The following is a 57,671-nucleotide window of genomic DNA, read 5'->3' as shown; positions in this document are numbered from 1 at the left end:
CGCATCGCCGGCTCGGCGACCGACGATGCCGAGGCGGACGCGCTCATCGAGTTCTACGCCCGGGCCATCGTCGACGGCACCGACCCGGAGCATCCGTCGCGCTGGCCGCTCGGCGTGACCTGCCGGCCCCCGCTCACCGGAGTCACGAACTCGATCGTCGAAGCGGCCAACCTGTCCTTCGGGCTGTACACCGCCGGCGACCGGTTCTGGTCACGGCTCGACACCCGCCAGCAGGCGCAGGTGCTGGCCTGGCTGCGCCACCACGCCCGTCGCGAGGTGTGGCAGAACAACTGGCAGCTGTTCCCGGCGATGGCTGAGGCGTTCATCCGGCACCGCGGCGGCGATGCGTCCGGTCTTCACGGCGAGCGCAACGTCGCCCGCGTCGAGGGCTGGTACCTCGGGGACGGCTGGTACACCGACGGACCGTCGCACGCCGTGGACTACTACAACGCCTGGGCGATCCATCCCTATCTGTGGGCGTGGTACCGCATGACCGAGCGCACCGAGACGCCGGACGCGCAGCGTCACCTGCAGCGGCTCTCGGCCTTCGTCGAGACGTTCCCGGCGTTCGTCGCCGACGACGGATCGCTGATGCACTTCGGGCGCTCGCTCACCTACCGCACCGCCGCCCTCACTCCGCTGTGGTGTGCCGAGATCTCCGGCGTCAATCCGCTCGGCCCGGCACGGACCCGGCAGCTCGCGACGGCGGTGCTCGATCGGTTCGTGCGCGGCGGCGTCGGCGACGACGGTCAACTGCATCTCGGCTGGTACGACGAGTACCTGCCGGCGATGCAGGACTACAGCGGCTTCGGATCGCCCTATCTCGCCGGAATCGGCTTCCTCGGACTGTCGCTCGGGAAGGATCACCCGCTGTGGACCGCTTCCGCCTGCGCAGAGGCGAGCCCGCCGTTCACCCGCGCGATCGAGCCGGCGGGTATCACGCTCAGCTCCGCGGGAGCCGGTGCGCCGGTGGTGCTCGTCAACCACGGCAGCGACCACACCGACCTGCCCGTGCAGCACCACGGCATCCGCGACACCGACGACCCGCACTACGCCTCGTTCGCGTACTCCACGCACACCGCCCCCGAGGTCGGCGACGCCTGGCTCGAGGCGGTCGACGGTCATCTCTCGCTGTTCGACGGCGAAGGGCGCGCGAGCCGTCGGGTCATGCTGCGTGGCACGGCGGCCGAGGGGCCGATGAGCGCCTCCGTGCACTACCCGCAGATCGACCGCGTGCTCATCCCCGGCGCCTGGATCGTCACGGCATCCGTCGTGCACCGCGGCATCGAGGTGCGGGCGCACCTCGTGACCGCGCCCGTCGAGCACGACCGCATCCAGGAGGGCGGGTTCGCGCTCGCCGGGCCGTCGGCGCTCTCCGCCGCCGTCGACGGGCTGCAGGCGTCCGTGTCGAACGGTGAGCACCGCGTGGTGCTGACGGGCGTGCACGGCTGGGATGCCGGCGGTGTCGTCACCCACCGCGGAACCAACGCGATGGGGGAGCACTCCGCGATCCCGACCCTCACGGCCTCGCGGAACGCCGAGCAGACCGTGCATGTCGCCGTGCACCAGCTGCTGCGCGCCGAGGACGATCCGGCCACGGCCCTCGAGGGGCTGCGCGTGCACATCGACGGCACGACACTGCGTGTCGAATGGCCGGACGATCAGCTCGACGTCGAACTCGATCTGCGCAGGGTCGTCGAATGGGACGGTCAGCCCGGCAGACCGGGCGGCGTGCGCGTCTGAGGCGGAGGCTACATCCAGGCGTCGATGCGCTCGGCCTTCGCCGTGCTCTCACCCGCCTCGCCGAGGGCGAGCTCGATGACGAACGCCCTCGTCGCGCGGACATCGGCCGGGATGACCACGTCGCAGTACACCGCGGCATCGAGGTCGTACCCGATGTCGGTGATCCGCATCTCCAGCGCACGGCCGGAGTCGAGCAGCCGGGCCGCGACGGGAAGGCGGCCGCCGTCGGCGGGGAACCGCAGTCGTGCGATGCCGGTGACCGGCCGGTTCACCACCGTGAGGAACAGTCGGTCGTCGTCGCCGGTGAGCCACCCCAGGCCGGTCGGGTCGAGGTCGACGTGCCCGGCGTCGTACACGGCGTCCGCGTTCGCGGCGACCCATGCGCCCAGCTGCTCGGCGATGCGGCCTTCGTGCGCCGTCATGCGCCCGGAGCCATCGGGGCCGAAGTTGACGACGAGGTTGCCGCCCATCGAGCGGCACCGCATGAGCAGATCGATGAGGTCGTCCGCGGTCTTCTGGTACTGCCCCGACGTGTCGCGCAGCCAGCCCCACGCGTTCGGGCCTATGGTCATGACGCCGTCCCAGTCATTGCCGCCGAGCATCTCGTGGTTCGCGGGCAGCTTGCGCTCCCATCCCTGCTCGTAATCGCCCAGCAGCGCGCCGTTGGAGTCGAAGTGCCGCGCGCCGTGTTCGTCGTTGCGGAATCGCGAGCCGATGATCAGTCCCGGCCGCTTCTCGCGGAGTTCCTGCTCCAGTCGGTGCGTGAACTCGTGCGAGGCGACCCACGAGGCGTCCCAGGTGCCGTCGAACCACAGTCCGCGCGTGGCCGGGTACCGCTCCAGCAGCTCGAGCAGCTGGGCTCGGGTGTACTCGAGGAAGTCCTGCCACCCGGCGCGGCCGGCCTCGTCGGTCGGCACCGCGGAGGTGTAACCGGGGTGGTGCCAGTCGAGCACCGAGAAGTACAGGAAGACGTCGATGCCCTCGGCCGTGTACGCGTCGACGACCTCTCCGACCAGGTCGCGCCTGAACGGCGAGTTCGCGACGGTGTAGTCCGAGTGCGCCGACGGCCAGAGCGCGAAGCCGTCGTGGTGCTTGGTCGTGAAGATGATGTAACGGGCGCCCATCTGCCTGGCCTGCCGCGCCCAGGCGCGCGCGTCGAGTTCGGTCGGGTCGAAGCTCTCGTTCAGCCGGTCGTAGGTGTCGGTCCAATTCGGCGGCGCCGTCGGTCCACGCCACGCCCTGATCCACTCCGGGGCGGGCGCCGCCCCGGTCGCGCTGACGCCGTCGTACTCGCCGCCGAGCAGCGAGTAGAGGCCGAAGTGGATGAACTGGCCGAGGCCGTACCGCCGGAACCGGCGCATCGGCTCGTCGTCGCGGCGGCCGACGAGCGGGCCGTACTCCACCGGCACCGACGGGCGGGCGTCGCGAGGCTGCCGGCTGGTCCAGAGGGACGTCGTCATTGAGGCTCCCATTCGTAGTAAGCGCTTTCCATCAGCCTAGCCGGGTGCACGCCGGATGGCACCTCTCTGACGACGCGGGATAGTCTGGCACCACGATGAGCCTCACTCGCCGCAGCTTTCTGGTCGGTGCCGGAACCGGTGCCGTCGCGGTGCTCCTCGCTGCGTGCACGGGGCAGACCGAGCCGAAGCCTCGTCCCACCACGCCGCGACCGAAGCCGTCCGCTCCCGAAGGGATACCGCGGCCGCTGGACTGGAGGCGCAGCACCTGGTCGGCCGACCCCTACTCGGCAGGCTCGGTCAGTTATCTGCCGGCCGGCGCCACGCCGCAGCACCGCGAGGCACTCGCCGAGCCGCTGGAGGGGCGGGTGTTCTTCGCCGGCGAGGCCACCGACACGTCGCGGCCCGGCACCGTGCTCGGCGCAGTGGACTCCGGACGCCGCGCCGCCATGGCGGTCATCGCCGAGGCGGCCGACGGCGAGCGCATCGCCGTCATCGGTGCGGGTGCCGCGGGCGCGGTCGCGGCGCGCACGCTGGCCGACGCCGGACACCAGGTCACGATCTTCGAGGCCCGCGACCGCATCGGCGGACGCATCCTCAGCGTCGTGGACGAGGACTGGCCCACGCCGCCGCAGCTCGGCGCCTGGCTGGTGCCGGACGCCGACGTCACAGCGCTGCAGGAGCGACTGATCGACTTCGGCGACGGCACCATCGCCCTCGATGCGGCGACCGGCCGGTCGCAGGACGGTGAGGCGCCGAGCATCGACACCGTCCCGGTGCAGCAGGCGATCGAGCGGGCGAAGGACTACCCGTCCGACCTTCCGCTCGTCGAGGCGCTGCAGCAGAACGGCGCCGACCCGCAGGACCCCGCGCTCGCGGCAGCACTCGCGTGGATCGAGGCGACCACGGGAGCGGATGCCGCACGCGCGTCGAGCTGGTATCCGCCGCCTGTCGTCGCCGACGCGCTGACGGGGCGCACCGGCGACCTCACCGCGTTCGTCGACCAGCACCTCGACGATCTCGACGTCACCCTCGCCTCGCCCGTGGTGCGCGTCGCCTACGACGACCGTGGCGTGAGTCTGCGCCTGGGCACCGGCGAGGCTCTGTCGTACGACCGGGTGATCGTGACGGTGCCGCTCGGTGTGCTGCAGCGGCAGGGAATCGAGTTCGCCCCTGCGCTTCCCTTCGCGCAGCGCGGCGCGATCGCCGCCCTCGGCGCCGGCGCGCTCGAGACGATCTGGCTGCGCTTCGACGAGCCGTTCTGGGATGCGGATGCGACGATCTGGCACATCGTCGGAGGCGACGGACTGATCCGCACCTGGCTGAATCTGGCGCCCGCCACCGGCGAGCCGGTGCTCGTCGGCCTGGTGGGCGGCGCGGCGGCCGCGGAGTTCGCCGACCTCGGAGACGGCGACGCCGAGACCGCTGCGCTGGCCTCGCTCGCCTACTTCGCGCCGGTGGAGCCCGAAGAGGGCTGAGCCGGCTCCGGGCCCGGTGGCAGCGGCCCGGCCACGGTCTGATGCACCCGGCTCAGCATCACCAGACCGCTGGCGACCAGTGCGAAGATCGTCAGCGCGATGGCGCAGGTGAGCGCCATCTCCACCACGCCGGACACCTGCCGCAGGTCGAGGAAGTAGTACGGGTACCAGCCGATCAGACCGCCGCGCCAGATCGTGAACACGCCCCACACCACCGGGTAGAGCAGCACGAACGGCACGACCCGCCACGACGCCGCACGGCGCCCGGGCCCGATGATCCAGGCGATGATCGTCCAGGCGGGCAGCACGAAGTGCAACACCACGTCCGACCAGGGCACCGTGATGGGGATCCCGCGCACGCCCGCCTGCCAGACGATCAGCGCGAAGGCGAGTCCGGCGGTGATCGTCCAGCTCAGCACGAGCGCTCGCGCGGTGGTGAGCCAGGCCGGGTCCTCGGTGGTGCGCAGCGCGATCACGCCGGCGATGATCGCGAGTGCCGCGAACGCGGTGTTCGACTGGATCGTGAGATAGGCGAAGAAGTTCTGGCTGGCGAGGGTCTGCGAGCCGAGGCCCCACAGCATCCGGTGCGTGAGCGCGACGATGCAGACGGCCGCAGTCAGCAGCCGCGACCATCCGAACGTCGTCCTGGTGAGCACTCGGCTGTCGTCTCCTGACCTGTCCCTCGTCCGCCTCCATCCGGGTGCCGCTGCGGGCAGCGCGGCCGGTGCGTCGAGTCTACGGACCGCGGCTGCAGGCCCGACGCAGCTAGGGTGAGGGGGTGCCTTCGCCGAGCCCCGCGCGTACCCTGGTCCGGCGCGCGCTGCTCGTCTCGGCTGGTGGCGCCATCGGCTCGGCGGCGCGGCTGGCGCTGGCGCTGATCGTTCCCGAGCCCGCGGGCATCCCGCTTCCGGTGCTGATCGCCAACGTCTGCGGGGCGCTGCTGCTCGGCATCCTGGCCGCGCGCCTGCCGGCGTCGTCCGAGGTGAGGATCTTCCTCGGCACGGGTGCGCTGGGTGGTTTCACCACCTACAGCGCCCTCGCGGTCGGCACTGCGGAGCTGTGGGGGCAGACCCCGGCACTCGCCGCAGGCTATGCCGCGGGCAGCGTCCTGCTGGGCCTCGCCGCCGTCGTCGCCGGCCTCCGGCTGGGGCGCGGGAGGCGAACATGAGCCCGCTCCTCCTGCTGGCGGCGGCGGCCTGCGGCGGGCTCGGCGCCGGGGTGCGCTACCTCGTGGACGTCGCCGTCGCGCGCGCCGCCGGCACGCGCTTCCCGTGGGGCGTGATGGTCGTCAACCTCACGGGCTCCTTCGTGCTCGGCATCGTCGTCGGTGCGCTGCCGGACGCGGCCTTCGTCGTCGGTGCCGGATTCCTCGGCGGGTACACCACCTTCAGCACCGCCATGCTCGACACGGTGGCGCTGTGGCGCGACGGCGAGCGCCCGGCGTCGGTCGCGCATGCCGTGGGGATGCTGCTGGGCGGCATCCTGCTCGCAGCGGCGGGGCTCGCCCTCACCGCCGCGGTGCGCTAGCGACGCCTCCCAGGCCTTTCCAAGGCCGTCGAATGTACAAATGTACAGAAGGGGGTCGGGATGCCGGATGCAGTAGCACGCCGCAGGCGCGATCCCGAGGCGCGCCGACGCGAGATCGTGATCGCCGCGACCGAGCTGATCCTGGAGGTCGGCGTCGATGCCCTCACCCACCGCATGATCGCCGCGCGGGCCGGTGTGCCCCTCGGCGCGACGACGCAGTACTTCGCGACGCTCGACGACCTGCGCGCCGAAGCACTGCGCCACCTCGCGGTCGAGGTCGACACCCGCATCGACGGCATCCGCGCCGTGCTCGCCGAGCGCGGCGCCACCCCTGCCGTGCTCACCGAACTCATCGTGCAGGGTCTGGCCGACGCGCGCGCCATGGAAGCGGACCGTGCGGTCGTCACGGCCGCCATCGACGACCCGCGGCTGCGGGAGCTGGCGCATCGGTGGTCTACTCAACTCGCGGGATTCCTCGCCGAAGACCACGGTGCAGAGCGCGCCACGGCCGCCGCCGTCTTCATCGATGGCGTCCTCTGGCATTCGCGCATCCACGATGAACCGCTCTCCGCCCACCTGATCGAATCCGCCCTCGTCGGCATCCTCGACGCGCCCATCACCTGACCGAGAGACCGCACATGTCGAAACTCGCCATCCTCAGCCTCCGCAACCGCGCGCTGATCGCGCTCATCACGATCGTGTCGGCCGTCTTCGGCGGTCTGGCCCTGACCAACCTCAAACAGGAGCTCATCCCCTCGCTCGAGCTGCCCGCGCTGATCGTGATGACGAGCTACCCCGGCGCGTCGCCCGAGGTCGTCGAGAACGACGTGTCCACGCCGATCGAGAACGCGATCCAGGGCGTGCCCGGGCTCGACTCGACGAGCGCGACGAGCACCACGAACGCCTCGATCGTGCAGGCGATGTTCTCGTACGGCACGAACCTCGCGACGGCCGAGCAGAAGATGCAGCAGGCGATCAACCGCATCTCCGCGCAGCTGCCCGAGGACGTCTCGCCCGATGTGCTCAGCGTCTCGATCGACGACTTCCCGGTGATCCAGATCGCCGTGACCGGCTTCGACGACTCCGAATCAGGGCAGGCCGACCTCGAGAACACCGTGATCCCGGACCTCGAGGACGTCGACGGCGTGAACGCGGCCGAGGTGGTCGGCGGCGTGGGCCAGCGCGTGACGATCACCCCGGACGCGGCCGAGCTCGCCGCCGCCGGCCAGTCGCAGCAGGCGATCAGCGACGCCCTGCAGCAGAACGGCATGCTGCTGCCCGGCGGCGACATCACCGAGGACGGTCAGACCCTCACCGTGCAGACCGGCGTGAAGATCGCCTCGGCCGAGGAGATCGCCGCACTGCCGCTGGCGGGAACCGATGCCACGATCGGCGATGTCGCGACCGTCGCCCAGGAGGCAGATCCGGTCACCTCGATCTCGCGTGTCGACGGCGAGGACGCCCTGTCGATCGCCGTCACGAAGCTGCCCGCCGCGAACACCGTCGAGGTCTCGAAGGGCGTGCTCGCCGCGCTCGATGAGCTCAGTGAGACCTTCCCGGATGCCGAGTTCACGGTCATCTTCGACCAGGCGCCGTACATCGAGCAGTCCATCGAGACACTGGCCACCGAGGGCCTTCTCGGACTCGCGTTCGCGGTCATCGTCATCCTGGTGTTCCTGCTGTCGATCCGATCGACGCTGGTGACGGCGATCTCGATCCCCACCAGCGTGCTGATCACGTTCATCGGGTTGCAGGCCTTCGGTTATTCGCTGAACGTGCTCACCCTGGGTGCGCTCACCATCGCGATCGGCCGGGTCGTGGACGACTCGATCGTGGTGATCGAGAACATCAAGCGGCATTACGTCGAAGGCGCCGACAAGGGGGATGCGATCCGCCTCGCGGTGCGCGAGGTCGCCGCGGCGATCACCGCGTCGACGATCACCACGGTCGCGGTGTTTCTGCCCATCGTGTTCGTCGGCGACATGGTCGGAGAGCTCTTCCGGCCGTTCGCCATGACGGTGACCATCGCGATGGTGGCATCGCTGCTCGTCGCCCTGACGATCGTCCCGGTGCTGGCCTACTGGTTCCTCAGGCCCGGCAAGCCGCTGCTCGCCGCTGATGGCAGCAGGATCGATCCGGAGCATCCCGCCGCCCCGCCCACACCGCTGCAGCGGATGTACCGTCCCGTCCTGGGCTGGACCCTGAAGCACTCCGCGATCACCGTCGTGCTCGCCGTGATCGTGCTCGCCGGAACGCTCGCCGCTGCCCCACTGATGAAGATCAACTTCCTCAGCGACACCGGCCAGAACACCATGACCGTCACGCAGGACATCGGTGCGACCGCGAGCCTCGAGGCGGAATCCGAGGCGGCGAAGAAGGTCGAAGAGGCGCTCGACGGCGTCGAGGGCATCGAGCACGTGCAGGCCTCGATCGGATCGAGCGGCTCGTCGCTGCGTGATGCCTTCTCCGGCGGAGCCGGCATCACCTACTCCATCCAGACCGAGGAGGGGGTGGATCAGGAGAAGCTGCGCGCCGACGTGCAGGAGCGGATCGACGACCTCGAGGATGCCGGCGAGGTGACCGTCAGCTCCGCATCCGGCGGGTTCGGCTCGACCGACATCGAGATCACCGTCTCGGCACCGTCGGCCGACGCGCTGACCACCGCCACCGACGCGCTCGTCGAGGACCTCGACGGCCGGGACGGCATCGGCCAGGTCACGCACAACCTCGCGGCATCCCTGCCGTACATCGCCGTGGAGGTCGACCGCGCGGCCGCCGCGGAGCGCGGGCTGTCCGAGGTGGCCGTCGGTTCGATCGTGTCCAACACGATGCGGCCGCAGCAGGCCGGGTCCGTCGAGATCGACGGCACGGCCCTCACCGTCTACATCGCGGACCCCGAGCCGCCCACGTCGGTGGAGGCGCTGCGGGATCTCGCCATCCCGACCGCGCTCGGTCCGGTGCGACTCGACGAGATCGCCACGGTCGAGCAGCGCGAGGGGCCCACCTCGATCTCGACGGAGCAGGGCAGCCGCACCGCGACGATCACGGTGCCGCCGGCATCCGATGACCTCGCCGTGGCGACGGCGTCGGTCACCGCGGCGCTCGAGGCGGTGGATCTGCCGGACGGTGCGCGTGCGACGATCGGCGGCGTCGCACAGCAGCAGGCCGACTCGTTCTCACAGCTCGGGCTGGCGATGCTGGCGGCGATCCTCATCGTGTACGTCGTGATGGTCGCGACCTTCAAGTCGCTGCGTCAGCCGCTGCTGCTGCTCGTGTCTGTGCCGTTCGCAGCCACCGGTGCGATCCTTCTGCAGATCGTGACGGGAGTGCCGCTGGGCGTGGCGTCGCTGATCGGCGTGCTGATGCTGATCGGCATCGTGGTGACCAACGCCATCGTGCTGATCGACCTGGTGAACCAGTACCGCGAGAAGGGGCTGTCCACACCCGAGGCGGTGATGGCCGGCGGCGAGAAGCGTCTGCGGCCGATCCTCATGACGGCGCTGGCGACGATCTTCGCTCTCACGCCGATGGCGCTCGGCATCACGGGGCACGGCGGCTTCATCTCGCAGCCGCTCGCCATCGTCGTCATCGGCGGCCTGGTGTCGTCGACCGTGCTGACCCTGATCGTGCTGCCGACGCTCTACAACCTCGTCGAAGGGGCGAAGGAGCGTCGCGCGGCCAAGCGCGCCGCCCGCGGCGAGGGCGGAGCGGACGGCGACGGCGGTCCGGAGCATCCGCACGGGGACGACCCCGGTCCCGGAGCGGGCGGCGCTCAGCGCGACGAGAAGACTGCGACGACGGCGGCCGTCGGCGGGGCTCCGGCGATGTCCTGGGGACCGGCGAGCGCCCACCCCGTGGCCGGCGGTGCTGACGACCGCACACCATCCGGTGTCATCGAGCGCGCACCCGCCGGAGCGTACGCTCCGGTCGAGGTGTACAGCGGGATGGACCCCATGCTCGCCGCCGCGGCCGCCGCCTCCTCTGCCGCCGCTGCGGCCTCGGCTGCGGCCGCGGCGGCATCCGTCGTGGCATCCGTGGCCGCCGAGAACGCCGAGCACCATCCCACCCGCCGGGAGCTGCGCTCGCGCGGACTGCCGACGGCCAACAAGGTCGACTGACCCGGGACCTCGGCGTTTCAGGCGAAGGAGATGCCCCAGTCGAGCTGCCACGACTCGTCGCGCGCGAGCCGACGCAGACCACGTCCGGAGTTGAACGCCTCGGCGGGCGCCGTCATCGGCTCGATCGCCACGACCAGCGGGCGGCCGGGGTAACGGTCGGTGGTGAAGGCCTGCACAAAGGCGAATCCGGCACCCTGATGCACGGTCACCGCACGGCCGTCGGGGGCGGTCAGGGTGGTGCGCACCCGCCCGTCGGGATCGCGGTGCAGGTTCGCGTAGGCGGTGTCGAGCTGCACGTCCCCGAGCCGGCGGCCCTCGCGCAGATCGGTTCCCCCGGACACCGGGGACTCGCCGATCGGCAGCATCCGCTCATCGGTCTCGAAGTACGTCTCCGCGGGGATGCGCAGTACGAGCTCGCGGGGATCGACATCGCCGATCGTCACGAACGGGTGGGTGCCCAGTGCCACCGGCGCCCTTCCGTCGGAGCGGTGGGTGAGCGTGTGGGTGACGTCGACGCCGGCGTCCGTCAGGGCGTATCGCACCGTCGTCTCGACGAGGTACGGGTACCCGGTCTGCGGCACGATCGTCGCCGCCAGCGTCACAGCGTCCTCGGTCTGCTCGGCCACGTCGTAGGCGGTGAATCGCAGCAGCCCGTGGCTCGCATTGTGGAACTTCGGCTCGGTGACGGCGAGGGTGCGGGCGGTCTCGCCGTCCTGCCAGACGCCGTCGCGGATGCGGTTGGGCCACGGGGCGAGCACGATGCCCGAGGCCATCGGTGTCGGCGCATCCTCGGGGTAGGGCGGGACGATGTCGATACCGCGCACGGTCAGGTGCCTGAGCGAGGCGCCGACCTGCGCGATCTGGGCGGTGACATCGCCGCGGCGGAGACGGAACTGGATGCCGGTGGGGGAGACCATTCGGCCATCGTACGACCCCGTTTCGTCTCGGTCTCGTGCGGTGGCGCGAGGCGGGCTCTCAGGTCGGCCGGGTAGACTGAGGGCGTCGGCTTCGGGCAGCCCGCACGTGCGGGATCTTTCTGAGCATGAACCACGCTCTTTTGTGAGCCCAGGGGCCGATGGTTCATAAACCATCACATGAATGGCCCCGGCCGACGGATGCCCGGGTATGTCCGCCGTGCGCTGATCTCTGTACGCACGGGAGCGGACGCTGTTCTCGTGTCAGAGCAGTCAGGAAACACCATGCCCAAGAACGGCAAGCCCAAGGGCGGACGACCCGCCCGTAACTTCGAGCCCCGCCTCGGCGCCAAGAAGACCTCGTTCCATGATCGGCACGCCGGCGCCCGTTCCGGTCGCGACGACGACCGCCGGTCGGATGCGGGGGAGCACCGCGGCGACGACCGTCGCACCGTCGACCGCCGACCGGGCAGCATCAGCCCCAAGCACCGCGGATACCGTGCCGCCGAGACCGGCGGCGAGGCGTCCAAGCGCCGCTGGACCGCCCAGGAGAAGGCGGGCCGCGACGAGGCACGTTCGATCCGCAACCGCGCCGAGTCCGGTCGGCGCGAGGCGCCGCACCACCGTGACGAGCGTCGTGACGACCGCCGGTTCGGCGAGCGCGGCGACCGTCGCGTCGCGGACCGCGGTGAGCGTCGCTTCGACGACCGTCCGCGTCGTGACGAGCGTGCCGGCGGCCGGGGCGGGTTCGATCGCGCCGAGCGCGGCGGTGATCGTTTCGATCGCGCTGATCGGCCGCGGTTCGACCGCGCCGAGCGTCCGCGCTTCGACCGGAACGATCGTGCTGAGCGCCCTCGTTTCGACCGGAACGACCGCACCGACCGCCCGCGTTTCGACCGGAACGACCGCACCGAGCGTCCTCGTTTCGATCGTGACGCGCGTCCGGCTCGCGATGACCGTGGTTCCCGTGGTGGGTTCGAGCGTCGTGACGATCGCGGAACCCGCGGTGGGTTCGACCGTCGCGAGGAGCGTCCGCGGTTCGACCGCGGTGAGCGTCCTCGTTTCGATCGTGACGCGCGTCCGGCCCGTGACGACCGTGCTGCTCGTGGCGGGTTCGACCGCCGTGACGACCGTCCGCGGTTCGACCGAGACGACCGTCCCCGTCGCGACGAGCGCAGCGAGCGTCGTGACGACCGCTTCGAACGCAGTGACCGTCGCGAGGAGCGTCCGAGGTTCGACCGCGCCGACCGTCCCGCGCGTCCTCGCCGCGAGGACCGCCCCAGCCGCAGCGACTGGAACCGCACGCCGTCGGCGCCGAAGGAGCAGCTCGACGATGTCGTGCACGAGCGTCTCGAGGCGCAGGCCGTGCAGGCCGGAGAGGTCGCCGATGTGACCTTCGGCGACCTCGGTCTCGGTTCGAACATCGTCGAGATCCTGAAGAACCTGGGCGCCGAGACGCCCTTCCCGATTCAGGCGGCGACGATCCCGTCGATCCTCGCGGGGCGCGACGTGCTCGGCCGCGGCCGCACCGGCTCGGGCAAGACGATCGCCTTCGGCGCGCCGCTGGTCGAGAGCATCCTGACCTCGCAGAAGGGCAAACGCCGCGAGATCGGCCGCAAGCCGCGCGCGATCATCCTCGCGCCGACCCGTGAGCTGGCGCTGCAGATCGACCGCACGGTGCAGCCGATCGCCCGCAGTGTGGGTCTGTTCACCACGCAGATCTACGGCGGTGTGCCGCAGGCGCGTCAGGTGGGTGCGCTCAAGAAGGGCGTCGACATCGTGATCGGCACGCCCGGTCGCATCGAAGACCTCATCGAGCAGCGCAAGCTCGACCTCTCCGAGGTGCGCATCGCCGTGCTTGACGAGGCCGACCACATGACCGAGCTCGGCTTCGTCGAGCCGGTGCAGCGCATCCTGCGTGCCACCGGCACCGCACTCGACGACCGCGACGCCAGCCAGAAGCTGCTCTTCTCGGCGACGCTCGACCGCGAGGTCGCCTCGCTCGTCGACGAGTTCCTGGTTGAGCCGGCGGTGTACGAGGTGGCGGGCGAGGACCAGCAGTCCAGCACGATCGACCACCGCGTGCTCGTGATCGAGCACCGCGACAAGGCCGAGGTGCTCACCTCGCTCGTCGATCGCGAGGGTCAGACCCTGGTCTTCGCGCGCACCCGCGCATACGCCGAGATGCTCGCCGAGCAGTTCGAGGATGCCGGCATCGCCGCCGTCTCGCTGCACGGCGATCTGAATCAGGCCAAGCGCACGCGCAACCTGCAGAAGCTCACCGCGGGCAAGGTGCAGGTGCTCGTCGCGACCGATGTCGCCGCGCGCGGCATCCATGTCGACGACATCGACCTCGTCGTGCAGGCGGATGCTCCCGACGAGTACAAGACGTACCTGCATCGCGCGGGTCGCACCGGTCGCGCCGGACGCTCGGGCCGTGTGGTCACGCTGATCACCCGTCACCGTCGCCGTCGGATGGAGGACCTGCTCGGCCGCGCCGAGATCGAGGCGCCGTTCGACAGTGCCCGGCCGGGCGACGACGTGATCGAAGAGATCACCGGCCGGATGCCGAGCGCCGCAGAGCTCACCTCCTGACCGTCGCGACGAGTTCCGGTGCGCTCGACGAGTGCACCGGAACTCGCCGAGTGCACCGGGAAACGACGTCGACAACCGGTGCGCTCGTCGGCATCCGGTGTATTCGGCGTTCGCCGCGAGGTCCCGCACAGGATGTCAGGGCCGATAGGCTCGCCGGTATGCAATGGGGGGATTGGGCGACTGCGGGTGGAACGGTCTGGTTCTGCATCGCCCTGACGATCAGCGGTCTGGCCGGAATTCAGGGCCGTTCGAAGCTCGGCTGGTTCGTCGCCGGCATGTTCCTCGGGCCGCTCGCGCTGCTCATCCTGGTCGTCATGACTGCTCCCGTGAAAGAGCGCGACTCGGTCTGAGGCTGTCCGGCGGCTCAACGCGGCCCTTCGCGAGGTCCCGCACAGGATGTCAGGGCCGTGCGACCTCAGAAGAGCATCGGCGCCGCTTCCGGCTTCGGTGCCGTCGGAACGGCGGTGCGCGCGCGCATGATGCCGCGCATCCGGTCGTGCTCCTCTTCGGACTGCGCGTGGAGCCCGTGCGCGCGGATGAGCGGTCGCATCCGCTTCGCCAGCCACTGACGGTAGGGCTTGGGCGCCTCGACCGACACCCCGGGATACAGCCCCCGGTACGACGGCACGAGGTCCGGATGCTCTCGCTGCAGCCACTGGAAGAACCACGGCTTCACGCCGGGCCGCAGATGCAGTGACCCGTAGACGGCGTGATCTGCGCCGGCGTCCTTGATGCGCCGGAGCGCCTCGTCGATGGCCGCGATCGAGTCGTTCAGATGCGGCAGCACGGGCATGAGGAAGACGCCGACGCGGAACCCGGCATCCGTCAGCGCTCGCACCGTGTCGAGCCGCGCCTGCGTCGTGGGCGTGCCCGGCTCGATGGAATGCTGCAGGGCGTCGTCGTACATCGCGATCGACATCTGCACGTCGATGGGCACCTGCTTCGCGGCTTCGACCAGCAGGGGGATGTCGCGTCGGATCAGTGTGCCTTTGGTGAGGATCGACATGGGCGTGCCCGAGTCGGCCAGTGCGCGGATGATGCCCGGCATCAGCCGGTAACGGCCCTCGGCGCGCTGGTACGGGTCGGTGTTGGTGCCGAGCGCCACGGTCTCGTGCTGCCAAGAACCCTTTCGCAGCTCGCGCTGCAGCACTTCCACCACGTTCGTCTTCACCACGATCTGCGAATCGAAGTCCGCGCCTCCGTCGAGATCGAGGTACTCGTGCGTGCCCCGAGCGAAGCAGTATGAGCACGCATGACTGCATCCACGGTACGGATTGATCGTCCAGCTGAACGGCATCCGCGATGCGCCGGGGACGCGGTTCAGCGCCGACTTCGACAGCACCTCGTGAAAGACCATGCCCGCGAACTCCGGGGTGGTCACCGACTGGACGATGCCCGTGCGCTTCTCGAGCCCGGGGAGCGCGTCAGCATCGGCATCGTCGATCGTCTGTCCCTGCCAGCGCATCTCATTAGTCGAACAAAAGAACGACACAATGTCAAGAAGCGTGGCGCGAGCTTCGAAGAACATCTGTGCTGCGCAGATCTCTTGACAGTCCGGCGCGATCGTGGGAACGTTTACAACAGCTTTGGAAACGTTTACAACGCTCGAAGGGGAGCCCATGGGCCGAGCCACGATCACACAGGTCGCCACGCGTGCTGGGGTGTCCATCGCGTCGGCCTCGCGTGCGCTCAACGGGCAGATCGCGAGCGCGGAGACCGTCGCGAAGGTGCGGCAGGCGGCCGCTGAGCTCGGCTACGTCGCCGACGCCACCGCGCAGTCCCTCAAGCGTGGGCGCACCTTCCAGCTCGCCTATGCCGTCGCCGACATCGGCAACCCGGTCTACGTCGAGATGATGACCGCCATCCAGCAGGTCATCGCCGCATCCGGGTACCGGTTGATCCTCTCCTCGACCGGTGACGCATCCTCATCGGTGGATGTCGTGCGCGACCTCAGCCGCGGGTACGTGGACGGGCTCATCATCTCTCCGCTGCGCGTGACCGATCATCTGCTCACCGCACTCGCCGCCGTCCCGGTTCCCGTCGTCGTGCTCGGCCGGGTACCGGAGGACGCCGGATTCGACACCGTGCGAGCGGACTCGCTGACGGCGATGCGACAGGTCGTCGATCACCTGGTCGAGTGCTCCCATCAGCACCTCGCCTTCATCAACGGCCCCGTGGACACGACTCCCGGTGCGTTCCGGCGCGACGGGTTCGCCGGTGCGCTGGCCGCCCACCCCGCCATCCGCGCGGAGAGCGTCGCCGCCGCTGACTTCACCATCAACGCCGGCTACGAGGCGGCGATCCCCCTCCTCAACCGCGACGACCGGCCGCAGGCCATCATCGCCGCGAACGATCTGATCGGCGTCGGCGTGCTGCGTGCCGCCGAGGACCTCGGACTCTCGGTTCCCCGCGACCTGGCCGTCACCGGCATCGACAACACCGAGCTCGCCTCCGTCGTTCGTCCGGGACTGACGAGCGTCGACATGGGCGCCGCCGAGCGCGGCCGCGTCGCCGCCGAGCTGCTCCTCGCGCGCATCGCCGAGCCCGACCGTGCCGCGCACACCGTCGCCGTCGCCCCGCAACTGGTCGTCCGCGGATCCACGCGCAGCGAAGCGGCGGGACATCCGACCGTCCGGGCGGCGGTTGTCGACAACGAGAGGGTCGCCGGATGACCACCGCAACCGACAGGCCGTCGAAGACCCGCACGCAGCCGAAGGTGCGCCAGATCGGCGCCCGCACGCGCGCGCAGCGCAAGGAGGCGATCGCCCTCGTCATCCCCGCGCTGCTGCCCATCATCCTCTTCTCGGTGATCCCGCTGGTGAGCGGCGTGGCCATCGGGTTCACCGACGCCACACTGCAGCGGAACGCCGAGATCAGCTTCAACGGTCTCGAGAACTACATCGACCTCGCCGACAACCGACGGTTCTGGGGCTCGTTCGGCATCGGACTGATCTGGTCCGCCTCCGTCGCCCTGCTGACACTCGTCTGTGCGATGTGCCTGGCCCTGCTGCTGAACAGCAACCTGCGTCTGAAAGGCCTCACGCGCGTGCTCGCGCTCATCCCCTGGGCGATGCCGCCGGTGGTCATCGCCATCGTGTGGCGCATGATCTACAACCCCAACTCCGGCCCGCTCAACGGCGTGCTCGGATGGTTCGGCATCCCGGGGGTGAACTGGCTCGGCGACTTCTCCACGGCGCTGCCCGCCGTGATCGTGGTCGGCGTGTGGTCGGGCATCCCGCAGACGACGGTGCTGCTGCTCGCCGGCATGCAGTCGATCTCCGCCGAACAGCACGAAGCGGCGGCGGTCGACGGTGCCGGGGTCTTCCGGCGCTTCTGGCACGTGACGCTGCCGGCGCTGCGCCCGGTGATCTTCGCCGTCACCTCGCTCGACTTCATCTGGCAGTTCAACTCGTTCGGGCTGATCTACGTCCTCACCGAGGGCGGCCCCGGCGGACAGACGATGATCCCGCCGCTGTTCACCTATCTCGAGGCGTTCCGCAACCGCGAGATCGGCGCGGCTTCCGCCATGGGCAACGTGCTGGTCGTCGCGATCCTCGTCATCCTCTCGCTCTACCTCATCAATCAGTTCCGGCAGAATAAGGCGGTGCGCGCATGAACGCCCGACGCCCCTGGTACGCCACGGTCCTGATGTACGCCGCGCTGGCGTTCTTCCTCGCCTTCCTCGGCTTCCCGCTGGTATGGCTGCTGTCGGCGTCGTTCAAGTCCTCGCAGGAACTGAACTCTCTCGCCGTCAACCTCATCCCCGCGCAGTGGGACTTCTCCAACTACACCTCGGCGCTGGAGAGGCAGAACCTCATCCCCGCGGCGGGCAACTCCCTGCTGGTCGCGGTGGCGACCATGATCATCACCGTGCTGCTGTCGATGCCGATGGCGTACGCGCTGGCCCGGCTCCGCGGCAGGCTCCGCGCGGCGGGCACGATCTGGATCCTCACCAGCCAGGTCTTCCCCAGCATCCTCATCATCATCCCGCTGTTCCTGCTGCTGCGCACCATCAGCCTCAACGACACCCTGCTGGGACTGATCCTCGTGTACGTCACGTTCACGATGCCGTTCACGCTGTGGATGCTGCAGGGCTACGTCGCAGCGATCCCGCTGGAGCTGGAGGAGGCGGCCGAGATGGACGGGGCGAACCGGCTCACCATCCTGCGCCGCGTCGTGCTGCCGCTGCTCGCCCCCGGCCTGGTCGCCACGGCCATGTTCACGTTCGTCTCGGCGTGGAACGAGTTCTTCCTCGCGCTCGTGCTGCTGCAGAGCCCTGAGCTGTACACGCTGCCCATCGCGCTGCGCTCCTTCCTGGGCGCCGAGGGACAGACGCAACTCGGTCCGCTCGCCGCCGGCGCGGTGCTCGCGACGATCCCGTCGCTCATCATCTTCGGCATCCTCCAGAAGAAGCTCACCGGCGGCATGCTCGCCGGTGCCGTCAAGGGCTGAACCTTCCGCCCCGCACCCACCACCAGAACCACTGCATCACTGAGAAAGGCGATCATCATGAAGAGAATCCGAGGCATCGGCGCCATCGCATTCGCCGGCGTCGCAGCACTCACCCTCACCTCGTGCACACAGGGAAGCGCGACCCGCGACCCCGGAGGCGGGGAAGGCGGGGCCGTCACGCTCCAGTTCCAGTCGCTGTCCGATCAGCCGACCACACAGGCGGCGGTCGAGGAGATCGTCGACAACTGGAACAGCGAGAACCCCGACGTCCAGGTCGAGATCATCCAGGCCGGCTGGGACGGCACCTACGACAAGCTGATCACGCAGTTCACCGGCGGAACCGCGCCCGACATCATCCACTTCGAGGCCAGCTCGATCGTCTCGTTCGCGGCGGACGGCTACCTCGCCGATCTCAGCGACCTCATCGACCCCGACCTCAAGTCGGACATCTCCGAGGGCATCTGGGACTCGGTGACCGTGAACGACGAGATCATCGCCTACCCCTCCACGCTGCAGTCGTACATGGCCTTCGCCAACGCCGACCTGCTCGAGGAGGCAGGCGTCGAGGTCCCCACCGGCGACACGATGACCTGGGACGAGCTCGCCGAGATCGCCAGGGCGACGACCACCGCCGACCACAAGGGCCTCGGCTGGGGCCTTGCCTCGCCGACGGCGACGATCATGAGCCTGTCGCTCGGCTTCGACGGCGGCTACTTCTCGGGCGAGGGCGAAGAGGCCACGATCGAGGTCGGCGACGCCGAACTCGCCGTGCCCGAGCGCATCCACGAGATGGCCTACACCGATGAGTCGCTCGATCTGACCTCGCTGACCCAGTCGGGTTCGGACGTGCTGGCGTCGTTCTACGGCGGCAAGATCGCGATGACCGTTCAGGGATCCTTCCAGGCGACGAACATCGCGAACGACGCGCCCGAGGGCTTCAACTGGGTCGCGCTTCCGCCGCTGGAGGGCAGCGCCGGTGCGATCCAGGCCGCCAACCCGCAGACCTACTCGGTGAACATCGACTCCGAGTACGTCGAGGAGTCCGCCGAGTTCCTGAACTACTTCCTCAACGCCGACAACCTCGCCGAGATCGCCTACGCCGACGCACTGATTCCCTCGTCGGGTGAGGCCCGTGCCGCCGTCGAGGAGCTCGCGGCCGACAATCCCGCATGGACCCAGGTGCTCGCCTCCGGTGAGGGCCTCGAGGGGCCGCCCTTCCTCAAGGTCGACAAGTACACCGAGTGGAAGGACACCATCGCGACGCCGGCCTACCAGCAGTACCTGGCCGACAAGATCACCGAGGAGCAGCTGGCCACCCAGCTCTCCGACGGCTGGGCCGACATCGCCGGCTGAGCCGTGGCGGAGGCGGGCCACGACGCCCGCCTCCGCTGCACCGGAAGACATACGAGACGAGGAGTGGAATGGACGCGCTGCAGGGCCGAGTGGCCGGAGTGCTTGCGGGAGCCGCCGTGGGCGATGCGCTCGGCGGAGCGACCGAGGGGTGGACCCCCGAGCAGATCGAGGAGCGCCACGGCGGAAGGGTCGAGGGGATCGTCGGTCCCTTCCTCGCCGACTGGCGCACGGCTCGCCCGATCGCCCCGTACCACAAGGGCGACGGACACGTCACCGACGACACCCTCATGACCCACGCGCTCATCGAGGTCTACGTCAAGCGGCGCCGCCACCTCGACGCGTTCGACATCGCCGGCGACCTGGTGCCGCTGATGATCGGCGAGCGGCGATGGATTCCCGAGCTCGAAGACGAGGCGCTCATCCTGCAGCGCGTCTTCCTCGCCGAGAAGTGGATCGTCGCCAAGCTGCACTACGGCCACGCCGATCCGCGCGAGGCCGGCGTCGGCAACGTCGTCAACTGCGGCGCGACCATGTACATGGCGCCCGTCGGGCTCGTGCACATCGGCGACCCCGGCGGCGCCTATGCGGAGGCCATCGACCTTGCCGGTGCGCACCAGTCCTCGTACGGGCGTGAGGCGGCCGGCGTGTTCGCCGCCGCCGTCGCCGCCGCGGCAGCACCGGGTGCCACCGTCGCGGATGTGCGCGCCGCCGTCACTGACGTCGCGCACGACGGCACGGCCGCCGCGATCGATGCGGTGTTCTCGGCGGTCGACGCCTTCCGCGCCGCCGGAGGGTCGGACGACCCGCGTGAGCTCGGACGCATCATCCGCGCCGCCGTCTCGCCGTACGACACGGTCGGCGATCAGTACCGGGCTCCCGCGATGGATGCCCGCCTTCCCTCGCGCACGAAGTCGATCGAGGAGCTTCCCGTCGCCCTCGGCTTCGTGCTCGCCCACGACGGCGACGCGCGCGCCGCGATCCTCGACGCCGTCAACTACGGCCGGGACTCCGACTCGATCGCGACGATGGCCGGCGCCATCTGCGGCGGGCTCGGCGGACTCGACGTCATCCCCGCCGAGTGGGTGCACGACGTCACCACCGCAAGCCGTCTCGACCTCGACGGCGTCATCGCCGCGATGACCGAGGTCGTCCGTGACATCGCGGGGGCGGATGCCGAGCGAGCGACCCGCCGGGCCGCGGCCCTGCAGGAACTGCTCGGCCGGGAGGCTGCCGCGTGAGACTGACCTGGGCTCAGCCTGAGGACCTCGTGCCGGCCGAGTTCGCGGCGCTTCGCGAGCAGGGCGTCGACGAGGCGGAGCTCGCCCCCGTCGAACGGCGCTGGGCCGACGCGGGCGGCTCGACCGAGCTCGCCCCATCGGGCGCCAGCGCCGACGCGGCGAGCCCGGAACTGCGGGCGTTGGCGCGCACGGTGCTCGCAGAGCTGCAGCTCCTGCAGCAGCCGAACACCGACGAGCCCGATGACTGGAGCGAGATCGAGGCGCTCCTGCCCGATGCCCCCGTCATGCCGTCGCAGACCGGCCTCGACCGGGTGCACGGCGCGTGGGCCGGCCGGGCCGCCGGATGCCTGCTCGGGAAACCGGTCGAGAAGATTCCGCGCGAGGGCATCGAGCAGATCGCCCGCGCCACGGGCAACTGGCCCATCCGCGCCTACTTCACCGCGCAGGGTCTCCCCGACGACATCGCGCGGCAGTGGCCCTGGAACCGCCGCTCCGCGCCGACCTCGCTGGTCGAGAACATCGACGGCATGCCCGAGGACGATGATCTGAACTTCCCGATCCTGGCCCTCGACCTGCTCGAACAGCACGGCGCAGAGCTCACCAGCGACGACGTCGCGCAGGCCTGGCTGGCCTCGCTGCCCGCCGGTCGTGTGTTCACCGCGGAACGGGCCGCGTACCGCAACATTCTCGACGCCCGGCCGGTGCCCGAGACGGCGACGTATCTCAACCCGTTCCGCGAGTGGATCGGCGCACTCATCCGCGCCGATGTGCACGGCTGGGCCCACCCGGGAGACGTCAGGGCCGCGGCGCGGTCGGCCTGGATCGACGCGCGCCTCAGTCATACGCGCAACGGCATCTACGGCGAGATGTGGGTCGCCGCGCTGTGCGCGGCATCCATCGTGGCGTCGACGCCGGAGGAGGCGCTGGATGCCGCCGACACGGCGGTTCCGCCGGCATCCCGTCTCGCTGCGGCGCTGCGGCTGGGGCGCGACACCGGTCGCGCGCTCGGCGCGGGCAGGCTCTCGACCGTCGAGGCGCTGGACGCCCTGCACACGGCGTTCGCGGGGATGCACTGGGTGCACACGCTCAACAACGCCGCGCTCATCGCCTGCGCGGTGCAGGCGCACGGCACCGACTTCGGGTCGGCGATCGCGCTCGCGGTCGCCGGCGGGTGGGACACCGACTCCGTCGGAGCGACGGTCGGCTCGGTCGTGGGCGGGCTCATCGGCGCGGACGCGATCCCCTCGGCGTGGACCGCGCCGCTGCGCGACAGCATCGCCACGTCGATGCCCGGGGGTGCGGAACGCTCCATCCGGGTGCTCGCCGAGCGGACCCTTCGCCTGTCGGAGCCGAGGTCGTGAGCGTCGTCATCGTCGGCAGCGTCAACCAGGACGTCGTCGCCCGCGTCGATCGGATCCCCGGACCGGGCGAGACCGTGCTGGGAAGCTCGCTCTCCCGTTCCGGTGGGGGCAAGGGCGCGAACCAGGCAGTGGCCGCACGTCGTGCCGGAGGGGCGGACGTCGCGTTCGTCGGCGCCGTGGGAACGGATGCCGACGGCGCGATCCTGCGCGCGTCCCTGGAGCGCGACGGCATCGACGTGTCCGGTCTCGCCGAGGTGACGGGTCCGAGTGGCACGGCGCTCATCGCCGTCGACGAGCTCGCCGAGAACACCGTCGTCGTGGTGCCGGGTGCCAACGCCGCCCTTGCGCGGTTGACCGACGTGCAGCGGATCGTCGTGGAGAGGTCGCGGGTGCTGCTGACCCAGCTCGAGGTGCCGGTCTCACTCGTGCGGGATGCCGCGGCAGCGCGCCCGGACGGGGCATGGCACGTGCACAACGCGGCGCCGTCCGCACCGTTCGTGGTCGCCGCCGAAGACCTGCTGCCCGGCATCGATGTGCTCATCGTCAACGAGCACGAGGCGCTGGAGATCGCGGAAGTCGCCGACCGCGACGCCGCGGTGGCGGCCCTGGCTGCGCGGGTGCCCGCCCTCGTCGTCACGCTGGGCAGGCACGGGTCGCTCGTCGTCGTCGGCGAGGAGAAGGTGCCCGTTCCCGCCTACACCGCCCACGCCGTCGACACGACCGGCGCCGGCGACACGTTCTGCGGCGTCTTCGCCGCACGCCTCGCCGCATCCGGACGTCACCCCGAGGATGCGGATGCCACTCTCCTCGCCGATGCCGCCCGCTGGGGAGCCGCCGCATCCGCGATCTCCGTGACGCGTCCTGGTGCACAGGATGCCGTCCCCCATGCCACCGAGGTGGCACGACTGCGTCAAGAGAGCGAGTGACGACGTGAGCAGCGGATTCGATCCTCTCCATCCGCGAGAGCTGGACCTTCCGATGGCCGTGCCGCTGCGCGCGGACGGTGCTCTCGTCGATGTCACCTCCGGTGAGGCGGCGCTGACGATGGACGACGGCAAGATCTTCGCCGCCCCGTCCGACCCGGCGCAGCTCGACGACTGGCGGGCGCAGCTGGTGTCGTGGCGCGAAGGGGCACGTGCCAGGCACGGCGTCCCCCGTCGTTACGACGATCCGGCATCCGCGTGGGCTGCCCGGTGCTTCACGGTCGCGCAGGTGTGGCTCTGGGACGAGCTGTTCTTCGACTTCGATGCGCAGCGGTTCACGCCCGAGCGCTTCCTCGCCGATGCGCGAGAGCGCTTCGGCGGGCTCGACGGCATCGTGCTGTGGCACGCCTACCCGGTCATCGGCATCGACGACCGCAACCAGTGGGACTTCTACGACGTGCCCGGCCTCAAGCAGGCGGCCGCCGCGTTGCGCGAGATGGGCGTCGCGGTCTTCGTCGACTACAACCCCTGGGACACGGGCACACGACGTGCCGGGGATGACGCGACCGAGCTGGCCGCCACCGTGCGCCGGCTCGGAGCAGACGGGATCTTCCTCGACACGCTCAAGAAGGCCGACCCCGAGATGGTGGCGGCTCTGGACGCCGCACGTCCCGGCATCGGTCTGGAGGGCGAGTCGAAGCTGGCGACCGAGCGCATCGCCGACCACACGCTCTCGTGGGCGCAGTGGTTCGCCGATTCCGAGGTGCCAGGGGTGCTGCGCGCGCACTGGTTCGAGCGTCGACACATGCAGCACCACATCCGGCGCTGGCACCGGGACCACTCCGAAGAGCTGCGCTCCGCCTGGCTGAACGGCGTGGGCATGATGGTGTGGGAGGTGGTCTTCGGCGTGTGGGTCGGCTGGAACGACCGCGATTCCGCGACGTTGCGCCGGATGCTGCCCGTGCAGCGCGGCCTGCACGCATGGCTCGTCGAGGGGGAGTGGACACCGCTGGCGGTACATGAGGCGTCGGTGTTCGGCTCGACCTTCACGCACGACGGATCCACCCTGCTGCTGCTGGCCAACACCTCCGACGCCGACGTCACCTACCGGCCGGAGGGCGTCGGCTGGCAGCCGCTGCATGCCGGCGACACCGCGGACCTGATCACCGTGCCGGCTCGCGGCATCGCGGCGGCCATGCAGGTCACCGGCACGGAACCCGCCGAGCTGGATGCGGTGCGCACCGCGCTCGCCGCGGAGACACCGGCTCGGGACGCATCCTTCCCGCACCGCCGTACGCGCCGGCTCGCTCCGCAGATCCCCTCGCGCGCGCAGCTGGCGCCCGCCGACATCCGTGCCGGCGCCACCGTGCGCACCGTGATCGTGCCGTCGGGCGAGCACGTGCTCACGGTGCGTCACCGTGCACGCGAGACCGGCATGTACGACGGAGCACCCTACGTCGACGAGTGGAAGCCGCTGCCGCCACGCCTGCACGACCAGCGCACCCTGGAACGCGTCGTTCGTCTCGCGAACCCCGTGCGGGTCGGGGTCGCCGAGGTCAGCGCCGCCGAGTACGCGCTCTTCCTCGACGCGATCGGCGAGCAGGCGGCATCCCGCGACCCGGAGAGGCCGGCCAGCGGCGTCACCTTGGCACGCGCGCGCGAGTACGCGGCGTGGGTGGGCGGGCGGCTGCCGAGCGAGGACGAGTGGCAGCTCGCCGCCGTTCAGCCCGGCTTCCGGCGGCGGGTCCCCGAGGTGTGGAACTGGACCGAGTCGGAGCACTCCGACGGTCGCACGCGCTTCGTCATGCTCAAGGGCGGCAGCGCGCACGAGAGCACCGGATCGGACTGGTACGTCGACGGCGGGGTGCGCGGGCCGGAGTTCGCGCTGAAGTTCCTGCTGCCGGGGCTGGGGCAGGACGCCTCGCCCTCGATCGGCTTCCGCGTCTGCTGGGAGGAGACGACATGACGACACCTCTGGCAGGACTGCGCGTGGTGGACGCGTCCACGCTGTTCGCCGGCCCCATGGCGGCCATGCACTTGGGCGACATGGGTGCCGAGGTCATCAAGGTCGAGCATCCCACTCGGCCCGATTCGGCCCGAGGTCACGGGCCGAGCAAGGACGGTCAGAACCTGTGGTGGAAGACCCTCGGGCGCAACAAGCGCACGGTCGCCATCGATCTGCACACCGACGGGGGCCGTGAGGCGTTCCTGCGGCTGGCGCGCACCGCCGACGTGGTGGTCGAGAACTTCCGGCCCGGCACGCTCGAACGCTGGGGTTTGAGCTACGAGACGCTGTCGGCGCAGAACCCTGGCCTCGTGCTCGCGCGGGTGACCGGCTTCGGGCAGATCGGCCCGTATCGTTCGCGCCCCGGATTCGGCACCCTCGCGGAGGCGATGAGCGGATTCGCCGCATCCACGGGCGAACCCGACGGTCCGCCGACGCTGCCGCCGTTCGGGCTGGCCGACGGTATCGCCTCGCTCGCCACCGCCTACGCGATCATGGTCGCGCTGCACTCGCGTGCCGCATCGGGCGCCGGTCAGGTCGTCGACGTGGCGATCATCGAACCCATCCTGGCCATGCTCGGTCCGCAGATCACCCGCTGGGATCAGCTGCAGACGGCTCAGCCGCGCACGGGGAACAGGTCGGCGAACAACGCACCGCGCAACGCGTACCGCACGGCGGACGGATCGTGGGTCGCGGTCTCGGCGAGCGCGCTGTCGATCGCGCAGCGTGTCGTGACGCTCGTGGGGCATCCGGAGCTGGCCGACGAGCCGTGGTTCGCCTCCGGGGCGTCGCGGGCTGAGCACGCCGACGAGATCGATGCGGCCGTCGGTGCATGGATCGCGCAGCACTCCCGTGACGAGGTGGTCGCCGCCTTCGAGGAGGCGCAGGCCGCCGTCGCACCGGTGTACGAGCCGGCCGACATCGTCGCCGACCCGCAGTTCAACGCACTCGGCACCATTCATCGGATCCACGATGAGGACCTGGGCGACATCGCGATGCAGGGGCCGCTGTTCCGTCTCTCGCGGGATGAGCCGACCATCGCCTTCACCGGTCGGGCGCACGGCGCCGACACCGATGAGGTGCTCGCCGAACTCGGCTTCGACGATGACGACATCGCACGGCTGCGGGCGGAAGGATCGGTGGCATGAGCGATCGATTCCCCATGGTGGCCCTGTACGCACCGGCCGATCGTCCCGAGCGGTTCGGCAAGGCGCTGGATGCGGGCGCTGACGCCGTCATCGTCGACCTGGAGGACGCGGTGACGGCCTCCCGCAAGGAGGAGGCTCGGTCGATGCTGGGCGCCTTCGCGGACGAGTGGCTTGCGCGCGGGCCGAAGCGCCCCTCGGTGCAGGTGCGGGTCAACGGGTCCGGATCGCGTTGGCACGACGACGACCTGGCGGCCGTCGCCGCGCTGCCCGCGGAGTTCGGCATCCGGCTGCCGAAGACGCAGTCGGCCCACGACGTGCGCACCGTCTCGGACGCGGTTCCCGGTCGTCAGGTGCATGCGCTGCTCGAGACGGCGCTCGCGGTGGAACGGGCGTTCGACATCGCCTGCTCGGGAGTGTCGTCCATCGCGGCGGGCGAGGCCGACCTGCGGTCGGAGCTGGGCGTCCCGGCGGGCGCCGAGGGCGAGCCGGGGCTCGCGTACTCGCGGGCGCGGCTGGTGAACGCGGCCGCGGCGGCCGGGCTGCCGTCGCCGCTGATGGCGGTGTGGGCGGACGTCGTCGATCTCGACGGGCTGGAGCGGAGCTGCCGGCACGGCAAGGCGCTGGGGTATGCGGGGCGCACGGCGGTGCACCCGCGCCAGATCGAGACCATCCGGCGGGTGTTCACCCCCGGTGCCGCCGACGTCGAGCGCGCGCAGCGGATCCTCGAACGCGTCGCGTCCGCGTCCGCGGACGGCACCGGAGCCTTCGTGCTGGAGGACGGGACGTTCATCGATGTGGCCATGGTGCGGTCGGCGGAGCGCATCATCTCCGCCGCACGCCCCGCGTAGTCCGTCGTTCGCGGACGATCCCATCCGCTTCCTCTCGATAGGGGAGAATGGACCGATGAGCGGCACGCATTCCCGGCATGCGTCGCGTGCGCCGCGCGCCGTCACGGTCGCCCTGCCGATCGGCGTACTGTTCACCGCGGTCGCCTCGCTGGCGACGCTCGGCGGCCCGCTGGCGACACCGGCCGCCGAGACCGAGCTGCCCGCCCCGGCGGCGGCCCTCGCCCTCCCGCACGTCGAGGTCGCCGAGTCGCGCGCCGCGAATCCCTGTGGCGACGACGCCGTGCGCACCGCGCTGAAGGACGGCGACGACGACGCCGTCGTGGCGGCGTTCGGTGGCGGTGAGGCGTTCCGCGCCGCGGTCTCGGTCGGCAACGCGCCGTGCATCTCGCTCGCCGACCCGGATCGCACCTGGGTGGTCGTCAACAAGCGGCGACCGCTGCGGCCCACGGAGTTCGTGCCGGACGCGCTCACGCCGGTCTCGCTGCGGTCGACGACGCCGTCCGACCGGCTGCGCCCCGAGGCGGCGCAGGCACTGGCGGACATGGCGGATGCCGCGCGTGACGCGGGCGCCGGAACGCTGGGGATCAACAACGGCTACCGGTCGTACGGTGTGCAGCAGCTCACCTACTCGTCACACGTGCGCGCGCAGGGTCAGGACGGGGCGGACGCCGGATCGGCACGTCCCGGTTACAGCGAGCATCAGACCGGGCTCGCGATCGACGTCATCGCGTGCGGCTCAGGATGCTCCGGACTCGACGCCTTCGGAGCCACGACCCAGGGCGGATGGGTGGCGGAGCACGCCTGGGAGCACGGGTTCATCGTGCGGTACGAGCACGGCGAGCGGACCACGACCGGGTACATGCCGGAGCCGTGGCACCTGCGCTACCTCGGCCCGGAACTCGCGGCGGCCTATCATCACGGCGGATTCCGCACGCTCGAGGAGTTCTTCGGCCTGCCGGCGGCCTCCGACTACGCCCCCTGACCGGCTCCCTCCGACGCCGCATCCGCCGCCTTGCGGCATCCCACAAACACGGTACGCAGTGTCACTCCGCTTGAAACGCATTCCCACAACGCGCTCCCGCGGGTCGCATTCCGAGACATAGACTCGCGGGTGCGAAGACGCACGAGACACATCGGAGGATGCCATGGAACGCGACATCTACGAAGAAGACCACGAAGCCTTCCGCGACCTGGTCAAGGACTTCGTCAAGCGCCACGTCACGAACGAGACCATCGAGAAGTGGGATGCCGATGGCGAGGTCGACCGGGCCACGATGCGGGCGGCGGGCGAAGCCGGCATCATCGGGCTCTCGGTTCCCGAGGAGTTCGGCGGCGCCGGGATGCTGCAGGACTACCGCTTCCGCGCGATCGTGAACGAAGAGGTCATCGGGGCGGGCGCTGGTTCGCTCGCCGGCGCGCTCGGCATCCAGGACGACCTCGCCGTGCCCTACCTCGTGCACATGGGCACCCAGGAGCAGAAGGAGAAGTGGCTGCCCCGGATGGCGAGCGGCGAGATCCTCGGTGCGCTGGCGATGACCGATCCCGGGGCGGGCAGTGACCTGCGCGGCATCAAGACCCACGCGAAGAAGGTCGACGGCGGGTACATCCTGAACGGCGCGAAGACCTTCATCTCGTCGGGCAAGACGGCCGACATCGTGGTGACCTTCGTCAAGACGAGCGAAGGCACCCGCCCCGACGCCTTCAGCCTGCTGATCGTCGAGAACGGCATGGAGGGCTTCGAGCACGGCAAGAAGCTCAGCAAGATGGGCTTCCACGGCTGGGACACCGCTGAGCTGTCGTTCACCGACGTCTTCGTCCCCGAAGAGAACCTGATCAGCGGCAAGGAGGGCATGGGATTCATCCAGCTGATGATGAACCTGCCCCTGGAGCGGCTGTCGATCGCCGTCTCGGCCGCCGCCGTCACGCAGGCGGCGCTGAAGTGGACGGTCGACTACACCAAGGATCGCGAAGCGTTCGGCGAGCGGATCATCGACTTCCAGAACACCCGCTTCCGCATCGCCGATATGGCGACCACGGTCGATGCGGTATGGGCGTACGTCGACCGCGGCCTGAAGGCCTACGCGAACGAGAAGCTCACGGCCGAGGAGGCTGCGCAGCTGAAGTTCTGGACGACCGAGCGCGAGTGGGAGGTGCTCGACATGGGTGTGCAGCTGCACGGCGGCTACGGGTACATCACCGAGTACCCGATCGCCCGCGCCTTCCTCGACGCCCGCGTGCACCGCATCTACGGCGGCACGAACGAGATCATGCGCGAGATCGTCGGCCGTCAGTTCGCCGGAAAGCGCTGATCACGCCGCAAGAGGCCGCCCGGATGCCGCATCCGGGCGGCCTCTCGCGTCTGCGGCCCGCCGCCGCGTCAGCCGGCAGGTCGGGTCGCCGCCTCGCGGGCCGCCTTGGGAGCCGGCTGCGCCGCCCCGATCTTCCAGTAGCCGCAGAAGCTGACCAGCCCCTTGTCGACCCCGCGCTCACCCACCAGGAGCTTGCGGCCGCCGGACGCGAGGGCCTGTTCCCCGGCGACGTAGGCGTGGAAGGGAGCATCCGGCAGGGCCAGGGAGCGCAGCGCCTCGAGGGCGGGCACGCCGGGCGCGTCGGCATCCCTTCGCACGATCCAGCGCACCTCGATGCCGTCCGGGTGCGGAAACTCCAGCGCGTCCTCGGCGGAGGGCACCTCGATGATCGCGGCACCGGATGCGGAGCTCGGCAGCGATGCGCAGATCGATGCGATCGCCGGCAGGGCGGTCTCATCCCCGACGAGCACGACCCGTTCCTCGCCGCGCGCTGGGTTGAACGTCAGCCCCTCGTCGATGACCAGCACATGCTCTCCCGGGCGACACGTCTCCGCCCACCGGGAAGCGGGGCCCGCCGTGCCGTCCGCGGCGGATCCGTGCAGCACGAAGTCGACGTCGATCTCGGCTCCGCGCTCGCCCGTCGCCGGTCGGTGGGCGCGCACCGTGTAGTTGCGCATCACCGGCCGCTCGCCGTCGGGGATGCGGAGGAACTTCAGGTAGCCGAACATCCTGTTCGCCTTCGCCGGCACCCGGTCGAGCCCCGCCTCGCCGCTGATCGGCAGGAACAGCCGGAACCACTGGTCGTACCCCATCGGCGTGAACTGCGCGACTTCGCCGCCCCCGAGGGTGACCCGCATCCAATGCGGAGACAGGCGCTCGGTGCGCTGCACCGTGAGGTGCGTCAGCGGGGCGGATGCCGGCTTCACGAGCTTGCTGAAGGACATGCTGTTCCTCTCAGGGGAGTTGCCAGGGGAAGGTGACCGCGAAGATCACCGCGGATGCCGCGATCACCGCGGCGATGAAGACGGTGTCGCGGGTGCGGAACGGCACGGTGTGACGCTCGGTGCGCGTGGGGTGGGCGCCGAACGCGCGGGCGTCCATCGACAGCGCCACCCGTTCGGCATGCCGGATGCCTGACGCCAGCAGCGGCATGATGTACCCCCAGCCCCGGACCAGGCGGGCGAGCGGGCCGCTCCCGCCCCACAGCCCGCCCGAGCCGTGGGCGCGCACGCGGTGGGCGGCACGGATCACCGACAGCTCGTAGCCGAACCGCGGCACGAAACGATAGGCGGCGAGTGCCGTGTACCCGATCCGGTAGGGCACGCGCAGCTGCTGCACGCCGGCGCGGACGAGATCGGGACCGCTCGTCGTGAGCCCGCCGATCAGCGCGAGCCCGAGGATCGCCGCCAGGCGCAGGGCGGTCGCCAGTCCGATGATCAGCGCTCCCTGGTGCAGCGTCCAATCGGCGACGCGCAGCAGCGGCGGCGAGCCCGCCACCTGCGATGGGTCGATCCAGACCCCGAAGCCCACGGCGAGCACGAGCACGCCGATCGGCACGCCGAGCAGCAGCAGAGCGGCGAGCCGGCGGGTGATCCGTGCGCCGGTGAGCAGCACCGCGTACGACAGGGCGAGGAAGACCGCCGGGGTGGCGAGGTCGCGCGTCGCGACCAGCAGCGCCATCGCGGGAAGGACCGCCGCGATCTTGGCCAGCGGGTTGAGGTGGTGCAGCCAGTGCCGGCCGGACGCCGGCGCCTCGGCGTACGGGTCCACCGGGGTCGGCGCGGTCGTCGGCTCTGCCGGTGCCGCATCCGCATCCGCTGCGTCCGGGAAGATGCGGGTCGCATCCTCCGTCACCCGCACGTCACCGGACGTGGCCGGCGGGTGCGTCGGAGAAGGCGCGGGTCGAGTCGCCGCATACCCGCCACTTCCCGGACGCGGCGCCGGACCCGGCGGCACCGGATGCGGCTCGTGGGTGTGCTCCGCCGCCGGACGCAGGCCCGCCTCGGCCAGCATCCGCTCGTCCGCGAGCAGCGCGGCCGTGGGTCCCGCGGCGTGCACGGCGCCGTCGCGCAGGACGACGGTCTGCGTGCTGTACTGCGCGACCAGGCGCAGATCGTGAGTGACGACGATGATCGTGGTGCCGCCCCGCTGCAGTTCCCGCAGCAGGTCGAGCAGCTCCGCCGCCCGCGCCCTGTCCTGGCCGAAGGTCGGCTCATCGAGAAGGATCACCTGGGGGCGGGCGATCAGGGCCGTGCCGACCGACAGGCGGCGCTTCTCGCCGCCCGACAACCGGAAGGGGTGGACCTCCGCCTTATGGGCCAGCCCGAAGCGCTCGAGCATCCCCGCGACCCGCTCGTCGATCTCGGGCTGCGGCACGTGCTGCAGGCGAAGACCGTGCGCCAGCTCATCGCGGACCGTCGGGGTGATGAACTGATGCTCGGGATTCTGGAACACGAAACCGATGTGCCGCGCCAGCAGGCGCGGTGGGACCCGGCCGACGTCGAGATCGCCGAGCATGACCGCACCTCGCGACGGTGGTACCACCCCGCCCAGAGCCTGAAGAAGTGTGGTCTTGCCGGCGCCGTTCGCGCCCACGACGGCGGTGAACGACCCCGCGACCACATCGAGGTGCGGAACGGTGAGAACCTGCGCGCCCTTCTTCTGCACCGTGAGATCTCGCACCCGGATGGCGGGAGGCTCCGTCTCGCCGCCCGCGTCTCCCGCGGGTGCCATGGTGGCGGGCTCATCGTCACCGTCGGCGAGGGCGAGCAGCTCGGAGGGCAGCCACACGCCCAGCTCGTGCAGCTCACGCGCGTGCGCGCGGATCGTCTGCTGCGCCGGTCCGTCGAGCAGCATCCGTCCGGCCTGATCCAGCACGATGACGCGGGTGGCGAACCGCAGGGCGGCGTCCAGGTTGTGCTCGACGAGCACGATGGCGCGGTCGGCATCCGCGGTCAGCTCGGCGAGGGCGCGGTAGACGTCGTCGACGCCCTGCGGGTCGAGGTTGGCGGTCGGCTCGTCGAGGACGATCACCCGCGAGCGCATCGCGATGGCGCACGCGATGGCGAGACGCTGCCGGCCTCCGCCGGAGAGAAGGTCGGGATTCCACGAGCGTCGCCGCCACAGCCCGACCTTCCTCAGCGCGTGCTCGGCGCGTGCCCGCACCTCGGACGCCGGCAGCAACAGGTTCTCTAGGGCGAAGGCCACCTCGTCGAGCACGGTCCCGGTGACCAGCTGCGAATCCGGATCCTGGAACACCATGGCGACCTCGGTGCTCAGCCGGGAGACCAAGGTGTCCCGAGTGTCGCGGCCGGCGACCTCGACCGCGCCGTCGATCGTGGCGTTCACCGACTGCGGGATGAGGCCGTTCAGGGCGAGCGTCAGCGTCGATTTGCCGGAGCCGCTCGGCCCCAGCACCAGCACCACCTCACCGGCCCGCACCTCGAACGAGACCCCGCGAGGGGCGGGGTGCGCGGCGCCGGCGTGCGTGACACTGAGGTCGTGCACGCGGAGAAGGGGCGCGGATGGGCGCACGGGCGGAACCTCGGTCAGCGGGCGTTCGGTCTACTTAGCCTATCCTTACCTGACGACGAGCGAGCCCCTGCTGTTCCGGACGGGCCCGCGACGGTGCGGATCAAGAGGCGGGCGCGAGGCCCGCGCGGCGCAGCGAGTTGCCGACCGCGACGCCGACCGCCGTCCAGGCGACCGGGCCCAGCACCGAGACGACGAGGTACGCCACCTGCACCCACAGCGCGAAGCGAGCCAGATCGACCACGACCCCGACCACGGCGGCGACGATCACGCCGATGATCACGGCCGAGACGAAGAACCGCCAGCGACCCCAGGACCGGTACCGGGTGAGCGCCGCGACGCCCTCCTGGATCGCCCCGAACAGCAGGGCTGTGCCGATGAACCGCATCGCCCACACCGGGTTGAAGGCGCTCGAGATCAGCGCGGCCACGACGTGGGTGATCAGCGCCACGAGCGGCCGGCGCAGCACCTCCTGCGCGATGATGCCCGGCAGCACATGCACGCCGAGCACCAGTCCGTACACGTAAGGGACCACCGCGAGCACTCCCAGGGTGACGGCGCCGGCGATCCCGCCGAGGATGCCGGTGGCGACGCCGATCGCGGCGCAGATCAGCAGAGTCCGCGTGTCCAATGCCGTCCGGGTCGTCACCGCTCAAGGCTATCGGCCTGCCGCCGGAAGCGGGTCCGCCGACCGCCGTCGACATCCGGCCGGTCTCGCCGATCCGGTGGCGGGATACCACCGAGCGGGGTTAGGTTGAACGACGGTGCGGCAACGCCGCCGCACCGGGAACAGGAGTACCTCATGAGACGACCACCCCTCAGAGTGACAGCGGCCGTATCCCTGGCCGCGTTGTTCATCGGATCGACAGCAACAGCAGGATTCGCCGCCGAGGGGGTGACGACTCCCACTCCGGTCGAGGGCACGCCGGGGCACTACATCGTGGTGCTGAAGGGCGATCCGCTCGCCACCTACGACGGCGACGTCGACGGCCTCAGAGCGACCAAGCCGCAGAAGGGCAAGCAGCTCGACGCGAACTCCGCGACCTCGCAGAAGTACCGCGCGCACCTGAAGAACGAGCAGCGCAAGCTGGCGAAGAAGGCCGGCGTCACGCCCGATACGGAGTACCAGGTCACGCTGAACGGCTTCAGCGCCGAACTGAGCGCAGCCCAGGTCGACACGCTGCGCGCGTCGAAGGACGTTCTGGGCGTGTTCCCCGACACCATCCGTCACCCGCAGGCGCAGACGTCGACGGAATTCCTGGGACTGGGCGATGACGCCACGGGTGCCGGAGGCGTGTGGGAGCAGACCGGCGGCGTCGACACCGCGGGTGAGGGCATCGTCGTCGGCGTGGTCGACACGGGCATCGCGCCCGAGCACCCGTCCTTCGACGGTGAGAAGCTGAAGAAGCAGAAGCACAAGAAGTCGCAGGGCGAGCCCTACACCGACGGCACCTACGTGTACTACGACAAGGCCGACGGCGGCACCTTCCGGAGTCCGATCGTCTCGGGTCAGGGCTGGGACAAGCACGACTACTCCACCAAGCTCGTCGGCGGGCAGTACTTCTCCACGGGTGCTGCGGCCGCAGGATTCGACTTCCAGGACGACTATCTGTCGCCGCGCGACGGCGCCGGTCACGGCTCGCACACCGCGAGCACCGCGGCGGGCAACTTCGGCGTCGACGCGTCGATCTCCGACGTCGACTTCGGAACGGTGTCGGGCGTCGCGCCGGCCGCCAAGGTCGCCGCGTACAAGGCCTGCTACGAGGGCCCGGACCCGGCCGTCACCGATGATGACATCTGCGCCCTGAGCGACCTGGTGGCCGCCATCGACGCGGCCGTCGCCGACGGCGTCGACGTGATCAACTACTCGATCGGCGGCGGGGCCGCGACCAGCGTGCTCGAGCCCGACGACATCGCGTTCTTCAACGCGGCCGCCGCCGGGATCTTCGTCTCGGTCAGCGCCGGCAACGCCGGTCCCGACCCGGTGACGGCCGACCACGCGTCGCCCTGGTACACCACGGTGGCCGCATCCACGATCCCGACATGGGAGGGCACCGTGCGCTTCCCCGGCTTCGAGGAGGCGGGTGCCTCGGTGAGCGTGCCGTTCGGTGAGGAGGTCACCGGGCCGTCGATCTACGCCGGTGACGCGGCAGCCGGTGAGAACGCCGCGCTGTGCCTGCCAGGATCGCTCGATGCGGCGAAGGTGACCGGCCACATCGTGGTCTGCGATCGCGGTGAGAACGCCAGGGCCGAGAAGTCGCAGGTGGTGAAGGAGGCCGGCGGCATCGGGATGATCCTCGTGAACGTCCCCGGCGCCGCCGACTCGCTCGACAACGACTTCCACTCGGTGCCGACCGTGCACCTGGCAGCCGCGCACCGTGCGGCCGTGCTCTCCTACGTGCAGGGCGGCACGGACCGTCCGGTGACGCTGATCGGCGAGAACGTCACGGGCGAGACGACACCGGTGCCGCAGATCGCCGGGTTCTCGAGCCGCGGACCGATGAACGCCAACGGCTCCGACGTCATCAAGCCGGACGTGGCCGCCCCCGGGGTGGCGATCCTGGCCGCGACGAACAACGGACCCAAGGACGCGCCCACCTTCGGCATCCTCTCCGGCACGTCGATGGCGGCCCCGCACGTGGCGGGACTCGCGGCGCTCTACCTCGGTGAGCACCCGACCGCGTCGCCGGCGGAGATCAAGTCGGCGATGATGACCACCGCGTACGACACCGTGAACGCCGACGGGTCGAAGAACACCGACCCGTTCGCCCAGGGTGCCGGCCAGGTCGACCCGACCCGGTACTTCGAGCCTGGGCTGCTGTATCTGGCGGGCCCCGCCGAGTGGGCGGCGTACATCGAGGGCACCGGGCTGGCGCAGTTCGACGGCATCGAGCCGATCGACGGCAGCGACCTGAACGGCGCGTCGATCGGAATCGGATCGCTGGCCAGCGCGCAGACCGTCACCCGCACCGTCACCGCGACGGCAGCGGGCAGCTACACCGCCGAGGTGAACCTGCCCGGCGTGGACGTGACGGTCGAGCCTTCCACGCTCCGCTTCTCGAAGGCGGGTGAGTCGAAGAGCTTCACGGTCACGTTCGACAACGCCACCGCCCCGGTCGAGGAGTGGACGACCGGCCTGCTGACCTGGAAGGGTGCCAGCGGTGACGTGCGCTCGCCGCTGGCGGTCTTCCCCGTCACCGCGGACGCGCCGGCCGAGGTCACGGCGACGGGTGCCGACGGGTCCGAGACGATCGAGATCGTTCCGGGCGTCGACGGTGAGCTGCCGCTGAACCTGCACGGTCTCACGCCGATGACGATGCTGGTCGACGAGGCCAACCCCGTCGATGGTCACTCCGGTGACGAGAACTCGGGCGACGAGAACAAGGACGTCACGTGGATCGTGGACGTGCCAGAGGGCACGACGCTGTCGCGCTTCGACCTCGACTCGTCCGACGATGAGGGCAGCGATCTCGATCTGACCGTCTACCGCGTGGTGTCGCCCACCGACCTGCGCTACTACGAGAGCTGGCAGTCGGCGACGGCATCGGCCGATGAGCGGGTGACGATCGCCGCGCCCACCGCGGGCACCTACGTCGTCGTGGCGAACATGTACTCGGCGCCGAACCCGATGACGTGGGACATGACCTACGCCAACGTGGTCACCGGTGCCGATCAGGGTTCGCTGACCGCGACCCCGAACCCGCTGCAGACCACCCGCGGTGAGGCCGTCTCGTACGACTTGTCGTGGTCGGGTCTCGATGCCGGCTCGACCTATCTCGGCGTCGTGCAGTACGGCGACTCCGATGTGCGGACGATCGTCTCGGTCGACGCGCCGTAGTCGATGCACGGAACGGGGCCGGATGCTGATCAGCATCCGGCCCCTTCTCGTGCCCGCGCTCAACCCTGGTTCGGGCGGCGGATCTCGACGCCGTCCAGGGGGTGCTCGTCGAGGTATGCGGAGATGAAGGTGCAGTACGTGGCGATGGCGTCGCCGGATGCCGCGGCATTCGCCAGGGCCTCGGAGGCGAGACGAGTCGCGAGCCCCTTGCCCTGGAACGCATGGTCGATCTCGGTGTGCAGGAATCGGATCTCGCCGGGCCGCCGCTCGAACTCGCTGTAACCGGCGAGAGTGCCGTCCGAATGGATCTCGTACCGCGAGGTCTCATCGTTGCGGGTGACGGTGATGTCGGGCATTGCTCCTCCTTCGGTTGCCCCCAACCTACGTGCTCTTCCGACGATCAGGGCCTGTGGATGGCCGGATCCGAGGTCGGCGGCGATGGTTACGCTGGAGGGATGCCGCAGTCCCCGACCGACCCGTATGAGGATCTGCCCTACCCGGACGAGCCGTGGGGTGAGCCCGAGGAGATGGACTGGGTGCCGCCGGCCGACGGCTGGGAGCCTCCGCTCGACTGGGGATCAGGGCCGGTGACGGCGGCCGCGCCCTCGCAGCCCGCGCTTTCGCAGTCCGCGCCGTCGCGCTACCAGACCGCGATCGATGCGCTGCGCACGGTGTTCGGCTACGACGCGTTCCGCGGCGATCAGTCCGCGATCGTCGAGCATGTGATCGGCGGCGGGGATGCCGTCGTGCTGATGCCCACCGGCGGCGGCAAATCCGTCACGTATCAGGTGCCCGCGCTGGTGCGCGAGGGGACGGGACTGGTGATCAGCCCGCTGATCGCCCTCATGCACGACCAGGTCGACGCGCTGCGCGCCAACGGCGTGCGCGCCGCCTATCTCAACTCCACGCAGTCTCCCGATGAGCGCCGTGCGGTGGAGAGCGCCTACATCGCCGGCGAACTCGACCTCATCTACGTCGCCCCCGAGCGGCTGTCGTCGGCGCAGACCACGCGCCTGCTGCAGCGCGGCACGCTGAGCGTGATCGCGATCGACGAGGCGCACTGCGTGTCGCAGTGGGGACACGACTTCCGCCCCGACTACCTGGCGCTGGGCGATCTCGCCGAGCGCTTCCCCGGTGTGCCGCGCATGGCGCTCACCGCCACCGCGACGAGGGCCACGCACAAGGAACTCACCGAGCGGCTGCAGCTGCCCGCCGCGCAGCACTTCGTGGCGAGCTTCGACCGCCCGAACATCCAGTACCGGATCGTGCCCAAGGTCGACCCTCGCCGGCAGCTCGTCGAGTTCATCCGCTCTCAGCCCGAAGGCGCCGCGGGCATCGTGTACGCCCTGAGCCGCAAGTCGGTCGAGCAGACCGCCGAGCACCTGGCATCCAAAGGCCTCGATGCGCTGCCGTACCATGCGGGGCTTCCCGCCGAGGTGCGCGCCGCCAACCAGGCGCGGTTCCTGCGCGAGGACGGCGTCGTCATGGTCGCCACGATCGCCTTCGGGATGGGCATCGACAAGCCGGACGTCCGCTTCGTCGCCCACATCGACCTGCCCAAATCGGTGGAGGGGTACTACCAGGAGACCGGCCGCGCCGGCCGTGACGGCGAGCCATCCGTCGCCTGGATGGCATACGGGCTCGGCGATGTCGTGCAGCAGCGCCGGCTGATCGACCAGAGCCCGGGTGATCGCACCTTCAAGATGCGCATGGGCCAGCACCTCGATGCCATGCTCGCGCTGTGCGAGACGGTGGCCTGCCGCCGGCAGAACCTGCTCGGGTACTTCGGGCAGGAATCGGCGCCGTGCGGCAACTGCGACACCTGCCTGGAGGCCCCCGACACCTACGACGGCCTCGTCCCCGCACAGAAGCTGCTGTCGACGATCGTGCGCCTCAAGCGCGAGCGCAATCAGGCGTTCGGCGCCGGGCATCTGATCGACATCCTGCGCGGCGCGTCGACGGATCGGATCCGCAAGATGGGTCACGAACGGGTCGCCACGTACGGCATCGGCGCCGACCTATCCGAGCAGGACTGGCGCAGCGTCGTTCGTCAGCTGCTCGCCCGCGGCATCCTCGTCGCTCAAGGGGAATACGGCACCCTCGCACCGGGCGATGCCGCCACGGGGGTGCTGCGCGGAGAGACGCCGGTGCCGCTGCGCCGCGACACCATGGGCCGCACCACGGCCACTCGCGCCCGCAAGGCGTCCGCGGCGGACGCTCTGCCCGAGGGCGACCGCGCGCTGTTCGAGGCGCTGCGCGTCTGGCGGGCCGGGGCCGCTCGCGATCAGGGCGTACCCGCCTACATCGTGTTCGGCGACGCGACGCTGCGCGCCCTCGCCGAGCGTCGTCCGGGAACCGTGGGTGAGCTCGGCGGCATCAGCGGCATCGGCGAGAAGAAGCGCGACGCGTACGGCGAGGCGGTTCTCGAGGTGATCGCCGCTCACTGACGTGTCAGGCTGCCGCGTACTCCTCGGTGTGCACGCCGACGGTGGCGGCCTCGCGGATCAGCTTCGACACGGGGCAGCGGGCGTGTGCGCGCTCGAGCAGGTCCTGGGCGTCGGCACCCGACAGGCCCTCCGCCGAGAGATACGCGTCGACGTGGAACTCATAACCGGGACCGGGCTCGGACGGATGGAGCTCGACCTCCACCCGCACGGCCGTGCGACGCCGCTCGGCCACCAGCACCTGAGCGGTGCCGTTCCGGCATGTCGCCCAAGCCAGCGCCAGCAGCTGCTCGGGGTTCGTCGCCGACGGATCGGCATCCGCCTTCAGGGGCGAAGCGACCGCCACGTCCAGTCCGCCGGGTATGCGGCTTCGATCCCCGCGGCCGTTGATCGCCTCAGTCCGGTACTTCGCCGTCACCCGGCCAGTGTAGTTGGATGCTGTCCACAAAGTCGGTGCCGCGGACCTGACCGCGGCACCGGCCGCGCGGATCGCGGGGTGAATCCCGGGGTGAAATGACGCTCCCCGTGCCGCGCGTGTCCTCCAGCTGCACCTAAGCTGAGTGCCAGCTGTGCGTTGCGGCCCGTCTACGCGCTCCGGGGGAGCGCGTTCCCGCGCGCCTGGAAGGGGAGGAATCATCAGCATGACCGATCGACGGAGTGGATCGCGTATCCGCATCGGGGCCGCAGCGGCCATCGGTGCGATGGCCTTGGGAAGCGTTCTGACCGCTCCCGCGGCGCAGGCAGCCGACAATCTCGAAACCGGTGATCTCGAGATCACCCATCAGCTGAACGCCGGGCACCGTTTCGAGGGATACGGGCCGGAATGGAACGACGGCTACGGCCCTATTCCGATCATGACCGACACAGCCGTGGACGGATCGCCGGTCGACCTCGGCAACCCGCAGGACCTGTGGGACGGCAACAGCTGGCAGACACCCGCAGCCGCGGAGGACCAGACCAACCCGTGGGGATATTTCATCCGCAACGGGGATCACCTTCTGCCGCAGGTGATGGGCACGGTCGACCCGATTCCCGCACCGCAGTGCGTGGCCGACACGGTCCGGATCCATGCCACCGCAGAGATCGAGAACCTCGGCCCGACCCCCGGTGTGTGGACCCTCGGCAACGCGTATCTGTTCAACGCCGGGGTGCAGGCCGACAGCCAGTCGTTCGGCCGCAGCGGAACCTCGACGCCCGTGGGCACCGTCGTGCCGATCGAGCTCACCGGCGAGGTGCCGCTGGCCGCGATCCAGAACGGCGACATCGACTTCCTCATCTCGATCGAGACGTATCACAACGGTCCGAAGGCCTGGGAGTTCCGTGACTTCCACGCGACCTACGACGTGCTCTGCGACCCCGCCGCCAGCGGCGTCGAGCGCACGGTCCTGCCGAACGAACCCACGACCGTCGATCTGACCGGACAGGTCGTCACCGACCTGGTGGACCCCGACTGGGGCACGCTGAGCCTGCGCGACGGCGACGGCGATCCGGTGAAGGTGCTCACCACAGACGCCGGAACCTACGAGGTCGTCGGCTCCACCGTCGTCTTCACGCCGGACCCTGACTTCCCGGGCGGCGAGGCGCCGCCGGTGACCTGGCTCGTCGAGGACACCGACGGGAACGCCGCCGAGGCCGGCCTCGACCTTCTCGTCGCCCGTCCTCCGGTCGGCGACCCGCTGCGCACCTCGACCGAGGCGACCGACCCGGTGACCGTCGACCCCCTCGACGGAGCCGAAGCGCGCGACGGTGCGACCATCGACCCCGCCTCCGTGCGTCTGGTCGGGTCGGAGGGTGAGCTGGTCACCGAGCTGACGATCCCCGATGAGGGCACCTACACCGTCGACCCCGATTCGGGTGAGATCGAGTTCGTCGCCGTCCCCGGCTTCGACGGGATCAGCACAGCGACCTACTCCATCGCCGACAGCCGCGGGCTTCGCGGCGAGAACGTCGTCGAGATCGAGGTCACCCGCATCCCGGCTCAGCTGGAGCTCAGCGCGGACAGCATCCGCGCCGACGACTTCACCGCCGAAGACGGTGGCATCGAGGCGACGATCGCGTTCTGCCGTGCAGGTGAGGATGTGCGTTTCACCGCGACCCCGCTGAGCGGCCAGGATGTGGAGCCGATCGTCGTCGACGCCGTCGCCGACGAGACAGGCACTGCGACCGCAGTCTTCTCGGGCAGCGGACAGGATGCCGCATTCGTAGGCGACTACGAGGTGACCGCGACCTGCGGAGATGTCGAGCTGACGACGGCGTTCGCCGTGACCGCTGCCCCCGAGGAACCGGCCACGGCACCGGACAGCGGTGACGAGAGCCTGGCGACCACCGGCGGCGGTGTCCCGCTCGCGGCCCTGTGGTCGGCGCTCGGACTCCTCGCCGCAGGCGGCGCTCTCGCCGCGGTGCGTGTGATCCGCGCTCGCCGCGTCTGACCGTACCGACACCCGACGGACGACAGACCGCCGTCCTGCAGCGTCAGCTGCGGGACGGCGGTTCCGTGCGCGCTGACGCGGCGCGGACCGCGTGACGAAACCCGGCGTTCATGACGCCGCATGACAACTCGATGTCACAGGATGTCATGACAGGTCATAGCGTTGGCCCTCATGAGCCTCGATCAGAAGACCGCAGCGCCCGCGCTCATCCGCACCGCCCGTGACGTGCACGCCCTGCTCGCCGAGAAGGGATCGCAGGGCACCAAGACCAAGGCGATCATCGTGCTCGCCCTCGGCGGCATCTTCATGGACGCCTACGACTTCTCGTCGCTGGCGTTCGGCATCACGGCCGTCAAGGAGGAGTTCGGCCTCGATCCGCTGATGACCGGCTTCGTCAACGCGGCGATCATGGTGGGCTCCGTCATCGGTGCGATTTTCGGCGGCATGCTGGTCGACCGGTTCGGGCGCTACAAGCTGTTCATGGCCGACATGGCCTTCTTCGTCGTCGCCGCGATCGGCTGTGCCCTGGCGCCGAACGAGTGGGTGCTCATCTTCTTCCGATTCCTGATGGGGGTCGGCGTAGGCCTCGACCTGCCCGTCGCGATGGCGTTTCTTGCGGAGTTCTCGAAGCTGCGCGGCTCCGGCAGCCGCTCGCAGCGCGTGAACGCCTGGTCGCCCGCCTGGTACATCGCCACCGGATTCGGCTACCTGCTCGTGCTCGCCGTCTTCCTGCTGCTGCCGGTGGCTCAGCACGGCATCCTGTGGCGCGTCGTCGTCGGCTTCGGTGCGGTTCCGGCCATCATCGTGCTGCTCGTGCGCCGCAAGTACATGGCCGAGTCGCCGCAGTGGCTCGCCGACCAGGGCGACCTCCGCGGCGCGGTCGACGTGATGCGATCGCACCACGGACTCGACGTCGAGCTGGCGGCGGATGCCGACACGACGCGCACCACCAAGGCCCGCACCGGTCACTGGCGCCAGTACGGCGAGTTGTTCGCGGCACGGTACCGCCTGCGCACCATCGCGGCGCTGTGCGTCTCGGTGTTCTCCACCTTCGGGTACAACGCCGTCGCCTACGGCACCCCGTTGATCATCGCGATGCTCTTCCAGCAGGGCCCGCTCGTGACGATCCTGTCGGCACTGGTGATCAATCTCGGCTTCGGTGCCGCCGGCGGCCTCCTCGGCGTCGGGCTGATCAACCGGGTCGGAGCCCGCCGCATGACCATCATCGGCTTCGCGATCCAGGCGGCATCCCTGCTCATCCTCGCGATCGTCGGCATCCCCACCGGGGCTCTCGTGATCATCTCCATCGCGATGCTCGCCGCCTTCGTGTTCGCTCAGGCCGGCGGCCCGGGCGCGAATCTTATGAGCTACGCGACGCTGTCGTACCCGACGAGGCTGCGTGGCGTCGGGGTGGGCTTCAACGAGGCGGTGAAGCGGGTCTTCTCGATCGTGTCGCTGGTGTTCTTCCCCGTGCTCGCGACGTCGCTGTCGACGGGCGTGTTCTGGATCGTGGCCCTCGCGCCGCTCGCCGGGCTGATCTCGCTGCTCGTCATCGCCTGGGATCCGACCGGAAAGGACGTCGACGCCGAGGACCACGCCGGCTGACGCACCGACTCGCGCGCGAGGAGCTTCCCGCGTGCGCCGGGCGGCGCGCAGAGGTGCGAAGAGCTCCCCGCGGGCTGGGGCGTGGGCTGTGGGGTGGCGACAATCGGGCCGAGCAGCAGGGCCGCCCTCGATTGGGCTATTCCCACAGCGGAGTTCGCCGAGGATTGTCACAGACCTACCATTGAGGCATCCACGCTCCTTCCTGAGAGGAATCGCCATGGTCGACGCTGCCGTCCGCCCCACTGCCGCCGCCGAGAGCGCGCCGCGTATCGATGTCGCACGGGTCAATGACCTGCTGCTCGGCACCTGGGCGCAGACGCGCCGCGAGGCCCGCGAGATGATCAAAGACCCGGCGTTCTGGCGCGATGACGCCCTCGGCAAGGACGAGCACCGCGAGCGCGTGCTCACCCAGCTGCACCTGCTCGTCGAGAACGGCGCCGTGCACCGCGCGTTCCCGAAGAGGTTCGGCGGCGAGGAGAACAACGGCGCCAACATCGCCGGCTTCGAAGAGCTCGTCGCCGCGGACCCGAGCCTGCAGATCAAGTCGGGCGTGCAGTGGGGACTGTTCGGCTCAGCCATCCTGCAGCTGGGCACCGAGGAGCACCACGAGAAGTGGCTGCCCGGCGTCATGGACCTCTCCATCCCCGGCGCCTTCGCCATGACCGAGATCGGCCACGGCTCGGACGTCGCGGCCGTGGGCACGACGGCCACCTACGACCCCGAGACCGAGGAGTTCGTCATCCACACCCCCTTCCGGGGTGCGACAAAGGAGTACCTCGGCAACGCGGCGCTGCACGGAATCGCGGCCACGGTCTTCGCGCAGCTGATCACGAACGGCGTCAACCACGGCGTGCACTGTTTCTACGTGCCGCTGCGCGGCGACGACGGCGAAGACCTGCCGGGCATCGGGCGCGAGGACGACGGGCTCAAGGGCGGGCTGAACGGCATCGACAACGGCCGGCTCTCGTTCGATCACGTGCGCATCCCGCGCACCAACCTGCTCAACAAGTACGGCGACGTGGCCGCCGACGGCACGTACACGAGCCCGATCGACAGCCCCGGCCGCCGCTTCTTCACCATGCTCGGCACCCTGGTGCAGGGGCGTGTCTCCCTCGACGGCGCATCGTCGTGGGCGTCGGCGCTCGGCCTGCACATCGCGGTCACCTACGCGACCCAGCGTCGTCAGTTCGACGGTGCCGACGGCGAGGAGACGGTGCTGCTCGACTACGGCAAGCACCAGCGACGGCTGCTGCCGCGGCTGGCGACCACGTACGCGCAGATCTTCGCGCACGACGAGTTCCTGCAGAAGTTCGACGCCGTGTTCTCCGGTCGCACCGACACCCCCGACGATCGCGAGGACCTCGAGACCCTGGCCGCCGCGCTCAAGCCGCTCTCGACCTGGCACGCGCTCGACACGCTGCAGGAAGCGCGCGAGGCGTGCGGTGGCGCCGGCTTCATGTTCGAGAACCGTCTCGTGGGCCTGCGTCAGGACCTCGACGTCTATGTCACTTTCGAGGGTGACAACAACGTGCTGCTGCAACTGGTCGGCAAGCGCCTGCTCACCGACTACGCCCGGCAGTTCAAGGGCGCGGATGCCGCGGCGCTCGCCCGGTACGCCGTCGGCCAGACGGCTGGCAAGGTGTTCCACGGTGCGGGTCTGCGCGCCCTCGGCCAGGCCGTCGCCGACCGGGGCTCGACCGCCCGCTCGGTGGAACTCGGACTGCGCGAAGAGCAGCAGCACCAGCTGCTCACCGAACGCGTGCAGCAGATGGTCGCCGACATCGCCGGCCGGCTCCGCCCCGCCGGCAAGGACAGGGTGCGCGCCGAGAGGCTGTTCAACGAGAATCAGGCGGACCTCATCGAGGCAGCCCGCGCGCACGGCGAGCTGCTGCAGTGGGAGGCGTTCACCGATGCGGTGCGCGCGATCGACGATCCCGGCACGAAGCAGGTGCTGACCTGGCTGCGCGACCTGTTCGGGCTCACCCTCGTCGAGAAGCACCTGGCCTGGCATCTGATCAACGGACGCCTCTCGACGCAGCGCGCCGCCGCCGTGTCGAGCTACATCGGCCGACTGTGTGCTCGCCTGCGCCCGCATGCGCTCGAGCTCGTCGACGCGTTCGGCTTCGCACCCGAGCACGTGCGCGCACCCATCGCGAGCGGCGCCGAGCAGCAGCGGCAGGACGAGGCACGCGCGTACTACGCCGAGCTGACGGCATCCGGCCGGGCGCCCGTCTCGGAGAAGTCGCTGAAGGCGGCGGCGAAGCGGCGCTGACGCCCAGAGCCGACGTCGGCAGGGGCGGATAGCGTGAACGCATGACTGCGCTGCTCACCGGCCCCGACTCCCTTTCACGCTGCGCCTGGGTCGGTGACGATGCGGAGTACCGCCGCTACCACGACGAGGAGTGGGGCCGGCCGCTGCACGGCGACAGGCCGCTCTTCGAGAAGATGGCGCTCGAGGGATTCCAGGCCGGGCTCAGCTGGATCACCATCCTGCGCAAGCGGCCCCGGTTCCGCGAGGTCTTCTCGGCATTCGAGCCGGCCGCGGTCGCCGCGTATGGCCCGGATGACGTGGAAAGGCTCATGTCCGACGCCGGGATCATCCGCAATCGGGCCAAGATCGAGGCGACCATCTCCAACGCGGCGCTCGTGCGGGACATGGCGGACGGCGAGCTCGACGCGCTGATGTGGTCGTTCGCACCCGCGGCATCCGTCCGCCCCCGCCCGCGGGTCCTGTCCGACATCCCGGCGGTCACCGAGGATTCCACGGCACTGAGCAAGGCGCTGCGCCGGCGGGGCTTCCGCTTCGTCGGGCCCACGACCATGTATGCGCTCATGCAGTCGGCGGGCATGGTCGACGACCACGTCGAGGGATGCTGGCGGGCCGCCTGAGCAGAGGAAGTTCTCCCCGCCGCCGTGCTGGGATCCCGCGCGCCCGGCTGGTTAGGATGAAGCGTCACGTGCGTGTCGCCGTGACCAGGGGGGAAATCGGCATGAAAGCGCTGAGTCGACTGCGCGCGCGTCCGAAAGCACTGGCGTCCGCCGCGGGGGTGGCGATCGGCGCGCTGACTCTGACGACGATGGCCGTCGCGTACGACGGCTTCCCGACGACCAAAGTCGACCTGCACGACGCGGGCGTGTGGCTGACGAAGACGACGAGCCTGCTGGTGGGGCACTTCAACCACGAATCCACCGTGATCGACGGCGGGCTGCGCACCACGAGCGACGACTACGACGTGCTGCAGGACGAGGGGACCGTGGTGGTCGTCGACGACGGCAACGACACCATCACTGCTGTCGATCCCGCCCGGGTGGCGCTCACCGACAGCGCTCCCCTCCCGGCCGACGCGAAAGTGGCGCTGGGGCATCTCACGACGGCGATCCTCGATCGAAAGGCCGGCGACCTGTGGGTCGTGTCGGCGAAGGGGCTTTCGGGCTTCGATTTCAAGGCTGCCGATCCGCTCGTGCAGCTCGGCGACGGGTCCGACGTCACCGTGGGGCGCGACGGCACGGTCTACGCGCTGTCGGGCGAGCGCGGCGAAGTGGTGACGATTCCCGCAGACGCCGAGGGTCAGCCGCTCGAGCCGACGATCGCGTCGGTCGGCGAGATCGACCTGACGGCCGCGCCGTCCATCACGGCCGTCGGCAGCACCCCAGTGGTGCTGGACGCCGCGGCCGGCGTGCTCGCGACACCCGACGGATTCCGCACCGACGTCGTCGCCCCGGCGGACGACGCCGTGCTGCAGCAGGCGTCGGATGCCGCGGATGCCGTCGCACTGGCGACCCCCGCCGAGCTCATCCGCGTGCCCTTCGACGGTTCCGAGCCGAACATCACCGAGGTCGCGGGAGAGGGGAACGCGGCCGCGCCCGTGTACCTGCGTGGCTGCACCTACGCCGCGTGGGCAATCTCGGCCCGATTCGTGCGCGACTGCTCCGGCGAATCGATGGACGTCGATGCCGAGATCCCCGGCGCCGAGCAGACCGCCGAGGTGACCTTCCGCGTCAACCGCGACGTCGTCGTGCTGAACGACATCATCGGCGGTGCGGCGTGGCTGGCGAACAAGAGCCTGCAGCGCGTCGACGACTGGAGCGTGCTGGTCCCGCCGGAGGGGGAGACCGAAGACGAGGAGGACACCACGCAGGAGACGGTGGAGACCTCGCTGCCGGAGCGTAAGGAGGAGAACACGCCTCCCATCGCCGAGGACGACGACTTCGGCGTGCGACCGGGCGGCACGACGCTGCTGTCCGTGCTCGACAATGACAACGACTCCGACGGAGACGTGCTCGTCGCCTCCCTCAGCGGCGCGCAGCCGTCGGTCGGCGATGTGCAGCCCATTCTGAACGGTGGTGCTCTGCAGATCATGGTGCCCGAGGACGCCACGGGAAAGGCATCCTTCGAGTACGAGGTCGATGACGGTCGTGAGGGCAAGGACGCCGCCGTCGTCACGGCGACCGTGTACGACTGGAAGACCAACACCGCTCCCCGGCCGAAGCGCACCACGAAGCTCTCGGTCGAGGCCGGCGGCACGGTGTCGTACAACGTGCTGCCGGACTGGACAGACCCGGAAGGCGACGACGTGTACCTGCGCGGCGTGGTCGCCGCGCAGGGTGATGAGGTCGAGTTCACCACCGACGGGCAGATCACCTACAAGGCGATCGCGAGCCTGCAGGGCCGCAAGAACATCGAGGTGGTGGTGGCGGATGCTCTCGGCGAGATCTCCACGGGCACGATCCTGTTGGATGTGAAGCCGGCCGGCACGACGAACCCGCTCACGAACGCCGACCACGTCGTCACCCGCATCGACGAGACGGTCACGGTGGCACCGTTGACCAACGACACCAGCTCCGGTCGGGAGCAGCTGCGTCTGGCGCGTGTGGAAGAGACCCCTGGCGCCACGATCGTTCCCGACTACCCCAACGAGCAGTTCACCTTCAAAGCCGGCGCGGCGGGCACCTACTACGTGCAGTACCTGGCCACGGCCGGCCCGAAACCGGCCAAGGGGATCGTCCGCGTCGACGTGCTCGCCGAACGCGAGACCGACCTCCCGCCTGTGGCGGTGCGCGATGTGGCGCTGCTGCCGAAGGGCAGTGAGGCGCTGATCGGTGTGCTGGGCAACGACACCGATCCGTCGGGCGGTGTGCTCGTCGTCCAGTCGGTGACCGTGCCGCCGCACAGCGGCGTGGCGGTCTCGGTGCTGAATCACGAGACGCTGCGGATCAGCGACGAGGGCGCACTGGATGAGCAGGTGCGCATCAGCTACCGCATCTCGAACGGCTCGAAGTCGGCCGAGGGGGATGTGATCGTCGTTCCGATTCCGGCACCGACGAAGCTGTTGCCGCCGGTTGCGAACGACGACGAGGTGGTGGTGCGCGCCGGTGACGTGGTCACCATCCCGGTGCTCGACAACGACGTGCACCCGAACGGTGATGCGCTGCATGTCGCACCCGATCTCATCGAACCGCTTGTGGACCCCGAGCACGGTGAGGCGTTCGTCTCGCAGGACGTCGTGCGCTTCCGGGCCGGGCCGGAGGCGCGCACGGTGTACCTCACCTACGAGGCGGTCGATTCGATGCGGCAGAAGGCGGGTGGGCACGTGACCGTGCAGATCCTGCCGGTCAACGAGGAGTCCAACGCGGCGCCGCGCCCGCACGACCTCACGGCGCGCGCCCTCGCCGGAGCCAAGGTCAACATCCCGGTTCCGCTGGACGGCATCGACGCCGACGGCGACTCCGTCGAGCTGCTCGGCATCGACACGGCGCCGAAGAAGGGCCAGATCAGCGGGACGGGAACGAACTACCTCGAGTACGAGGCGTTCGCAGGATCCGCCGGCGTCGACGCTTTCACCTACCGCGTGCGCGACCGCCTCGGTAAGGAGGGCACGGCGACGATCCGCGTCGGCATCGCTCCGCCGGAGGCGATGAACCAGGCTCCGTACGCCGTGAAGGACGCGGTGATCGTGCGCCCCGGCCGCTCGGTGGCCGTGCCGGTGCTCGCCAACGACTCCGATCCCGAGGGCGATCGGATCGGACTCGTGTCGGGCGATGGCCTGGAGTTCTCCGGCGAGGAGGGGGTGTCGGCGGAGGTGTCGGGTGACCGGGTCATCGTCGAGGTGCCCGACCGCGAGCTGGAGACATCCCTGCAGTACACGGTCCGCGATGCGAAGGGCGCCGAGGCGACGGCGCCGATCCTGGTGACGGTCGACGAGGAGGTGCCGCTGATGACGCCGGTGGCCCGAGACGACCGGGTTCAGGTCGAGGACGTGAAGGACGGCCTGAGCGTCGATCTCGACATCCTGCGCAACGACGAGGACCCCGACGGCACCGTGGAAGGCCTTCAGGTCGACGTCGAGGCGGGCGCGCGCCTGCTGGGAGACGGCAACGCCCGATTGACCGTGGGCGAGGAGCGCCAGCTGATCCGCTACACCGTCACCGACCAGGACGACAGGACGGCCTCGGCGTTCATCTTCGTCCCCGCGATCAGCGAACTGCGCCCGACGCTGACTTCGACGAAGCCGCTGGAGGTGAAGAGCGGCGAGACGAAGGAGCTGCCCCTCTCGGAGTACGTCACGGTCGCCGGCGGTGGGAAGGTGCGCATCACCGAGGCGGCCAAGGTGAGCGCCGTCAACGCGAACGGCGACAGCCTCATCAAGGACGAGACGACCCTCGTCTACACCTCGAAGGACGGATTCTTCGGCAAGGATGCGCTGACCTTCGAGGTCACCGACGGTGAGGACATCACCGACCCGGAGGGCCGCAAGGCCACTCTGGTTCTGCCCATCACCGTGCTGCCGCCCGAGAACCAGCAGCCGGCCTTCGTGAACGGGCAGATGCAGGTCGCCCCGGGCGAGGAGGCGACCTCCCTCGATCTCGCCGCGCTGACCACCGACCCCGACCCGGAGGATGCCGACAAGCTGCGCTTCTCGATCAAGAGCGCCCCCGGCGAAGGCGTGTCCGCACGCATCGACGGCGACCGGATCTTCGCGGAAGCGGCGTCGGACACACCGAAGGGCACCACGGTCTCCGTCGGTATCGAGATCACAGACGGCACGACGGAGCCCATCGAGGGCAACGTCGAGATCGCCGTGACGGCATCCACTCGCAAACCTCCCGTCGCCAGCCCCGACACGATCGACGAGGCCGACCAGGGCAAGACGATCCGCGTGCCCGTGCTGCAGAACGACATCAACCCGTTCGACGACGAGGGGACGCCCCTGAAGGTGCTCTCCGCCACGCTGGAGAGCGGCGAAGGCGGCGCGAAGGTGGTCGGCGACGAGGTGGAGATCACCTCGGGTGCGAAGTTCGTCGGGGTGATGGTCGTGCGCTACCGCATCCAGGATGCGACGAAGGACCCCGACCGCGAGGTCGACGGTCGTGTCACGGTCACCGTACAGGGGGTGCCGGATGCTCCTGGCGTGCCCGCCGTCACGACGGTCGAGGACCGCACGGTCGTGCTGGCGTGGTCGTCGCCGTCGAACAACGGTGCGGAGATCACCGAGTACACGGTGAAGTCGGTGTCGGGTCAGCCGTATTCCAAGACGTGCGCGTCGACGACGTGCACGCTCGACGGGCTGACGAACAACGTCGAGTACACGTTCCAGGTGACCGCGCACAACCGGGTCGGTGAGGGTCCGGCGTCGCCGCCGTCGGCTCCGGCGCGGCCGGACACCCGCCCCGATACGCCGATTCCGCCGACGCTGGTGTTCGGCGACACGTCGTTGGACGTGTCGTGGGCGACGCCGCCGTCGAGTGGCTCGCCGGTGGATTCGTACACGCTGGAGATCTCGCCCATCCCGCCGTCCGGCATCGGGCAGAAGGCCGGGGTGACCGGCAACTCGCTCGTCTGGGAGGGTCTCGAGAACGGAACCAGCTACACCGTGCGCGTCCGCGCCCACAACAAGGCGCCCGACCCGTCCGAGTGGAGCCGTCCGTCGCAACCCGAGATCCCGGCGGGTGAGCCCGGGGTCGTGCCGGCCCCGCGGGTCAGCAGCGTGCCGTCGGTCGGCAGCGAGGCGCAGATGAGCGTCGACTGGGACGAGGCCTTCGCCAACGGCGACCCCATCTCGGATTACGAGCTGATCGTCTTCCGCGGCGGATCGGAGTTCAAGCGCGTCCCCGTGAGCGGCAGCGAGTCCTCGCGGACCGTTCCCGTCCCGACCAACTCCACGGACTACACCTACGCGGTGCGGGCGAGGAACAAGGCGGGCTGGAACGCGCCGGGGCCCCAGTCGGCGCCGCAGCGCGCCTTCGGCACCCCGGGAGCGCCCACGAACGTGAAGGCGGACCCGCTGGACAGCCGGATCCGGGTGACGTTCACGAAGCCGTCGATGAACGGCGCCACCGACAGCGAGATGCGCTACCAGTATCAGCTGAACAGCAGCGGCTGGACCGATTGGAACGGCAGCTCGGAGATCGCCGCGAACAACGGCACGGACTACGTCGTGCGCGTGCGGGCCTACTCCGTGGTCGGCGGGCAGCAGTCCAGCCCCGGCGCCGCGGGCGCATCGAACAACGTGAGGCCGTACGGCCCGCCGCGGGCGCCCACAGGGTCGGCGACGAACCTGGGCACCACGGTGCGGGTGGGCTGGGATGCCAGCAACTCCGCCAACGGCCGGGCGATCACACTCACGCAGGTCAGCATCGACAACGGCGGATGGCAGACCGTCGCGATCAGTGGTTCGACGACCGTCGGCAACGGGTACCAGCAGACGCACAGCATCAGGGTGCGCGCCACGGACGAGGCGGGACAGGTCGCCGAATCGCCGGTGTACTCCGCGCGCACCAACGATCCGCCACAACCGAGTGCACAGACGGTGCAGGGCGCGCTCGCCTACGACCACACCGGCGGATGCAGTCGGGACACGTGCTATTTCGTGGCAGCCGACGTCGCCAACTTCCCGGCCGGCAGCTACCGGGTCGCGTGCTACGCCAATGGCGGCCAGTTCGGTTCGTGGAACAGGCTGAACGTGCCGGCCGCGGGGCGGATACAGGCATCGTGCTGGACCGGTGGAAACTCCGGCGGAGATTACAACATGCAGCTCTACATCGAAGGATGGGGTCTGTCGGCTCCGACCAACTGGCAGTGACGTGCCGGTGCCCATGGGGAGCCGTCCCCATGGGCACCGCGGCGGGCGCTCTCGTTATGATGGAGCGTCGCTGCGTGTCGCGGCTGTTGTTCGATACGAGGTTCCGTTCGGAACCGCCCAGGGGGGAAACGCGAAATGAAGGCGCTGACGTGGGTGCGATCGCGTCCGAAGACCCTCGCATCCGCCGCCGGCGTAGCCATCGGTGCGATGACGATCACCACCATGGCGGTCGCATACGACGGGTTTCCCACGACCAAGGTCGACCTCAACGACGCCGGCGTGTGGCTCACCAACGCATCCAGTCTTCTGGTGGGGCACTTCAACCACGAGTCCGCAGTGATCGACGGCGGACTGCGCACCGCCAGCGACGCTTACGACGTGCTGCAGGACGAGAACACGGTGCTGCTCGTCGACGACGGCAGCGACACGGTCACCGCCATCGATCCCGCGCGCGTCGCGCTGACCGACAGCGCGGCCGTTCCCGCCGAGGCGAAGGTGGCGCTCGGCGGGTTGACCACGGCCGTGCTGAATCGCAACTCCGGTGAGCTGTGGGTGACGTCGGCGAAGGGTCTCGCCGGGTTCGACATCAAGGCCGCAGACCCCGTCGCCGAGCTCGGCGACGGCGCCGACGTCACCGTGGGGCGCGACGGCACGGTGTATGCGCTCTCGGGCGAGCGGGGCGAGGTGGTCACCATCCCGACGGATGCCGAGGGGCTGCCACTCGAGCCGACCGAGTCGAAGCTCGGTGAGATCGACCTCTCCGCCGACCCGACCATCACCGCCGTCGGAACGACGCCGGTCGTGCTCGATCCCGCTTCGGGCGTCGTGGCGACCCCCGGGGGCTTCCGCACCGAGGTTCCGGTCGGCGACGATGCGGTGCTGCAGCAGGCCTCTGCGGCATCCGAGGCCGTGATCCTGGCCACTCCGACCAGCCTGTACCGCGTGCCGATCGACGGCAGCGAGCCCGTCGTCACCGAGGTCGACGGCGAGGGCAACCCCGCACAGCCGGTGCAGCTGCGCGGCTGCACTTACGGTGCGTGGGCCGTCTCGGCGCAGTTCGTGCGCGACTGCGCGGGTGACTCGCTCGATGTGAAGAGCGACATCCCCGGCGCCGAGAACAGCGCCCAGGTCACCTTCCGCGTCAACCGCGACATCATCGTGCTGAACGACGTCATCGGTGGCGCCGCCTGGCTGGCGAACAAGAGCCTGCAGCGCGTCGACGACTGGAGCGTGCTGGTGCCGCCGGAGGGCGAGACCGAGGACGAAGAGGACACCACCCAGGAGACGGTGGAGACCTCGCTTCCCGAGCGCACGGAGGAGAACACCCCGCCCACGGCGGAGGACGACGAACTCGGCGTGCGGCCGGGTGGCAGCACCCTGCTTCCGGTCCTCGACAATGACAACGATCCCGACGGCGATGTTCTCGCCGCCGTGCTCGCCGGCAAGCAACCGCAGATCGGCGAGGTCCAGCCGGTGTTCAACGGCGCCGCGCTGCAGATCGACGTCCCGGAGGACGGCGAGGGGAGGGCGACGTTCGAGTACGAGGTGGACGACGGACGCGGCGGCAAGGACACCGCCGTCGTCACGGCGACGGTGTATGACTGGGACACCAACTCGGCACCGAGGCCGAAGCGCACGACCAAGCTCTCCGTCGAGAGCGGTGGCACGGTCTCGTACAACGTGCTTCCCGACTGGATCGACCCGGAAGGTGATGACGTCTATCTCAAGTCGGTCGTCGCGGCACCGGGCGACGAAGTCGAGTTCACCACAGACGGGCAGATCACGTACAAGGCTGTCGCGAGCCTTCAAGGCCGCAAGAACGTCGAGATCACGATCGCCGACGCGCTCGGCGAGGTCTCGAACGGCACGATCCTGCTGGACGTGAAGCCGTCGGGCACGACCAACCCCCTCACCAACGCCGATCACGTGGTCACGCGCGTCGGTGAGACGGTCACCGTCGCGCCGCTGACCAACGACACCAGCTCCGGCCAGGAACAGCTGCGTCTGGCCCGGGTGGAGGAGACACCGGGTGCGATCATCGTGCCCGACTACCCGAACAAGCAGTTCACGTTCAAGTCGGGCACCGCCGGCACGTACTACGTGCAGTATCTCGCGACGGCGGGTCCGAAGCCGGCGAAGGGACTCGTGCGCGTCGACGTGCTGGACGCCCTGCAGAGCGAGCTGCCTCCGGTCGCCGTGCGCGACGTCGCGCTGCTGCCGAAGGGGAGCGAGGCCCTCGTCGGCGTGCTCGGCAATGACACCGATCCCTCGGGCGGCGTGCTCGTGGTCCAGTCGGTCACCGTGCCGCCGCAGAGCGGCATCGCCGTGTCGGTGCTGAATCACGAGACCCTGCGCATCAGCGACGAAGGCGCGCTGGACGAACAGGTGCGCATCAGCTACCGCATCTCGAACGGCTCGAAATCGGCCGAGGGCGACGTGATCGTGATCCCCATCCCCGCGCCGACCAAGCTGCTGCCGCCGGTCGCGAACGACGACGAGGTGACGGTCCGCGCGGGAGACGTGGTGACCATCCCCGTCCTCGACAACGACGCGCATCCCAGCGGGGACACGCTGCACGTCGCGCCCGATCTGGTCGAGCCGCCGGCAGACCCCGAGGCGGGTGAGGCGTTCGTCTCGCAGGACAAGGTCCGCTTCCGCGCGGGCGCGAAGCCGCAGACCGTGTACCTCACCTACGAGGCCGTGGACTCCATGGGGCAGAAGGCCGGCGGATTGGTGACGGTGCAGATCCTCCCCATCGACGAGGAGAAGAACGCCGCGCCGCGCCCCCGTGATCTCACCGCGCGCGCCCTGGCCGGGTCGAGCGCCAACATCCCCATCCCGCTCGACGGTCTGGACGCCGACGGCGACTCGGTCGAGCTGATCGGAATCGACACGGGCCCGTCGAAGGGGCGGATCTCGGACGTCGGGTCGGACTTCCTGACCTATGAGGCCTTCAAGGGTTCCGCCGGTGTCGACACCTTCAGTTACCGCGTGCGCGATCGGCTCGGCCAGGAGGGCACCGCGACGATCCGCGTCGGCATCGCGCCTCCGGAGGCGATGAACCAGGCGCCGTACGCCGTGCGCGATGCGGTGATCGTGCGCCCCGGCCGCTCCGTCGCCGTGCCGGTGGTCGTCAACGACTCCGACCCCGAGGGCGACCGCATCGGGATCGTCACGGACGGGCTGACGTGGTCCGACGTGGCGGGGCTGTCCGCCGAGGTGTCGGGCGATCGCGTCATCATCGACGTGCCCGACCGTGAGCTGGAGACCTCGCTGCAGTACGTGATCCGCGACGCGAAGGGGGCCGAAGCGACCGCGCCGATCTCCGTGACCGTGGATGAGGATGTGCCGCTCATGACGCCCATCGCACGCGACGACCGCGTGCAGGTGGCGGATGTGAAGGACGGGCTGACCGTCGACATCGACATCCTGCGCAACGACGAGGACCCGGACGGCACCGTCGAGGGGCTGACCGTCGAGGCCGAGCCCGGGGCGCGCCTGCTCGAAGGCGGCAAGGCGCGCGTGACGGTCGGCGAGGAACGCCAGCTGATCCGCTACACCGTGACGGATCAGGACGACAAGGTTGCCTCGGCGTTCATCTTCGTGCCCGCCCTCAGCGAGCTGCGCCCGACGCTCACCTCCACGAAGCCGCTGGAGGTGAAGAGCGGCGAGACCAAGGAGATCCCGCTCTCCGAGTACGTCACCGTGGCCGGCGGAGGCGACGTCCGTCTCACCGAGGCGGCGAAGGTGAGCGCAGTGCACTCGAACGGCGACTCACTGATCAAGGATGAGACCACGCTGGTCTACACCTCCGAGGAGAACTACTTCGGCGACGACGCACTGACGTTCGAGGTCACCGACGGCACCGGTCCCGACGACCCCGAAGGGCGCAAGGCGGTGCTGATGATCCCCATCACCGTGCTGCCGCCCGACAATCAGCCGCCGACGTTCGTCAACGGCAGCATGCAGGTCGCCCCGGGCGAGAAGGCCACGACGCTCGACCTGGCCGCGCTCACGACCGACCCGGATCCCGACGACGCCGACAAGCTGCGCTTCACGATCACCGATGGACCCGGTGAGGGGGTCTCGGCCCGGATCGACGGCGACCAGCTGCTCGCCGAGGCCGACGCGAACACCCCGAAGGGCACCGTCGTGAGCGTCGGCCTCGAGATCACCGACGGCACGACCGAACCCGTCGAAGGCGCCGTGGAGATCGTGGTCACCGCCTCCACGCGCGCTATGCCGGTCGCGAGCCCCGACACCATCGATGAGGCCGACCAGGGCGAGACGATACGGGTGCCGGTGCTGCAGAACGACATCAACCCGTTCGAGGCCGACGGCGAGCCCCTCAAGCTCCTCTCGGCCCAGGTGGAGAGCGGATCCGGAGCGGCCAAGGTCGTGGGCGATGAGGTCGACATCACTCCCGACGGGAAGTTCGTCGGCGTGATGGTCGTGCGCTACCGCATCCAGGACGCGACGAAGGACCGCGACCGGGAGGTCGACGGACGCGTGACCGTCACCGTGCAGGGTGTGCCGGATGCTCCGGGCACTCCGACGGTGTCGGCGGTCGAGGACCGCACCGTCGTGCTGGCCTGGTCGTCGCCGTCCAACAACGGTGCGGAGATCACGGAGTACACCGTGAAGTCGGTCTCGGGCCAGCCGTACACGAAGACGTGCGCGTCGACGACATGCACCCTGGACAACCTCACGAACAACGTCGAGTACACCTTCCAGGTGACCGCGCACAACCGCGTCGGCGAGGGCCCGGCGTCGCCGGCATCCGCGCCCGCGCGCCCTGACACCCGTCCGGACACCCCTGTGCCGCCCAGCCTGGTCTTCGGAGACAAGTCGCTGAACGTGTCCTGGGCGACGCCGCCGTCGAGCGGCTCACCGGTAGAGACGTACACGCTCGAGATCTCGCCGATCCCGCCGTCCGGTATCGGCCAGAAGACCGGTGTGACGGGCAACTCGCTGGTCTGGGAGGGGCTGGAGAACGGCACCAGCTACACCGTCCGCGTCCGCGCGCACAACAAGGCACCGGATCCCTCGGAGTGGAGCGCCTATTCGGCGCCCGAGATCCCCGCGGGTCCCCCCGGAAGCGTGCCCGCCCCGCGTGTGAGCAGTGCGCCCGCCGTCGGCAGCGAGGCGCAGATGACCGTGTCCTGGGATCCGGCGTTCATCAACGGCGACGCCATCGCGGAGTATGAGCTCACGGTGTTCCGCGGCGGATCGGTCTTCAAGACGATCGCCCAGATCCCCGGCGGGCAGACCTCGC

General features: G+C 70.0%; 37 protein-coding genes (2 of these 37 running past the window's edge). 28 read left to right on the top strand and 9 right to left on the bottom strand.

The genetic code is table 11. The features are described 5' to 3' along the window. On the top strand, positions 1–1,743 hold the 3' portion of the coding sequence (locus tag ACFWH5_RS03735) for a DUF2264 domain-containing protein (protein ID WP_378831921.1). It extends 195 nt beyond the left edge of the window; 1,743 of the gene's 1,938 nt are visible here — the last part of the coding sequence; its start codon lies beyond the left edge, outside the window; it ends in the stop codon at positions 1,741–1,743. A gap of 8 nt (positions 1,744–1,751) precedes the next feature. Here the strand turns inward: ACFWH5_RS03735 and ACFWH5_RS03730 are convergent, their stop codons facing one another. After that, the gene (locus ACFWH5_RS03730; RefSeq protein WP_378831918.1) at positions 1,752–3,203 is read right to left on the bottom strand and encodes an alpha-L-fucosidase; all 1,452 of its coding nucleotides are present in this window, start codon (positions 3,201–3,203) and stop codon (positions 1,752–1,754) included. 95 nt (positions 3,204–3,298) lie between these two features. Between ACFWH5_RS03730 and ACFWH5_RS03725 the strand changes: the two genes are divergently transcribed. Further along, positions 3,299–4,678 (top strand): FAD-dependent oxidoreductase, encoded by a 1,380-nt coding sequence (locus ACFWH5_RS03725; protein ID WP_378831916.1) that lies wholly within the window; start codon positions 3,299–3,301, stop codon positions 4,676–4,678. Here the strand turns inward: ACFWH5_RS03725 and ACFWH5_RS03720 are convergent. Then, a complete protein-coding gene (locus ACFWH5_RS03720; RefSeq protein WP_378831913.1) occupies positions 4,645–5,334 on the bottom strand; it encodes a Pr6Pr family membrane protein in 690 nt (229 codons plus the stop codon). The two genes, ACFWH5_RS03725 and ACFWH5_RS03720, sit on opposite strands and share 34 nt — an antisense overlap. A gap of 122 nt (positions 5,335–5,456) precedes the next feature. Between ACFWH5_RS03720 and ACFWH5_RS03715 the strand changes: the two genes are divergently transcribed. From ACFWH5_RS03715 to ACFWH5_RS03700, 4 genes are read left to right on the top strand one after another with little or no spacing between them, the layout of a single operon-like run. Next, entirely contained in the window at positions 5,457–5,846 is a 390-nt protein-coding gene (locus ACFWH5_RS03715; protein WP_378831912.1) for a fluoride efflux transporter FluC, read from the top strand. Beyond that, a complete protein-coding gene (locus ACFWH5_RS03710; RefSeq protein ID WP_378831910.1) occupies positions 5,843–6,205 on the top strand; it encodes a fluoride efflux transporter FluC in 363 nt (120 codons plus the stop codon). The genes ACFWH5_RS03715 and ACFWH5_RS03710 overlap by 4 nt, the downstream gene beginning before the upstream one ends. 60 nt (positions 6,206–6,265) lie before the next feature. Then, positions 6,266–6,829 (top strand): TetR/AcrR family transcriptional regulator, encoded by a 564-nt coding sequence (locus tag ACFWH5_RS03705; RefSeq protein WP_378831908.1) that lies wholly within the window; start codon positions 6,266–6,268, stop codon positions 6,827–6,829. 14 nt (positions 6,830–6,843) lie between these two features. Continuing rightward, positions 6,844–10,323 carry an efflux RND transporter permease subunit gene (locus tag ACFWH5_RS03700; protein ID WP_378831906.1) on the top strand — a complete coding sequence of 1,160 codons (3,480 nt, stop codon included), beginning with the start codon at positions 6,844–6,846 and terminating at the stop codon, positions 10,321–10,323. A gap of 17 nt (positions 10,324–10,340) precedes the next feature. Here the strand turns inward: ACFWH5_RS03700 and ACFWH5_RS03695 are convergent, their stop codons facing one another. After that, positions 10,341–11,240 carry an aldose 1-epimerase family protein gene (locus ACFWH5_RS03695; protein WP_378831904.1) on the bottom strand — a complete coding sequence of 300 codons (900 nt, stop codon included), beginning with the start codon at positions 11,238–11,240 and terminating at the stop codon, positions 10,341–10,343. Positions 11,241–11,522: 282 nt separating this feature from the next. On the opposite strand from ACFWH5_RS03695, the gene ACFWH5_RS03690 reads away from it, so the two are divergent. Next, the gene (locus tag ACFWH5_RS03690) at positions 11,523–13,832 is read left to right on the top strand and encodes a DEAD/DEAH box helicase (RefSeq protein ID WP_378833523.1); all 2,310 of its coding nucleotides are present in this window, start codon (positions 11,523–11,525) and stop codon (positions 13,830–13,832) included. Positions 13,833–13,990: 158 nt separating this feature from the next. Next, a complete protein-coding gene (locus tag ACFWH5_RS03685; RefSeq protein ID WP_378831901.1) occupies positions 13,991–14,182 on the top strand; it encodes a hypothetical protein in 192 nt (63 codons plus the stop codon). A gap of 65 nt (positions 14,183–14,247) precedes the next feature. On the opposite strand, the gene ACFWH5_RS03680 is transcribed toward ACFWH5_RS03685, so the two are convergent. Continuing rightward, a complete protein-coding gene (locus tag ACFWH5_RS03680; RefSeq protein WP_378831899.1) occupies positions 14,248–15,297 on the bottom strand; it encodes an Rv2578c family radical SAM protein in 1,050 nt (349 codons plus the stop codon). Between the two features lie 154 nt (positions 15,298–15,451). On the opposite strand from ACFWH5_RS03680, the gene ACFWH5_RS03675 reads away from it, so the two are divergent. The 12 genes from ACFWH5_RS03675 (at position 15,452) to ACFWH5_RS03620 (ending at position 29,469) form a co-directional block, all read left to right on the top strand. After that, complete coding sequence (locus ACFWH5_RS03675) at positions 15,452–16,504, top strand: LacI family DNA-binding transcriptional regulator (RefSeq protein ID WP_378831897.1); 1,053 nt, start codon at positions 15,452–15,454, stop codon at positions 16,502–16,504. Continuing rightward, positions 16,501–17,448, top strand: a complete 948-nt coding sequence (locus tag ACFWH5_RS03670; protein ID WP_378831895.1) for a carbohydrate ABC transporter permease — start codon at positions 16,501–16,503, stop codon at positions 17,446–17,448. Before ACFWH5_RS03675 ends, ACFWH5_RS03670 begins: the two co-directional genes overlap by 4 nt. Beyond that, the gene (locus ACFWH5_RS03665; RefSeq protein ID WP_378831893.1) at positions 17,445–18,284 is read left to right on the top strand and encodes a carbohydrate ABC transporter permease; all 840 of its coding nucleotides are present in this window, start codon (positions 17,445–17,447) and stop codon (positions 18,282–18,284) included. The genes ACFWH5_RS03670 and ACFWH5_RS03665 overlap by 4 nt, the downstream gene beginning before the upstream one ends. A gap of 57 nt (positions 18,285–18,341) precedes the next feature. Beyond that, positions 18,342–19,637 (top strand): ABC transporter substrate-binding protein, encoded by a 1,296-nt coding sequence (locus tag ACFWH5_RS03660; protein ID WP_378831891.1) that lies wholly within the window; start codon positions 18,342–18,344, stop codon positions 19,635–19,637. Between the two features lie 68 nt (positions 19,638–19,705). After that, positions 19,706–20,875, top strand: coding sequence for an ADP-ribosylglycohydrolase family protein (locus tag ACFWH5_RS03655; RefSeq protein ID WP_378831889.1), 1,170 nt, complete (start codon positions 19,706–19,708; stop codon positions 20,873–20,875). Continuing rightward, positions 20,872–22,236 carry an ADP-ribosylglycohydrolase family protein gene (locus ACFWH5_RS03650; protein WP_378831887.1) on the top strand — a complete coding sequence of 455 codons (1,365 nt, stop codon included), beginning with the start codon at positions 20,872–20,874 and terminating at the stop codon, positions 22,234–22,236. Before ACFWH5_RS03655 ends, ACFWH5_RS03650 begins: the two co-directional genes overlap by 4 nt. After that, complete coding sequence (locus tag ACFWH5_RS03645; protein WP_378831885.1) at positions 22,233–23,162, top strand: PfkB family carbohydrate kinase; 930 nt, start codon at positions 22,233–22,235, stop codon at positions 23,160–23,162. The genes ACFWH5_RS03650 and ACFWH5_RS03645 overlap by 4 nt, the downstream gene beginning before the upstream one ends. Positions 23,163–23,166: 4 nt before the next feature. Next, the gene (locus ACFWH5_RS03640) at positions 23,167–25,125 is read left to right on the top strand and encodes an SUMF1/EgtB/PvdO family nonheme iron enzyme (RefSeq protein ID WP_378831882.1); all 1,959 of its coding nucleotides are present in this window, start codon (positions 23,167–23,169) and stop codon (positions 25,123–25,125) included. After that, on the top strand, positions 25,122–26,312 hold the full coding sequence (locus tag ACFWH5_RS03635; RefSeq protein WP_378831879.1) for a CaiB/BaiF CoA transferase family protein: 1,191 nt from the start codon (positions 25,122–25,124) through the stop codon (positions 26,310–26,312). The genes ACFWH5_RS03640 and ACFWH5_RS03635 overlap by 4 nt, the downstream gene beginning before the upstream one ends. Beyond that, positions 26,309–27,160, top strand: a complete 852-nt coding sequence (locus ACFWH5_RS03630; protein WP_378831876.1) for an HpcH/HpaI aldolase/citrate lyase family protein — start codon at positions 26,309–26,311, stop codon at positions 27,158–27,160. The genes ACFWH5_RS03635 and ACFWH5_RS03630 overlap by 4 nt, the downstream gene beginning before the upstream one ends. Before the next feature lie 55 nt (positions 27,161–27,215). Further along, the gene (locus ACFWH5_RS03625; protein ID WP_378831874.1) at positions 27,216–28,142 is read left to right on the top strand and encodes a M15 family metallopeptidase; all 927 of its coding nucleotides are present in this window, start codon (positions 27,216–27,218) and stop codon (positions 28,140–28,142) included. A gap of 163 nt (positions 28,143–28,305) precedes the next feature. After that, entirely contained in the window at positions 28,306–29,469 is a 1,164-nt protein-coding gene (locus tag ACFWH5_RS03620; protein ID WP_378831871.1) for an acyl-CoA dehydrogenase family protein, read from the top strand. A 68-nt stretch (positions 29,470–29,537) separates the two neighbouring features. Here ACFWH5_RS03620 and ACFWH5_RS03615 read toward each other — a convergent pair whose 3' ends face one another. From ACFWH5_RS03615 to ACFWH5_RS03605, 3 genes are all read right to left on the bottom strand, one after another. Continuing rightward, positions 29,538–30,413 (bottom strand): siderophore-interacting protein, encoded by an 876-nt coding sequence (locus tag ACFWH5_RS03615; RefSeq protein ID WP_378831869.1) that lies wholly within the window; start codon positions 30,411–30,413, stop codon positions 29,538–29,540. A gap of 10 nt (positions 30,414–30,423) precedes the next feature. Beyond that, complete coding sequence (locus ACFWH5_RS03610) at positions 30,424–32,976, bottom strand: energy-coupling factor transporter ATPase (protein ID WP_378831866.1); 2,553 nt, start codon at positions 32,974–32,976, stop codon at positions 30,424–30,426. A 127-nt stretch (positions 32,977–33,103) separates the two neighbouring features. Beyond that, entirely contained in the window at positions 33,104–33,649 is a 546-nt protein-coding gene (locus ACFWH5_RS03605; protein WP_378831864.1) for an ECF transporter S component, read from the bottom strand. A 153-nt stretch (positions 33,650–33,802) separates the two neighbouring features. Here ACFWH5_RS03605 and ACFWH5_RS03600 point away from each other — a divergent pair, with 153 nt between their 5' ends. Further along, positions 33,803–36,838, top strand: a complete 3,036-nt coding sequence (locus ACFWH5_RS03600) for a S8 family serine peptidase (protein WP_378831861.1) — start codon at positions 33,803–33,805, stop codon at positions 36,836–36,838. Between the two features lie 59 nt (positions 36,839–36,897). On the opposite strand, the gene ACFWH5_RS03595 is transcribed toward ACFWH5_RS03600, so the two are convergent. Further along, entirely contained in the window at positions 36,898–37,194 is a 297-nt protein-coding gene (locus ACFWH5_RS03595; protein ID WP_378831860.1) for a GNAT family N-acetyltransferase, read from the bottom strand. Between the two features lie 99 nt (positions 37,195–37,293). Between ACFWH5_RS03595 and recQ the strand changes: the two genes are divergently transcribed. Then, on the top strand, positions 37,294–39,285 hold the full coding sequence (recQ, locus tag ACFWH5_RS03590; protein ID WP_378831858.1) for a DNA helicase RecQ: 1,992 nt from the start codon (positions 37,294–37,296) through the stop codon (positions 39,283–39,285). A gap of 4 nt (positions 39,286–39,289) precedes the next feature. On the opposite strand, the gene ACFWH5_RS03585 is transcribed toward recQ, so the two are convergent. Next, positions 39,290–39,700 (bottom strand): OsmC family protein, encoded by a 411-nt coding sequence (locus ACFWH5_RS03585; protein ID WP_378831855.1) that lies wholly within the window; start codon positions 39,698–39,700, stop codon positions 39,290–39,292. A gap of 223 nt (positions 39,701–39,923) precedes the next feature. On the opposite strand from ACFWH5_RS03585, the gene ACFWH5_RS03580 reads away from it, so the two are divergent. From ACFWH5_RS03580 to ACFWH5_RS03555, 6 genes are all read left to right on the top strand, one after another. Continuing rightward, on the top strand, positions 39,924–41,711 hold the full coding sequence (locus ACFWH5_RS03580) for an Ig-like domain-containing protein (protein ID WP_378831852.1): 1,788 nt from the start codon (positions 39,924–39,926) through the stop codon (positions 41,709–41,711). 171 nt (positions 41,712–41,882) lie between these two features. Then, positions 41,883–43,316 carry an MFS transporter gene (locus tag ACFWH5_RS03575; RefSeq protein ID WP_378831850.1) on the top strand — a complete coding sequence of 478 codons (1,434 nt, stop codon included), beginning with the start codon at positions 41,883–41,885 and terminating at the stop codon, positions 43,314–43,316. Positions 43,317–43,533: 217 nt separating this feature from the next. Further along, on the top strand, positions 43,534–45,588 hold the full coding sequence (locus ACFWH5_RS03570) for an acyl-CoA dehydrogenase (RefSeq protein WP_378831847.1): 2,055 nt from the start codon (positions 43,534–43,536) through the stop codon (positions 45,586–45,588). A gap of 41 nt (positions 45,589–45,629) precedes the next feature. Continuing rightward, positions 45,630–46,205, top strand: a complete 576-nt coding sequence (locus ACFWH5_RS03565; protein WP_378831845.1) for a DNA-3-methyladenine glycosylase I — start codon at positions 45,630–45,632, stop codon at positions 46,203–46,205. A gap of 101 nt (positions 46,206–46,306) precedes the next feature. Continuing rightward, positions 46,307–52,396 carry an Ig-like domain-containing protein gene (locus ACFWH5_RS03560; RefSeq protein WP_378831843.1) on the top strand — a complete coding sequence of 2,030 codons (6,090 nt, stop codon included), beginning with the start codon at positions 46,307–46,309 and terminating at the stop codon, positions 52,394–52,396. Positions 52,397–52,603: 207 nt separating this feature from the next. Then, positions 52,604–57,671, top strand: the 5' portion of a protein-coding gene (locus ACFWH5_RS03555; RefSeq protein WP_378831840.1) for an Ig-like domain-containing protein. 959 nt of this gene lie beyond the right edge of the window; 5,068 of the gene's 6,027 nt are visible here — the first part of the coding sequence; the start codon lies at positions 52,604–52,606; the stop codon falls past the right edge of the window.

The sequence above is a fragment of the Microbacterium sp. NPDC058345 genome, assembly GCF_042723855.1.
GTDB lineage: Bacteria > Actinomycetota > Actinomycetes > Actinomycetales > Microbacteriaceae > Microbacterium.
The sequence above is the reverse complement of the archived record's forward strand: the minus strand, read 5'-3'. Positions and strand labels throughout refer to the sequence as shown.

Bases quoted from the DNA above. Each gene is read 5' to 3' on its own strand.
- ACFWH5_RS03565 (WP_378831845.1), top strand. From the start codon at position 45,630: ATGACTGCGCTGCTCACCGGCCCCGACTCCCTTTCACGCTGCGCCTGG.
- ACFWH5_RS03595 (WP_378831860.1), bottom strand. From the start codon at position 37,194: ATGCCCGACATCACCGTCACCCGCAACGATGAGACCTCGCGGTACGAG.
- ACFWH5_RS03560 (WP_378831843.1), top strand. From the start codon at position 46,307: ATGAAAGCGCTGAGTCGACTGCGCGCGCGTCCGAAAGCACTGGCGTCC.
- ACFWH5_RS03620 (WP_378831871.1), top strand. From the start codon at position 28,306: ATGGAACGCGACATCTACGAAGAAGACCACGAAGCCTTCCGCGACCTG.
- recQ (WP_378831858.1), top strand. From the start codon at position 37,294: ATGCCGCAGTCCCCGACCGACCCGTATGAGGATCTGCCCTACCCGGAC.
- ACFWH5_RS03680 (WP_378831899.1), bottom strand. From the start codon at position 15,297: ATGCGCTGGCAGGGACAGACGATCGACGATGCCGATGCTGACGCGCTC.
- ACFWH5_RS03690 (WP_378833523.1), top strand. From the start codon at position 11,523: ATGCCCAAGAACGGCAAGCCCAAGGGCGGACGACCCGCCCGTAACTTC.
- ACFWH5_RS03730 (WP_378831918.1), bottom strand. From the start codon at position 3,203: ATGACGACGTCCCTCTGGACCAGCCGGCAGCCTCGCGACGCCCGCCCG.
- ACFWH5_RS03725 (WP_378831916.1), top strand. From the start codon at position 3,299: ATGAGCCTCACTCGCCGCAGCTTTCTGGTCGGTGCCGGAACCGGTGCC.
- ACFWH5_RS03660 (WP_378831891.1), top strand. From the start codon at position 18,342: ATGAAGAGAATCCGAGGCATCGGCGCCATCGCATTCGCCGGCGTCGCA.
- ACFWH5_RS03695 (WP_378831904.1), bottom strand. From the start codon at position 11,240: ATGGTCTCCCCCACCGGCATCCAGTTCCGTCTCCGCCGCGGCGATGTC.
- ACFWH5_RS03665 (WP_378831893.1), top strand. From the start codon at position 17,445: ATGAACGCCCGACGCCCCTGGTACGCCACGGTCCTGATGTACGCCGCG.
- ACFWH5_RS03685 (WP_378831901.1), top strand. From the start codon at position 13,991: ATGCAATGGGGGGATTGGGCGACTGCGGGTGGAACGGTCTGGTTCTGC.
- ACFWH5_RS03600 (WP_378831861.1), top strand. From the start codon at position 33,803: ATGAGACGACCACCCCTCAGAGTGACAGCGGCCGTATCCCTGGCCGCG.
- ACFWH5_RS03675 (WP_378831897.1), top strand. From the start codon at position 15,452: ATGGGCCGAGCCACGATCACACAGGTCGCCACGCGTGCTGGGGTGTCC.
- ACFWH5_RS03580 (WP_378831852.1), top strand. From the start codon at position 39,924: ATGACCGATCGACGGAGTGGATCGCGTATCCGCATCGGGGCCGCAGCG.
- ACFWH5_RS03570 (WP_378831847.1), top strand. From the start codon at position 43,534: ATGGTCGACGCTGCCGTCCGCCCCACTGCCGCCGCCGAGAGCGCGCCG.
- ACFWH5_RS03615 (WP_378831869.1), bottom strand. From the start codon at position 30,413: ATGTCCTTCAGCAAGCTCGTGAAGCCGGCATCCGCCCCGCTGACGCAC.
- ACFWH5_RS03575 (WP_378831850.1), top strand. From the start codon at position 41,883: ATGAGCCTCGATCAGAAGACCGCAGCGCCCGCGCTCATCCGCACCGCC.
- ACFWH5_RS03670 (WP_378831895.1), top strand. From the start codon at position 16,501: ATGACCACCGCAACCGACAGGCCGTCGAAGACCCGCACGCAGCCGAAG.
- ACFWH5_RS03710 (WP_378831910.1), top strand. From the start codon at position 5,843: ATGAGCCCGCTCCTCCTGCTGGCGGCGGCGGCCTGCGGCGGGCTCGGC.
- ACFWH5_RS03630 (WP_378831876.1), top strand. From the start codon at position 26,309: ATGAGCGATCGATTCCCCATGGTGGCCCTGTACGCACCGGCCGATCGT.
- ACFWH5_RS03635 (WP_378831879.1), top strand. From the start codon at position 25,122: ATGACGACACCTCTGGCAGGACTGCGCGTGGTGGACGCGTCCACGCTG.
- ACFWH5_RS03625 (WP_378831874.1), top strand. From the start codon at position 27,216: ATGAGCGGCACGCATTCCCGGCATGCGTCGCGTGCGCCGCGCGCCGTC.
- ACFWH5_RS03705 (WP_378831908.1), top strand. From the start codon at position 6,266: ATGCCGGATGCAGTAGCACGCCGCAGGCGCGATCCCGAGGCGCGCCGA.
- ACFWH5_RS03700 (WP_378831906.1), top strand. From the start codon at position 6,844: ATGTCGAAACTCGCCATCCTCAGCCTCCGCAACCGCGCGCTGATCGCG.
- ACFWH5_RS03655 (WP_378831889.1), top strand. From the start codon at position 19,706: ATGGACGCGCTGCAGGGCCGAGTGGCCGGAGTGCTTGCGGGAGCCGCC.